The following is a 57,671-nucleotide window of genomic DNA, read 5'->3' as shown; positions in this document are numbered from 1 at the left end:
AGCCTCTTCCAGTTTAGCTGTTAATATTTCATACGCGCTTTCGCTATCAACCGACTTATTGTACTTAGCAGCAAGCTTGCTTTCACCAACAATCGTATCCATTTCTTCATCGGTCAACACATCCATCCTGCTTTGCGGGGGGGCAAGCATAGCATGTACAAGTGGTGTAGGAATACCCTTTTCATTTAGCGTTGTAATGAAGGCTTCACCTATACCCATTTGGGTTATCAGTTCATTTGTTTCATAAAAAATAGTTTCAGGATAGTTTTCAGCAGTCTGTTTAATCACTTTTCTATCAACTGCGGTAAATGCCCTTAACGCATGCTGAACTTTCATACCTAACTGGCTTAACACGCCTGCCGGTACATCCATCGGATTTTGGGTGACAAAGAAAATTCCAATTCCCTTTGATCTGATTAGCTTGATAACGGTTTCAATTTGCTGCATCAATGCCTGGCTCGCCTCCTGGAAAATCAGGTGAGCTTCATCAATAAACATCACCAGTTTTGGTTTATCAAGATCACCTTCTTCCGGACTGATCGCATACAATTCTGCCAGCATTTGGAGCATAAATGTCGAAAATAGCTTCGGACGATCTTGCAGGTCGGTCACCCTTAACACGTTTATCATGCCCCTTCCGTCGTCGCTTATTTTCATCAAGTCTTCAACTTCAAAACTTCTTTCTCCAAAAAAAATGTCGGCTTTTTGTTGTTGCAGCTCCACTACCTTTCTCAAAATCGTACCGGTTGTGGTAGTTGCTATTTTGCCGTAATCTTTTTCAATTTCAGCCCTGCCTTCGTTACCAACATATTGCAATACTTTAATAAAATCTTTTAAATCGAGCAACGGCCATTTGTTGTCGTCACAATATTTAAAAATCATCGCCACCAGCCCCGCTTGTGTATCATTAAGCCCCAATATTTTCGACAGTAACACAGGTCCAAATTCGCTCACTGTCGCCCTCAGCCTTACACCTTTTTCATTGCTTAACGTTAGCAGTTCAACCGGATAGTTAGTTGGTGTATACGTTTCGCCTAACTTTCCGCAACGCTCAAGAATGTTTGTGTTTGAAGACCCCGGCATGGCAATCCCGCTTAAGTCTCCCTTTATATCCATTAACAAAACCGGAACACTCGCGTTACTCAAACCCTCGCTAATCATTTGCAGCGTTTTTGTTTTACCGGTTCCTGTAGCCCCCGAGATTAACCCGTGTCTGTTCATTGTCTTTAGTGGTACATAAACATCCGCATCTGGCACAACTTCTCCATCAAGCATTGCTCTGCCAATTTTTATAGCCTCTCCCTTAAAAGTGTAACCCGTTTTTATTGCCTCTATAAATTTTTGCTTATCTGCCATCGAAAGAATTTTTTTTTGATATAAGTGCGAACGCAATTTTTTGGAACAAACATTTCAATTAGTATCGCCACTCTTGCGTCGCACTCTTGTACTTTTTTATTTCTACTCTTCACAGTCTCCGCTATCACGGCCCTACTCGTTTCATAAGATTACAATAAACCCCAATTACGTTGTCTTCTCCCTGAATAGTTTACAAATTTAAAGCTGTAACAATTATCGAGCAGCCCGTTTGGAATTTTGAGTTGTCCCTAAAATAGGTATACAGATTTTATTTGTAATATGTTTTGCAAGATAGTTTAAAGAGGCTGAGACGGCTCAATTAACAGCGCAAGACTCTGCCTCTTTTTACGGTTATATTCTTTTTTCTCCCACAACATCTTTAGTTCACCTTTTTGCAGTGGGCTTTATGCTGTGTCATCATTTCTATTCTTATATACCAGCGCTTATTGTTATAAATATGGAATTGCTTTGTTTATAGCTGCTCGGGCTTCCTGCCAATCTTTGTATTTCTTATAGTAATGCTGTTTTCAATATTCCATTTACTCTTTCTGCCACTGCATTCTTGTACGCACTTCCACTTTCAGTCATGCTTATCACCGCTTTCTTCTTTGTAAGGATAGACGTGTATTTAGGGCAATACTGCACTCCACTATCTGAATAATGGATCACCACCTTCTACCCTATTGTCTTTTATAGCCCTCTGCAATGCTATTATTGTGCCTTTTACAGAATAACTGTCCGACAACTAATAGCACTTTAAAGGTTCAGTAGTTTGTCTTCCCATTCAACAATTTCCTGCCAATCTTTTGTGACCAAGTTGATCAACGCCTTCCCGATCTTATCTTTACCGAGAATGGAAAAGTCAAATTTTATAGATTACATCCGCATTTTTGCTAAGAGCGGACACGGCGGTGCAGGAAGCCGACATTTCATGAGAAATAAACTAACGGCAATGGGCGGACCTGATGGCGGTGATGGTGGCCGTGGTGGACACATTATTCTAAGAGGAAACAAACAGTTGTGGACGTTGCTGCACTTGAGATACTACAAGAACGTACTAGCCGACGATGGCGAGAACGGCAGCAAGAATAATTGTACGGGGCGCGAAGGTAAAGATGTGATTATCGAAGTGCCGTTAGGTACTGTTGCAAAAGATGAAGAAACCGGTAAAGTAGATGCTGAAATATTAGAAGACGGCCAGGAAGTGATCTGGCTTAAAGGCGGGCGGGGTGGCTTGGGCAACTCAAATTTTGCCACACCTACAAACCAGGCGCCTGAGCATCACCAGCCGGGAGAAGAAGGCGTTGAAGGATGGAAAGTAATTGAGCTGAAAGTGTTGGCAGATGTTGGCCTGGTTGGATTTCCTAATGCAGGAAAATCTACTTTATTGTCCGTAATTACTGCTGCACGGCCAAAGATTGCTGACTATGCATTTACTACGCTAACACCGCAATTAGGAATGGTTGAATACCGCGATGGAAGAAGCTTTTGTATTGCTGATCTACCAGGTATTATTGAAGGTGCTGCAGAAGGCAAAGGCCTGGGGCATCGGTTCTTAAGACATATAGAGCGGAATGCCTGCTTATTGTTTTTAATTCCTGCAGATAGTAAAGGTCATCGCAAGGAGTTTGATATCCTGCATAATGAACTCGAAGAATACAACCCTGAATTGCTTCAGAAAGATTTCATTATTGCCATTAGCAAAAGCGATATGCTTGATGATGAGTTAAAGGAAGAAATTACCAAAGAATTGCCTGATAATATCCCGCATATTTTTATATCATCCGTAACTCAAAAAGGACTTACAGAGTTAAAAGATCTTTTATGGAACACCCTGAACAAACCAGTATAAAAAGTCAAAGGTAAAAACCTAAAGTACAAAATAACGAACGTTAGTTTGTAAAGCGTTGACTAGTAAGAGTAAAAGAAAGTAACAATTCCTTAATATTAGATTTATTGCTTTCTAATTTTCTCTCTTATCTTTGTTTCAACAACGCCAAAAAGCTTTTCACAAGCTTTTAAATGAAACTATCCTCCGGTTGCTTCCTCCCGATTCTTCTAACAGATTGCTATAAAACATTGCTTGTTTAAACGGTTGCTGTCCCAAGTTTTTTTATCACGTTTAAACATAACAATTATGAAAAAGCAATCAACAAAAGCAATTTCAACCAAGGTCTTTACATTTTTATTTGCTGTGTTAGTCTCTTGCACTTTTGCGCAAAAAACCTATGCGCTTCCCGACAGTACAACCGTTAAAGGAGTAGAGGTTACCTACCAGGGGCTACGAGACAAAAAATTAGTCTTCATTGTTAACTACAAAAATGATTTATCTCAGCCTTTTCAACTGACCGTCAGGAATGATCAGGACCAGATAATTTACGCCAGCAAATTCGACGCTGCCCCTTTAAACAAAACAATGCTGTTTTCCGAATTTCCCGAAAACTCTAAGCTTACCTTTTTAATAACCGCGGGTAAGGAGAAAATTACACAAGCTTTTCAAATTAACACCCAGGTAAGAACTGTTGAAGAATTTATTGTGAAAGGAATTTAATAATGAACTATATGAGCCATTCCTAATACTTTGAAAACTTCCCTTATAAAGCCCTCTTCCGGAGGGCTTTACTGATTTATCTCATTTCTAACAGCAGGTATTTTCAAGTCGTCACTTAAGTCCGGCTTTATGTCTTTAGGCAACAAGCCCGTTTTGGCTGAGGCATCAAAAAAGGTCCAGCTTTTTCCATTGTCTAATGACTCGCCAATCAGGTAAGTTGTTTTATCTAACGTTGTGCCCTGCTGCTCCATCTTCATATGTTGTTCTACTACACATTGCACGTCTTTATCGGTTGTCACTACCTGCAGTAGGCTGCCTATTGTTATACTTTTAACAACCGTATCTGGAATTTGCTTCATCTGCATTGTAATGAATGATGCAAATGCTTCAGCTCCTCCCATCCGGCTAGTCATGTTTGGATGATTATATTTCACAAACGAGCCCCAATCTTTTCTTCTAAACGCTGCCAACATACTATCTCCTGACCGATAAATATTTTCTTCCGTTTCATTTTTTGGCTCTCTCTTATCTGCTTTTTCAATTGTAGCAACATCTTGTGCATTGCATGAAAAAAGCAATAAGAGAACAAAAACCGTAAAAGCTCTACTCATCTATTTACTATCTAATTTGATCTTATTTTAAAAAACTTCCCACTTATTGATGGCACCTGCTTTTAAATTCTTACTGCTGTGCCTGTAGCCAGTACCATTAACATGCTGCTTCCTGTGCCTACCGTTTCAAAGTCCAGGTTTATGCCTACGATTGCATTAGCTCCAATACTTTGCGCTTTTCTAATCAATTCATTTATCGCATTTGTTCTGGCTTCGTCCACTACTTTTTCGTAAGTCGCGCTTCTTCCACCCGCTATATCGCGAAAGACAGCCAACACATCTTTAAGAATATTTGCTCCAATAATTGATTCCGAACTTATAATGCCGAGATACTGTTGTATTGGCTGCCCTTCTATAGTAGGCGTTGTCGTTGTAATCATAAAAATTATTATTTAAGATTGAATGTACTTATAAGATTTATTGGTTTCGGCGTTTGAATACCAACATCTGTGGCTACTAGTAAAACTAAGTTTTTTTATAGGAGGACGCGACCAGGTTAGGTGGGAAAATAATATATCGTAGAAAAAGTTGCTTATGGATGTGGGGATGAACGAAATGCGACGCAAGAATGATGCATAAAATACAAATGTTTGTAACCAAATTCTTACTCGCAATAGTAGAAGTTTGTTGAATAAATTCTGCAATTTATTTACAGCGTCCATCAAATTTACTTGCCTTTATTAATCATTCATTACTTTGTCAGTATCATAGCTTCAATATGTTATGGGCGCAGTTATTTAGCTATTTGTTGAAAACTAACGAGTTCGGTGCTTTTATTTCTTTTAAAGGAAATACTCCTATGAAAAAAAACTTTTTTCTTATTGTTATTTTGTTCGCCAACTTTCAGTTTAGTGGGGCACAAACCATACAAAAAATTGCGAATGGGATTTGGAAGATAACCTATGGTACTCCTGAGAAGTACTTACCTACAACGTTTAAAAATCCACCTGCAACCGAAGGACTAAACAAGATGCAGCAGGTGGCCACTCCCCCCATCGATGTAAAAAATATTCATTTTTCCCAGATGGCAAAAGGGGTTTTGGCTGAAATTAAGATAGATACTTCAGAAAGGTTTTATGGCTTTGGACTTCAAACAAACACTTTTGATCAAACGGGAATGCGTCGTGAAATACGTACCAATAGCTGGATCGTTGGTAATATTGGATTTGGTCATGCACCTATGCCTTTTTATATCTCAACAAAGGGTTATGGTGTGGTCGTTAACTCTTCCCGTTATGTTACTTTCTATATGGCTTCAAAAGGCAAGCTGGATGAACGTGTGCGGAACAAAAAACTAAACCCAAGGGAACAAAAAATAGAGCTGAGCACAGTTAATTTATACGGCAAGGCTGTAACCCCCTCAAACGAAGTAGCTATACAAATAGAAGGTACAAAGGGAATTGAAATATATGTTTTTGCGGGTCCTGACATGATGCAGGTAATGCAACGTTATAATCTTTTCTCTGGTGGTGGTGGCATTCCTCCTTTGTGGGGACTAGGATTTAAGTACAGGGCTAAAGCAACTTTTACTGACAAACAAATAGAACAAACGGGACAATACTTTAGGGATAATGATATCCCTTGCGATATGATGGGACTAGAGCCGGGATGGCAAACAGCATCTTACTCTTGCTCCTTTGCCTGGAACCCTAAAAACTTCCCGGTGCCAGACTCATTTATTAGCAAGATGAGTAACAATGGGTTTAAGTTGAACCTTTGGGAGCATGCCTACACCCATCCCACTTCACCCATATTTGAAAAGATTGCTCCTTATTCATCTAACTACACTGTTTGGGGCGGCGCTGTACCCGATTTTATCTCTGCCGGTGGACGTAAGGTTTTTGGAGACTACCATGAGAATGAATTTGTAAAAAAAGGTATTACATCTTTCAAACTGGATGAGTGCGATGCTGCAGATTACAACAAGGCCGACCGCGAATGGAGTTTCCCTGACATAGCTACTTTTCCGTCTGGTGTGGATGGTGAACACATGCGGCAATTGTATGGATTGCTGTACCAGCAAACCATGCTAAACCTGTATCGCAAAAACAATATGCGCACCATGTTTGATGTACGTGCTTCGCACCTGTATGCTGCACCGTATACTTCAGCTTTGTATTCGGATATGTATAGCCATTCTGATTTTGTAAGAATGGTTGCTAATTCCGGTTTTTCGGGCGTTAACTGGTCACCTGAAATAAGGGAGACTGCCAATGACGCTGATTTAATAAGACGACTACAAACGATTCTGATGTCGTCTCATATGGTAGTAAACTGCTGGTATTTGAATTTGCCCCCCTGGTTACAATATAATATTGAGAAAAACAGCGCCCACGAACTACTTCCAAATTATAAAGACCTGGAGCAGAAGGCCAAGAAGTTAATTCAATTACGGATGAGCTTGTTGCCTTACTTGTATGCAGCGTTTGCTAAATATCATTATGAAGGCACACCTCCTTTCAGGGCATTAATACTCGATTATCCTACCGACAAAAACACCTGGAAAATAGATGATGAATACATGATGGGTGAAAGCCTTTTGTGTGCCCCTTTTATAGATAGTTCCTCAGAAAGATCTGTTTATCTTCCGGCCGGTAACTGGTACGACTATAACACCAACAAAAAGTACGAGGGAGGCAGATCGTACAAAATCTCAATGACTCTTGATCAAATTCCAATGTTTGTTAAAGACAACACGCTATTACCACTTGCTGAACCAGTTGAATACGTTACACCTGCTACTGTTTTTAATGTGTCTTGTAAAATTTATGGAAATCCAACTGCTACGGTGAAGCTGTTTGAGGACAACAGCACGAATAACAACTTCGAGAAAGGTCAATACAACTGGCTTCATCTCTCCTGGAAAAACACAAACGGAACCTCAACCCGTACGGGAAGCTTTAAAAAAGAATTGTATAAAATTGTTGAATGGCAAAAGGTTGCCGACTAGCTAAAGTATTGCTGGGTTGAAATAACTTTTGTTTTTAAAAAATGTCCCTGAAAGATTATTAAAGCTCGTTCGTAAATTAACGTATCTAAACTTTCTTTCAATATTCAAAATAATACTCCCTGCCTATCCAAAACGGTGAAAGTATTTGTAATTTGATGAAGGAAAAATTTTGGCCTACCCCAACACCGAGCAATTCACGAAAAGCACCAGAAAAATACCGAAAAGGTTAAGTTATAAAACCCCTATTGTGGTTTAGCCATACATTAATTAAACAGTAAACTTCAAGCCTAAAATATTCTTCATGCCCGAAAACTCCTCTCCCGATCAAAACTTCTATGTTGGCCTTTGTATGGCAGGAGCTGTGTCAGCCGGCGCCTATACTGCCGGCGTAATAGATTACTTATTAGAAGCACTGGAAGAATGGCAAAAAAGAAAAGACGAAAAAGTTCCGGGCACACCAATGCATAACGTAGTGATACCTGTAATAGGCGGAGCCTCTGCCGGAGGAATGACAGGCATCATAACAGCATCGGTTATCAACAACCCCATAGTTCATATTACAAAGCCGTCAAAAGACCTGCTTGAGGAGCACCCGGAAAATAAACTGTATCATGCGTGGGTCGACCTCGTTTGTGCAGAAATGTTTCCAATGTTGCTCGATACTTCCGACATTAAAAAAGGCAATATTACCTCGCTCTTAAATTCCTCTTTTATCGATAAAATTGCCAATAAGGTATTAAGGGCCGATAAAAATCGCTGGTTGCCCACACCTTCCTTTTTCAGCAAAAACTTAAAGGTCTTTTCCACGCTAACCAATTTACGCGGCTTCGGGTACAACATCGCTTTCAATGCAATGGAAAACTCAGGCAAGTACTATATGAACGTTCATAACGATTACGCCTGTTTTATATTAGAAGACAATGATGCAGAGGGTTGGATGCCTCTCGATTTCAAAAACGACGTCAATACCTCCATTGCCATAGATGCAGCAATGGCAACCGGTGCATTTCCTGTGGGTCTTACATCGCGCACGCTGGTACGAGAGGCGAAATATTTGAATCAATCCCCCTGGTGTAAGGAGATTACCGAAAAGTTTCCTATAACAACCGAAACCTACGAAAGCCTCAACATCGATGGAGGTGTTATAAACAACGAGCCTTTTGAAAAAGTAAGAGATGTATTGATAGATAAAACCAAGCAGGACAACGAAGAGGAATACCAGGACTTCAATAAATTTAGAAGTACGGTTTTAATGATAGATCCTTTTCCAAGTAAAAAGCCAGACGAGTTTAAGGCAGATAAACAAATCTTTAAAGTAGCACAAAAAATATTAGGCTCTTTCCTCGACCAAATGCGTGCTAAGCCAGTTAATCTTACCGATGCGATGGATGTTACGAAAGCCGGCCAATTTATAATCGCTCCTACAAGGACGATTTCTAAAAATGGAGAAAATAGAAGTTTTGCCGGAGACACCGCTATTGCATGTGGATCGTTTAGCGGCTTCGGAGGTTTTGTTAGTAAAGAGTTTAGGGTGCACGATTATTTTTTGGGAAGGTTTAATTGCGAAATGTTTTTAAGAAATTATTTCACCATCCCGTTGGCAGCGGCAGAAAACCACGAAATCTTTAAAAACGGGTACGAAGGAGTTAACAAGGAATTGTTTAAAGCCGAAGATGGAAAAATTCAAATCATACCCATTTTTTCACCTAAGCCGGGTGATCACTATTTTCCTATACCCAAGTTCTCAAATGGTACCAACTGGCCGACTGTTACAAATAAAATGGTAGAGCGGTTTAGACCAATGATTAAAAAACGGGTGCAGGCACTTATATTAAATGCGGCAAGCCTTAGCCGCCTTAATACTCTTCTTTTGTGGATAGGAGCGAAAATTTTAATAAATCGCCAAATAACGAACTATTTTATGACCAAGATCAAAACGTCTCTCCGCGAACACGGGGTACTTAAGTAAGCTGCTTGCACTATTAACTGAAAAGCTCTAGCTTACTTTAAAACTTTACCTGCTGGGAATATTTTTTTGGAACAAACTTCACGAATTATTCTATACATCGTTGTGTCACTCACTTCAACAATTAATTTTCTTATCAGCAGTTGCTTTTACTTACAAAAAACCTTGCAAAGCTTCGCCTTCACTTTTTAACGGATATTCAACCCGACAACTACATGGTTGTTTGAAAGCATATCAGGGGGTTACCGTATAGCAACTAAACAAGGCAGTTTGAGAAATATATACTATTTGCTCAATAGGTTCGTTTCCGTATTAGTTCCTTAATCATTTTTAAGGCCCAGTTACAGAAAGCGAATTATTTTAAAAGGACCATTAACCAAACTAACCCTCTATCCCATGTCAAATTTTACAAGTGTAGCCAATGAGCTTAGCAAAAAGTTTATTCGGGCCAGCAGCAAAAAATATGTCCTCAACAAAATTATTTACGACATCAACTACCTGGTTTATAGCGATACCAAAGAACCTTTGAGCTATAAATCAAAATGGGCTATTATTAATCACATTTTCCAGGTAATAGCAGGAAGAAAAGCCCTGGTTCTAGCCGAAGGAGAAACGCTTACTCCAAATTTTTCCGACGTAGTCATCTTCTTTGAAAGAAGAAGTTTCATTCTTAAACATTTGAGAGCTGGCGTAAAAAGTCAACAGAAACTTAATTAATAATAATTCCATTCGCACCAGTTAATGCTTCTGGTATAGTCGGTAAGAGCCTTCTTACTAACTAATAATTGCGGTCCAATTCCGTTACCTGTGCCACCCTTAATGTTCCGCCTTTTATCAACGGTAGCATGCGTTGTTTATTCTTATGTCTTAAATTCTCTACACTTTCCCAACTACGCCTTTTCAGCTCCCTAATTTCTAATCGCAACTTTATCAAGTCGTTGTGTTAATGGCATAGTTTTTCATCGGTTTCTCCTATGAATAGCTTTAACGAAAAGCCAAATCAAGAGAATAATTTGAATGCAAATCTTCAAGAGGAAAAGAAGGTTATACCCATTATTGAAGAGAAAGTTGAGATAACTAAAAAAATTATCGAAAAAGCGCGTGTACGGGTTTCCAAAACCGTACACCAAAAAACAGAGTTAGTCGAAATTCCTTTATCCAGCGAGGAGATTGTAGTTAAACGAGTTCCCAAAAATGAAATAGTAGACGTTGTTCCTACCCGTGTAAGATACGAAGGCGACGTTATGATTATTCCTGTGTTGAAGGAGGTAGCAGTTGTAGAAAAGCGAATAATGCTGGTAGAAGAAATTCATGTTATTAAAAATAAACAAGCACATACAGAAACCAGGGAAGTTGTTGTACGAAGTGAAGAAGTACAAGTTGAAAGGACCGAAATCATCCCACCTGAACCCCGGTAACAGTAACTCACATTTTTTCCCATATTTATAAAAACTAAAAAAAGGAGGCTATTATGGCACAAACAGTAGTAGGCATGTTCGACAATTCTTCAGATGCACAACAAGCTGTTCAAAAGCTGGTTAGTGAAGGAATTTCGCGGGACAGAATTGACATATCTAACAATACAAGCGGGTCTCATTCTTCTCACTCATCTACTTCAAATAGTAGTGATGATCATGAAAGTGGAGTCTCTAAATTCTTTAAAAATCTTTTTGGTAACGATGATGATGATGCCGATAAGTATTCTCACGTTGCGTCACGTAGCGAATGTATAGTTACAGTGCATACTCAATCAGAGGATGAAGCTGATAGAGCAGCAGATATACTTGACGATAACGGAGCCGTTAATGTGGACGAACGTGCTTCAGAATTTGGATTTAGTTCAGGTAGCCGCAATAGCAGTGCTGCAAGTTCATCTGACACCTTTGGCGATAGAAGTAATACCGTTGGTGCGTTTGATACAGGCACCTCTGCCGGGTTAACTGGTGCCGCAAGTACAGCCGGCGGTTATGCGAGTACAGGCAGCGATTTTACTACCGGTAGCACAGGCAATAACTCGACTTCGGGTACGGGTAATGATTTTACTGGCACAACCGGTAGTGATAGTGACAGCAGCATAGGAGCCGGTTTTTTAGGAACTGATCGAACATCTACTGACGACACGTCAAAAATTCCGATCATAGAAGAAAATCTTGAAGTAGGAAAACGTGAAGTCAAATCAGGAGGAGTTAGATTACGTAGCCGGATAATAGAGCGACCCGTAGAAGAGTCGGTACGCTTAAGAGAAGAGCGTGTTAATGTAGAAAGGAATAGGGTTGACAGACCTGCTACAGAAGCTGATTTAAATGCATTTGATGAGAAAGATATTGAAATGATTGAGCGCACTGAAGTACCTGTGGTAAGCAAACAGGCACGTGTAGTAGAAGAAGTAAGTTTAAATAAGGATGTTAGCGAAAGAAGTGAAACAATCAGCGATACCGTACGGAAGACTGAAGTTGATGTTACCAATCTTGAGAAGAATGACTCAAGTGACAGGTCAAACAGGGATTTCTAAAATGATCAGCTTTTAATAAGAAGAGACTGTTGTACTAAAACAGTCTCTTTTTGCTTCTACACTTTTAGCTTGGCCTTTAATTTTTTTGGAAAAAAGATTATTAGAAGCTGGAATAGTTTTCACATAACAAATAATGGTATTGAACATTGCTCTTTAATAACCCATATTGTAACCAATAAAAATGAACTTATGAAGAATATTACACATTCCTATTTAGTAGTTGCCACTGCTTTTTTCTTTATAAGCTTTTGTAATGTGGCTTGTGGAGGCGGCAATAACGATGCTGCCATACAAACTAAAATTTCTTCAATAACACAAAATACCGCGGAGCTTCAAAGTGTAAGTGCATCTGTTTCTGACGGAGTAGTTACTTTAATAGGAAATTGCAGAACCGAAGAAGATCGGGAAAGGGCAGAAAAAGCTGTTGAGAAAATTGATGACGTAAAGGATGTTATTAATAACATAACCATTACCAACAATGTAACTGTTACGTCAGACGGTGACCTTAGAGATCAGGTAGATAAAGTGGTAAAAAAATACAAAAGGGTACAAGCGCAGGTAGATAATGGAATTATAACAGTACGGGGCAATTTAGACAAAGATGACTTACAACAAATGATGATGGACTTAAACGGTTTAAGACCGAAGCGGATAGATAATCAGTTGGTGGTTGAATAGCAGGGAACCGACTACATGATATTAAAATCTTTGAAAGGCCGTGTAAAGTCTTTCAAAGATTCTGTCTTTTATTCTCACTTTAATTACACCCCGCTTCTATATGATCCTCTACTATCAATTTTACTGGCTCTCTCTGCGTGTAGCGGACTAAACAGCTGTTGTAATAAGTAAAGCAAAATCGGAAAGGAGAGCGTTGCTATAAACACATTATATCTCATCACCGAAGGTGCCAGCAGGACAATAAAGAAGAAATTGGCAATGTAAAAAGCAGTCAGGCACAACAGTGTTTTATTATACAAACGGGATTCGTTTTTGTATTTGCCTGAAACAACATACACAGCACAGCAAAGTATATAAATGAAATTGACAATAATAGAAAGGTATTGCATAGGTTTAAATACAGCTGCGTAAATCGTTGGGTAATGTTGCGGACTTTTATTGGATTTATAACGGTAATACCGCTGCGCTACCCTTGCAATGGTATCCCCATTCTCCATATACGTCTCATACATTTCCAAGGGTGGTAACATAAAGGCTTTCACGTTTGGCAGTACAAAGTGCTTAATGTAGGTGAAAGGTTTTTGTAGTATAACTGTCCTGCCAAAATTGTTATAAACAGGTCCTAAGGCATTCCAGGTTTTAAAATAAAAGTTACTTCTCCCCGGATAAACATTCATATATTTTTTTAGCGGACTACTAATGTGCCACATAAAAACAGCAGTAGCACCCGAGTCTGGAAAGGTTTGCTTTGCTGTATCAAAAAATTTGACATTGAAACCCACAAGGGCCTTAACCGCTTTATCTTTTATGGTACTTGTATCTATATTATCATGCTGCATTACATGAAGCGCGTTATTCGCAAGCTGCCACCCGCTGAAAGCTGAAAACGTTTTAGTACCTGTATAATTTTTTGTTACAATGGTAGTAGCAAATATTATAACAGCAATCAAAACGAAACTACTTGCTATACTTACCGTTTTTCTTACGACAGACTGTTTAGATAACAACAACGCAATGGTGGATATAGCAGGGAAAAATATAGCGTTATATCGCAGTTCAAATAGCGCGAACAGTACAAGTAGCTGAGTAATTATTAAGAACCAGGATGGCTTATGCAAAATCCAGATAAGCAGGGTAAACCACAGAACCGTCAAGCAATTAAAAAACGGATCGGAAGAAACATAATTACTGTAAAAAAGGTAGAAGGGATTGATGATTAACAATACAAACAAAAACCATTTAAGTACCTTCTTAAACCTTAAAAAATAGTTAGCTGTAAAAAACAAGAACAGGTTTACGATAGCATTACTAAAAAATTGACCTGCGACTAATGCAATATCTGAAGTTGAAAGAAGTCTGAAAAACATCAAAGCTTTGCTATATCCTATTGGCCGAAACGTAACTGGCTGACCAGTTGCAGCAGCGCCGACCCAGGTGTAAGAATCTGAGTAGTAGCTAGGAATAGGGTAAATGGAACGAAGTGTAATAAAATAAACAACGCTTACAATTGATGCCCAAAAAAGCCAGATCCGGTTTTCTCTCGAGATGAGATATGCTTTAAACGAAATGGAGAGACGACTCATGCTGCAGTAATAATATGTCTTATTAGAGTTTGAACAAGGCTTTGAATAAATTCAAATAGAAAAATGCCAAATTAAACTAAAGAAAAAGACCCTCTACTTATTATACTATTCTAAAAACGCTGTAATTGAAAATATAGATATAAAAAAACGGGCTGTATCAATAGTAAAAGCAGGCTCTGAAAATCGCTTAAACGGAGTTCACTCTCTCCGATAGGGATCCAAATAAAAGAGGCTGTCTCATTTGTTTTGAGACAGCCTCTTTACTTTTTGTTCTCGCTTATCCTATTATTGACTTAATTGTTCTTACCGGTATAATTACCCAGTCCGGACGGTTTTTTAATTCGTAGTTCAGGTCGTAAAGCGCTTTTTCAAGCATATAAGTCTCAACCATCATCTGAAAATCCTGCTTATCTCTAGGTATAAAGGAACTGTCTTTAACAGTTTCGAGATAAGCTTTCATAAAGAAGCCAACCATATAATGAGCCCATAAACGGGCAAAAGGAAGTAAGCTGTTTACATTGTCTTTTTCTACGTGGGTCGTCTTAAGAAATCCTTCAAATGCTACGTTTCTAATTGAACGTATCATTGCCGCAACATCGCGTAATGGCGACCGTTTTAGTCTTCTGTCACTAAAACTTCGAATCGGATCACCGCCAAAATCAGTAATCACCACATCTTTCCCGGTAGAAAACACCTGGCCCAAATGAAAATTTCCGTGAATTCTAATTTTTATTACATCCAGCTTCTTAGCATATATTCTTTTTAGGGTTTGAAGGATATCCTCTTTCCTCTCAAAAAGATCTATTAAATCCTGCTTTACCAAATCTGGATAGATGTCCATGTCTCCCGGTTTGTTTTCATAGATTTCTCTTACCAATGATTGCATTGATGAAAACAAAGAACGCTGGTAATGTAGTGAGAAGTCCTCAGGAGCGAAATCTTTAAGGCTTTTCCCGGCCGCGAGGGCCAAGTGCATTTCACCTGTTCTTATCCCAATTACACGAGCCTGTTCACTAGCAGTACCTCCTAACAAAACCTGCAGTTCAGGTGTCAGTTCTTCATATCCAACCGGCTCGGTTAAAGTTCCCAGTGATTGAATTGATGCAAGCTGTTCTTTATCGCCCGATAAAATTCTTTCTATATAATTATTTATCCGGGCTAACATAAAACTATGTGAGTCCCCGTGGTTTTCGATCAACACCTGCAACATGCCTAAAGCAATGGTATCATTTTCAAACTTCCATTCGATAGAACCAGAAAACTTTGGAACATATTCAAACTGTGCCTTTTCAGACAAATAGCGGGTAATCTCTAAATCAGGATTGGTGGTGGGATCGATCTTTCTATACATTTTTAACGAAAAACCATTGTCGTAATTAATAGCCGTAAAACCGTCTTCTGTATAGATTTTCGATTTTAAATCAACCAAATGTTCCAGCTGATTTTTCAATTGCTCATTGCCTGCAAATTCAATAATGCTGTTGCTTAATTCAATTCCCTGGTTGCTGCCTATTCTTTCAATAAGGAAATGCTGAAGCCCCGGCGTAAACAGCGCATCTACGAGAATGCCTTCCTCATCTCCAACCTTTAAATTTGCTATTACCGCCTGCGGACAATTACTACCGAGCGTTTGAGACAACTTCTCTTTGGCAAAAGTTAACGGCAATTGATAAGACTCAGGTAGCCCACTTTCGTATCGAACTTCAATTAATAACAGCAAAGTATCGCCCCCGCTAACAGGAAGAGAAGCATAATTAGTTACGCTTATACTATTTATAGCTTTTTCCTTGCCTGTGAACCAATCTGTTTTTATAATGTAATTGGCTAAAATATTATTTTGAAGCTCTTCTACATTCTTAATATCACTTAACTCGCTCCATGAGTTGATTTGTAATGATGGCAGCGGCTGTAAGTCGTCTGCATCGACAGTAGTTTTATGAAGAATAAACCATTCATAAGCATGAGAGCCAAGGGTGAAGAAATAAGGAGTATCTTCTTTGATTATCGGAAACTTGTTCTTACTAAATACCTCAATAGGTATATAACCTTTAAAAGCTGACAGATCTACTTCTACTGCCTGAGAATGTTTGGAAAGGTTAACAATAATGAATAAAGTCTCGTCAAGGTAAGTACGCGTAAATGCGAGAATTTTTGGATTTGCAACATTTAAAAATTTCAGATCGCCTCTGCCGAAGCCTTTAAACTTCTTTCGCATGCTAATCATGCGTTTCATAAACCAAAACAACGAAGAGGTATTGGTGCGTTGCATCTCTACATTTACCGACTCGTAATTATATCCCGGATCAAGAATAACAGGCAGATATAGTTTTTGGGGATTTGATGCGGAAAAACCTGCGTTCCTGTCTGGCGACCATTGCATAGGGGTACGAACGCCATCCCGATCGCCCAGGTAAAAGTTGTCTCCCATTCCGATTTCGTCGCCATAGTAAATTACAGGGGTGCCTGGCATTGAAAACAGGAGACAATTCATTAATTCAATCCTTCTCCTGTTGTTATCCATTAAAGGTGCCAGGCGATGCCGGATACCAAGATTGATTTTTGCTTTAGGGTCTTTTGCGTACACCTTGTACATATAATCGCGCTCTTCGTCGGTCACCATTTCAAGGGTCAGCTCGTCGTGGTTGCGTAGGAACATTGCCCACTGACAATTGTCGGGGATAGCGGGGGTCTGTTCAAAAATATCGGTAATAGGATAGCGGTCTTCCATCTGCAACGCCATAAACATGCGTGGCATTACAGGAAAGTGGTAGTTCATATGACACTCATCCCCGTTTCCAAAGTATGCAGCCGAGTCTTCCGGCCACATATTTGCCTCTGCAAGAAATACTGTTCCCGGATATTTTTCATCAACATGGGCTCTTAATTTTTTAAGATACTCATGGGTCTCAGGTAAATTCTCTCCGTTTGTTCCTTCGCGTTCAAATAAGTAGGGAACTGCATCGAGGCGAAAGCCATCAACACCCATATTGCACCAAAAGTCTAAGATCTTTAAAATCTCTTCCTGCACAAGAGGGCTATCATAATTTAAGTCAGGTTGATGATGGAAAAAGCGATGCCAATAATATTGTTGTGCAACCGGATCCCACGTCCAGTTACTGGCTTCATAATCGGTAAAAATAATCCTGACATCTTTCCATTGGTTGGGATTATCGGACCAAACATAAAAATCCCTTTCAGGAGAACCTTTTGGCGCTGTTCGCGCTCGTTGAAACCATGGATGCTGATCTGAAGTATGATTGATTACGAGCTCTGTAATTACTTTAAGATTTCGTTTGTGGGCTTCGGCCATGAACTCCTTAAACTGCCTGATATTTCCGTAGCGGGAATTGATGTTGTAATAATCCGCTATATCGTATCCGTCGTCTTTCAATGGTGATGGATAAAAAGGAAGCACCCAGATAGCAGTTACGCCAAGGTCTTGCAAATAATCCAGTTTTGTCATTAGCCCCTGAAAATCGCCTATACCATCTCCATTACCATCACTAAATGCCTTAATGTGAAGCTCATAAATAATTGCATCTTTATACCAAAGCAATTTGTCATCTGCTGTTGAATGATTTGCCATACCTATCATGTTAATATTAGACGAGTACCAGCATAATTTGCGTGCCACTAATAAGAACCGCAACTACCGGATTGCCAGAATTTTAATGAACCAAAAATAAAGGGATAGAAATTTGTCCGGTTTTTATAGAAATTGAGCGCAATAAAATTATTAATAGTTTTGAGGAGCAATATGAGCTAACAAAATTTCTTTATTCTAAAATTTTTTTTATGAAAAAAATATTTGCGCTGTCAATCGCTGTGTTTATCTACACACTTTCTGTAGCTCAACCACCAAACGTGCCTGCAAAAACAGGCAGCTCATTTGGTGAAAAGATAACGGCAGAGAAGGCTATGAGTGTAAATGAACTTCAAAATCTGTTACTTGGCAAAAGTGAAGGCAGCCGAAAAGCAGAAGTGAAAATTAAAGGTGTGGTAACAGATGTTTGTACTATGGAAGGCTGTTGGATTAAGGTGCAATCTGCTGACGGTAAAATGATGGTAAAGATGAAAGATCACCAGTTTACAGTTCCGGTGGCACTAAATGGAAAAACAGTAATAATAGCCGGGGACGCTGAAGAAAAAATTACCTCAGTGGAGCAATTAAAACATTTTGCCGCAGATGCGGGTAAAAGCAAGGAAGAGATAGCCGCTATAAAAGAGGCGAAAAAAGAAATTGTTATTGATGCCAAAGGGGTATTGGTTCTATAACAATCACTTAGCCGAATAAAAATAAAAATGTACAAGGGTGTGACACAACGATGTTACATAGCGGACCTAACGCTGGTAAACAACAACACTACAAGTACCGCTCTTTCACGATATTTATATGATGTAGAATGTGACCAAAAATCACGAAAGAAATTGCGATAGTGGTATTGGGATGTTCATTAATTACTCCTGACTGTTGCAGGTGACCAGGGGTGAAGCTTTGCAACAAAAGGTCTGTTGACTTTCTTGAAGCCTCCAGTTCTTCCAACAAACCTTGCCAGGTTCTTGAGGCAGCATTACTTGCTAAAGCATAAGCAGTTTCGTCAAATCCGGGAAGTGGAGTTGTATCGTGCCTTGAAACCCGTAGGGCACGATAAGCAAAAATTCTTTCTGTATCTATAATGTGTTGCAGCATTTCCTTTATGGTCCATTTACCTTCAGCATACCTATAATCCACTTTCTTTAGCGGAATGTTTCTAAAGAAGCTTAAAATATTCGGGCTATACTTCTCAATAGCTGCTGTAACCGTGTCTGTATGAACCAGGTTAATATAATTTTGAAAATAAGGAGGATAAGTTCCGGCAGCTAAATGAGGCATATTATTTTTTTACGGGAATGTTTTTGAATGTAGGTTTTGGCAGCACCTCTTTTTTAATTTCCTTTTTCTCGGGCTGCAAAGTCATGGCTATTTTAACAGCATTAAAAGCATTTACTAAACCACCCGAAGAGCTAAGTTCGTTAAATAAAACCGTCTCTTTTGCGCCCGGCCTGGTTACTTTAAGACCAGGCTCAACAACCGCTGACTTTTCGATTGCATACTTAACCTGCCTGGCGGACAACTCAGGAAAATAAGACCGAAGAACAGCAGCCACACCTGCCACAACAGGAGAGGCCATACTGGTGCCTTTTAAAAATCCATAAGAACTTTTACCGGGAAGGGTAGAATATATTTTCACACCTGGCGCAAACACGTCAACGGTTGACTTACCATAGTTACTAAAATCAGCCACATAATCGCCACTTACTTTTGGATCGCTACTGGCGCCAACGGTAATGAAATTAAAGGCCTTTCTACGAAGATCCTTTAGCTCAGGATTAGGAAAATTGCCGGTCGTATCGGTGTTTTCACCATCGTTTCCTGCTGCATGAATAATTAATACATCTTTCAACTCAGCGTACCTCACAGCGTCGTCTACCCATTTCTTTTCGGGCGACAACCCTTTACCGAAACTCATATTTATCACTTTTGCCCCATTGTCTACTGCATACTTAATAGCAAGGGCGATGTCTTTGTCATACTCATCTCCGTCAGGAACCGCTCTTATCATCATCACCTTTACATTTTGAGCAACACCGTCGGCACCAATTCCATTGTCTCTTTGTGCGCCTATAATTCCGGCCACGTGCGTACCATGCATGGATGAAGGCCCCATAACATCACTGTTGCCATAAAAGCGATCGTTGATGTTGTTGTAATTGTCTTTTACTATTTCGCCTCTGTAATCAACAGGTGCTTTTTCTTTAGCCTCCTGTCCCTTCTTCTTTTGGTCGATATACTCTTCTAACTCGGTAAAAATGGTAGTATTAGAGTCTTCGGTATCTATTCCTGTTAGTTTAACAAAATTGATGTATCCCAATTTTGCCCTTTGAGCAGCCGGAGTAGTGGCAATATATTTCTCCAGGTCTACAACTGTAAACGTGTCTTTTTTCATTTCGTCCCGTAGTACTTTTTCATGCTTCTTCACAGCTTTATAAGCCATCTCAAGAAACATGAGCTCCATTTGTTCCTCGGGTTTGCCATTTACTATTTTAGACGCTTGTTTCCATAGCTCATATTCTTCTTTGTCGTCGCCCGAAAGGTTTGCTACATTAAGTGGCTTACTGTCGAACTTGCTTTTATAACGATGATAAATCCTGCTAGCTTCTGCTGATTCTGTCTTCACATTACGGCCATCTTTACCACCTAAAAAATTCCAGCCGTACACGTCATCAATATAGCCGTTACCGTCTTCATCTTTTCCATTTCCCGGAACTTCCTTCGGGTTTCTCCACAAAATATTTTTAAGGTCTTCGTTAGTAGTATCAACACCACTATCAATCACCGCAACAATCACCGGCTTGCTCTTTTTAGCCTTTAAAAAATCGTATGTTTTCTTTATGCTAATTCCATGAAAGCTGTCTGAGGCGGCGTCACGCAAGTGCCATCCCTTCAACGAGTCTTGCCCAAAAACAGTAGATGAGACAAATAAGAACCCTAGTAAAAAAATATTTTTAAGACTGTGCATTGTAATCTTGCTTTGTTTTTGAGGAACAAATTTCCGAAGGTTTTTATTAGAAAGTGTAGTATTTGAATTTTTAGGAATTAATTATTACGGCCATCATTTGTACAATTTTTCTACATAGTTGCGACGCTCCGTTTATCAATAGATTTTCAAAGTAACAGTCTTCTGCAAAAGAGTTCTTAAATATTAATTATACTTCCAAAATATCAGAAAAGTACCCTCGCTTAACAGATCTTCTTTTACTATACCCCACTTACAACAGGCAGACCACCGTTTTATTTATTATCTACTTTATTGCTCTCAAAAGTACCAGTCGCATAAGCACTTCTTTTTATTTAAAACTTTAATTATATTTAAAACACTGTTTAAAGTTTAAGAAACCTGGTATATAGTGCCGAGAGCTGAGCCCCTAATTTTTTGAAATTATCTCTTAAGTATTTTCCGAACAAATTAAGTCTCACCTAAACATAATGGTATGAAAGGTTTACTTGCTCCAGGGTTGTCATTACTGTTGATGGTTCTGAGCGAACAGTTAGCAGGCCAATATTACAATAACCTCTTCTCGTATGAATTTGGACTTGGCGTAGGTGCGATGAATTGCATTACAGATATTGGTGGAGCAAATGGTGATAAGACGTATTATATTAATGAAATAAGGTTGAAAAATACAAAGCTCGCCTTTAGCATTTCGGGCTCGGTGATGTATCAGAACCTGGTGGGGGTAAGAGTAGAAGGTACGTGGGGAGCAGTTGGCTCAGCAGACAGGGATATTGACGGTACAACAGTTAACGCAAAATCTAAGGCCGTAAGAAATCTCAGTTTCAGGAGTAAGATTTCCGAAATAAGTTTACTGGCCGAATTTCATCCACTTTTACTTTTTGACTATGCAAAATATCCTCCTTTGTCACCGTATGTGGTTGCCGGGGTTGGAAGATTCTCATTTAATCCCCAGGCTTTTCTACATAACCGCTATATTGATTTAGAACCTCTTCACACCGAGGGACAAGGTTTTTTTGAATACAACGAGGTACAACCATATTTGAAATCGCAGTTTAATATACCGGTTGGATTAGGTTTACGATATGAAGCTTCAGACGTCTTAAATCTCAGGCTTGAGTTCCATCATCGTATTCTTTTTACTGACTATTTAGACGATGCCCATTGTGCCGGTTTTGTTGATGCTGAGATTTTTAGAAAGTATCTTAGTGTTGCTGATGCCGCAAACGCTCAAAAACTATTTAACAGAAGTCTCGATGGTAGCCTGCCTGCCAGAAGGGCTAACCCCAAAAATAACGATGCGTACATGAGTGTATCTTTAAAAGTCGGTTTGGTCTTAAGAAGAAAAGCCCGTTATTAAAATTAGGTTCAGGATGACGTCTCCTCTAAATTTTAAAAACAGTAGCCAACCGAAAGCCAAACCTGCAAATCGAGGTAACCTTTGGAATAATCGTAAGGGTTTAACCTCTGAGGCTTTATATATCTCCCGTACCCTAAGCTACTCTGCGCGTCAATAATAATATTGCTTTTGGTGAAGTATGCAAAACCGAGAGAGCCTCCTCCCCTAGCTGAATTAGCGTGAAAGTCTCTTGAACGAATACCAAAAAAACCTGTGTTGTCTACGTGACCTTGATTTACTATCTCTCTTTTCAACGTGCCTACATAGGCGGCCATGTATGGATTTACTTCGCGGTATTTAATTTTAGTAAAATACTTTTTAGTTCTTAAAAGAAATCCATTAAAGTTGTAACGGTCGGCAAATAAAAAGTTGTCGTAGCGGCCTTGTACAAAAGATCCCTCGACAGTAATGGTGCCGGTTAAAGCTTTTTCTATAGAAAGTGTTGGCTTCTTAAAAATAATGTTTAAGAGATTTGTCTTCACCATAACCCTCTTTGCTAGTGGCCTTGTTTTTTGTCCATTCGCAAAAAGCGTGACAAGTAAACCACAAAAAACAACTACAGATATTAAATAGCAACGCATAGCATTCATTTAAAAGAGCACAATAGCTTTGAACAGGATCAGCAACATTTTAAGTAAAGTGTATTGATACAGACGATATAAGAGATTTCCAGTTATCTACACGCGGTATAAAATTTATTCTAAAAATACGTATTCCGGAAATGGAAGGAATAGCATTTGAACGAACAGGATCTTTTTATTATTATTGGATGGTTATAGAATAAAGTATTTTTAAAACGCGCATATGCCAACTCTACATCTTTCAATAAAAGGAAAAGTGCAAGGTGTCTTTTACAGGGCTTCAGCAAAAGAAATTGCTGAAAAGTTAGGGATAACAGGGTGGATAAAAAACACTGATGAAGGTGATGTGGAAGCTGTTGTTACAGGAAGCCACCACCAACTACAAGCGTTTGTAGCGTGGTGCAAAACGGGCCCGAAAAGAGCGAATGTTACGGAAGTAATTTCTACAGAAGTGGTAGAAAAAACCTTTAAAGATTTTTCTGTTACAGGATAAATGGTGTAAGTAGGCGCCACCCAAATTCTTTCGTGATGGCTTTTTTGCTGATGGGGAAAGCTCAATAAAGTTATAAAAAGCACAAGAGTGCGACGCAACAAAAGCAAGATTAGAGTTACCAAGGCTTTGCCGAAAAAAAGAAAAGCCGAACCTTTAACTGGTCCGGCTATAATTAAACACTTACATTTTTCTCTCTACTAATCTCTGCTACCGAGTCGGCTTAACAACTTAAGCATCTCGACATACAACCACACAATAGTAACCATCAATGCGAAGGCACAGTACCACTCCATGTATTTTGGAGCGCCCATTTCTGCTCCCTGTTCTATCATATCAAAGTCTATTATCAGGTTTAGGGCTGCAATTATTACTACAAAAAGGCTGATGCCTATTCCCAGCAAGCTTCCGTCTCCTAACATCATAAATTCCATACGAACTCCAAACATGCTCACTATCCAGGTAATCAGGTAAAAAATAGCGATACCTGCAGTTGCTGTTAAGAGAATAGATTTAAACCTTTGAGTAGGCCTGATGATACGGAAATTATACAAGAGAAACATAGCTACCGCTACACCAAGGGTTAGGCCCACAGACTGAATAACAATACCGGGGTATTTTGTGGCGAACATTTCATTTACAATAGCGGAAATAGCGCCAATGAATAAGCCCTCGAGTAAACCGTACAAAGGAGCAAGGTAAGGTGCCCACGTTTGTTTGAAGCTAATAACAATTGCTGTAATCAGTCCTCCAAAAACGCCCACCATCATTAAAGGCATCATTGTTTGTGCCTTACCCTGGTAATACAAATGCCATGTAAATGCAGCACCTGCAATAACCATTAAAAATAGAAAGCCGAATTTATTCATTGCTCCCCGGGCAGTCATCACCCCTTGTTGCTGATCTGATATTGTTGTATTAAAAATCTTCGCCGACAGCGTTGGATTTCCTGATTTTAAAAGTGCCATTTCTATTGATTTTTGTTTTAGTAAAATTCAATAACAAATATAAATAAGTCCATGTTATCAGTATGAAAAAGTTGAGCGTTTTAGAGGATCCAGCAAATTATCTGTCTATTGTTATTCGTATTATTTCCATCGATTTAAGTGCTCATGAAGAGTGATAAAAGCTTAAAATTTAAAATGCTACTCTTACTTGCAGTACTTTTGAAAAATTGCTTAAATTGTTCGACAATAAGTTTTAAAAATGATTACTACAGAAGAAGTTTTACAGGACGTAGTTATAAAATTTGCCGGCGATAGTGGGGATGGAATGCAATTGACAGGAAGCCAATTTACCAACAATACTGCTATGCTCGGTATTGACCTTGCCACCTTTCCCGATTTTCCTGCTGAGATACGTGCCCCTATAGGTACTTTACCTGGTGTCAGCGGTTTTCAACTACATTTCAGCAGCAACAGAATTTTTACGCCGGGCGATGATTGCGATGTACTGGTAGCAATGAATGCTGCTGCACTGAAAGTAAATGTAAAAAACCTGAAAAAGGGCGGAAAAATAATAGTTAATAGCGATGGTTTTGATTCGAGAAATTTAAGACTTGCCAATTACCCCGATGGAGTAAATCCGTTGGAAGATGAAAGCCTTACAAACTACGAGGTTATAAAAATAGATGTTACAAAACTTACCCGTGAAGCGCTGAAAGAGTTTGAAATGGGTACAAAAGAAAAAGACCGTGCAAAGAATATGTTTGTGCTCGGCTTTTTATACTGGATGTATAATCGCAATATGGATAATACCATAAATTTTCTGACTGAAAAATTCGGTAAGAAAGACACGATTATGCAGAGTAACATTAAGGCGCTACAAGCCGGATATAATTACGCCGATACCACGGAAACTTTTACAACCCGTTTCAGTGTAGAAAAGGCTAAGATGGTTAAGGGCAGCTACCGTAACATTATGGGCAACCAGGCTTTAAGCTACGGCTTAATAGCAGCGAGCCAAAAAAGTGGATTACAACTGTTTTTAGGCTCTTACCCTATTACCCCGGCTTCTGATATTTTGCACGAACTAAGTAAGCACAAAGCATTTGGAATTAAAACTTTCCAGGCAGAGGATGAGATTGCGGCTATTACTTCCGCTATCGGCGCAAGCTACGGCGGTTCTTTAGGAGTAACTACTACCTCCGGGCCCGGTATGGCACTAAAAGCTGAGGCAATGGGGCTGGCAATTATGCTTGAAATTCCTTTGTTGATTATAAATGTTCAAAGGGGTGGACCTTCTACCGGACTACCTACAAAAACCGAACAAAGCGATTTGATGCAAGCGTACTATGGCAGAAATGGTGAAAGTCCAATGCCTGTTATCTCCGCATCAACGCCCAGTGACTGTTTTGGTGCAGTGTATGAAGCGGTACGAATTGCAGTTCAACACATGACCCCAGTTATATTACTAAGCGACGGTTTTATTGCAAATGGTTCTGAACCGTGGAAATTTCCGAAGAGTGATGACTTGCATAAGATTGAGGTGAAGTTTAAAACAGAGCTTGGCGACCATGAAGAAAAATTTCAGCCATATCTACGCGACGAGAAATTGGTTCGTCCTTGGGCTGTTCCAGGCACTGCCGGTTTAGAGCATAGGGTTGGTGGTATTGAAAAACAGAATATAACGGGCAATGTGAGCTACGATCCCGACAACCACCAGTTGATGGTGAAAATAAGAGAAGAGAAAGTAGAGAAAATAGCTCAATTTATTCCTGAACAAAAATTGGACAATGGTCCTGAAAAAGGCAAAGTGCTGATTTTAGGCTGGGGAAGTACTTATGGAGCTATTAAAAGTGCGGTAAACGAGCTGCTGGCCGAAGGGCACGAGGTAGCTCATGCACACTTACGCTATGTTCGTCCTTTCCCAAAAAACCTGGGAGATATAATAAAAAATTACGACCACCTGTTGATTCCTGAAATCAATAACGGGCAATTGATTAAGATTATCAGGGATAAATATATGGTAGATGCGAAAGGGTACAATAAGATAATGGGAATACCTATTACCAAGGGTGAGATTATAGATGAAGTGAAAAAGATAATTGAGGAGGCGTAACTTTTTTTAGAAGCTTTATATAGATCTGCCCATACAAATAATAAATTTTCTTTATTGTTTTCGTTATAAAATCAAAAGCCCTTTTCGGGGGCTTTTGATTTTTATAATGGGATTGTAACTACAGTTTTTCGTATAGTGCTCTTAGCTTCGCCCTTGTCATTATTTTTTCCCAATCTCTTCCAAGCGCGTTTTCCCATAGCGGCTTCATACCCATGCTTACGTTTATCATCGCATCAAATTGTTCGTCGGTTAGTCCTTTGCAAATACCTTCAGGAATTTCTACTTTACTTTTCTCCACCATCTTTTTAAATTCAGCAGTTCCTTCGGGATAATATTCTTCAAGATGGTTCATCACTATACAATTACCTACTCCATGCTTTGTTCCTAGCAAAAAAGAAAGGCCATAACTAACAGCATGTGCAACACCTACCTGGCTGTAAGCGATACTCATTCCACCGGCATAACTAGCCATCATCAGTTTGTCGTCGCTTTCATTGTCCCAGGTATCTTTCTCTAAAAATATTTCCTGGCAAAGCTGCAAAGCTTTTTCACCATAACTTTTACTAAACTCATTCAGGTAAGTTCCCTGTAAGCTTTCGATACAATGAATGTAACAATCCATGCCCGTATAGAAACGTTGGTTGTTGGGAGCATTTGCTGTCAGCTCAGGGTCAAGTACGATTTGGTTGAAAGGAGTGAAGTCGCTGTTCATTCCTAATTTTCTTGTAGGTCCGGTTAAAACTGTAGTTCTTGATACTTCTGCACCTGTTCCGCTTAGTGTTGGTATGCCTGCTTTATAAACACCCGGCAACTTTACAAGGTCCCAACCCTGGTAATCAGCGGAGGAACCGGGGTTCGTCATCATCAAGCTAACTGCCTTTGCAAGATCCATGGTTGAGCCACCGCCTATTCCTATAATTCCACTAACCGTTCCAAATTCCTCTCTTAACTCGCCTGCAATTTTGTCGACATAAGTTGTTTTTGGTTCGTATGTTACATCAGTGAATATCACTTTATCATTACCTTGTACCGGAATTCTGCCTGCTAAAGTTTTATCCTCGAAAAAATGGTCTACCAGGAAAATCATTGGAGCACCTTCCTTACGATTTGGTGATAAGATTTCATCCAACTGGTTAAAACTACCTCTGCCATATATAACGTAATCGACCATTTTAAAATTTCGAAACTTACTCATGTTTTAAAGTTTAAGTGGCACGAAATTACATCTTTGTTAATAGAGGCTATGGGCTTGTTACTTATCCACTATTTAAATACTTTGGCTGACAATAGCAGATTTTTACTTCTGATAGAAAATTTTAAGAAATATGGCTTTTGGATGGAAAACACAGTTTGAGAAAAGGGTACCTGCTGAAGGATTGAATAACTGGGAAATTTTTAGCATTGTACAACAAGCCTGCAAAGAACTTGAGTGGGAATACCTTGTTGTTGACGAAAACAAGTTTACTGCTACCACACCTACACACTGGACACTTAGCGAAGAGATCATAAAAATATCGGTAGAAAATAATGAGATTATTTTCAGAAGCCGCAGTGAAAGCCTGGAGCTATATGAGGCTGGCCGCAATCAAAAAAATATAGAAGAGCACCTGTTGCCAAAATTTAAAAAAATTAAGGCTAACTGGAAAAGCGAGCAATTGCAGCGGGCTGCCAACACCTTGCGGGATGAAACGTTGAAGCAACTAAAATCCGGGAACCGGGTAACAGGTGAGAAGGTGACTTATGGAACAAAGGACCACGGAATGACCTTTTTTCTGATTGCCGTAAATGTTCTCGTTTTTGTCGCTATGGCAATACGAGGTGTAAACCTGATAGAACCAGAAGCAAAAGACATTATTAACTGGGGAGGAAATGTTAAGTTCAATGTGACGGGTGGAGAGTGGTGGCGGCTGGTTACAAACATCTTTGTACATATCGGAATACTGCCTTTGCTGGTAAACCTGGTTGGTCTTTACTTCATTGGTTTGATGGTAGAGTCTATTCTTGGAAAATTAAAATTCCTGATTGCCTACCTCACAGTCGGAGTCCTTGCAAGCCTTGTAAGTATCGTTTGGACTGCTGAAGGCGTTGCTGCCGGGGCAACAGGTGCTATATTTGGTATGTATGGTGTTTTGATCGCTTTTGTAACTACACCGTACGTCAATAAAAAATTCTCGCCTCTTTGGCTGGCCGGTGCAGTAGCGTATGCCGTTTTCAATATCGTAGTTTCGTTTCGTGGGGGTAATGATAATGCATCCCTTATTGGTGGCCTTGTTGCAGGATTGATTACCGGTTACTTATTCTATTTCTTCCATTTCAAAAGGGAACTTGCAAGAGCAGGCGGTTCAAGAATTTCGATAGAAGTCTTATTGCTCACCACCTTAATCGTATATTTTTATTTAAGAGTTCACGGAAGAAATGACTCTCTCAGGTTTGAGCGAGAGGTGATGAAGCTGAACCAGATTGAAGTAAAGGCAATGGTTCAAATGCAACACTTACAATCTGCTCAATCAAATAATGATGCAGTATCTGTAATACGTGATAGCGCTTTGCCCCAGTGGAAACACTTCCAGGAAGAAATTACAAAGACGGGCGCTTACAGTTTAAGCAGCGAATACAAACGAAAAAGAAAGCTGCTGAACGAGTATGCAGGACTTAGAGTACGACAGACAGAGCTAATGTACAAATCGATAGAGGAGGGTACAGATAAGTACAACGGCGAAATAGACAAGGTATCTGACAGGATAGAAAAAATAATAGACCAGTTGGGAGACTAAAGCAGTTCAGCCGCCCTTGTAAGATCTTCAGGTGTATCTATTTCTACCCCCATATATGCTGTTACAACCATTTTCAAAGGCACTCCGTGTTCTAGGTATCTGAGGCATTCGATTCTTTCAGCTTGTTCCAAAGGGGTCATTGGCCAACTTGTAAAATTCATCAAAGCCTGCTTTCGAAAAGCATAGACGCCGATATGTTCATAATAGGTAATAGGGGCTTCACTATCACGCGGGTAAGGAATTACTGAACGACTAAAGAACATTGCATTCATATTTAGATCAACGGCCACCTTTACATAATTAGGATCTTCAATTAATTTTCGATCTTTCAACTCTTGCATCAGAGATGCTACTTGCACGTTTTCACCATCTTCGCCTTTAAATACCTGTAATAACTTTTCAAGCGGTTCCTTTTGCACAAAAGGCTCGTCACCCTGCACGTTAACAACTATATCAATTTCAAGTTCGGCCACCGCTTCTGCAATTCGATCGCTGCCGCTTTCATGCGACTTTCTACTCATAACAGCTTTGCCCCCATTGCCCGTAATCTCTTTGTAAATAATGTCGCTATCTGTGGCCACAATCACTTCATCAAACAAACCTGTTGCAACGGTATTATCGTGCGTATGAAGAATAACAGTTTTGTCTCCCAGTTGCTGCATCAGCTTTCCTGGAAATCTCGTAGCGGCATATCTGGCCGGTATCAGCGCTACAACAGAACCTGGCTTTGCACAATTTTTTGAAGATTTTTCCTGAGACATAAAAACTTGTTTTAATGCGGGTGTTTTACGAAAATAAGTTTTTAAAGAATAAGTAATTTTAACCGAGGCTTTATAACCTTAGGCTACATCGTTGTGTCACTCACTTCAACTGTCTTTTCGTTGGTGAACAATCTTAATACAGCTTCCCGCATTTCTACATCCAAATGGCCCCGGCCCTTCCAGGTGCATACCTCCTTCCCCGCATTCTTTCTTCGCGATATCACAAGCGGATGCCTCCATCCTGGTCACAGCGGGTTAAACCCGTTTGTAGAATTTTCTATACAGTCACCGAAACTTTTTTAGTGTTTTAAAATTCTACAAAAACTTTCTTTCATTCTGCAGTAAACCCGCCTTTTACATCTAAAGACCTGAGCATTAACATTTATCTTAATATCAATTCAGTCGCCTGGTTCTTTTACGCCTTTGGCAACCGTATTAAATAAAAAGTTAATGCATTTGGAGATGTTTTTGTTGCTTGCGAGTCAGCACCCAAAACGAGAATATTGACAAGCGGAAAATGATGTTTACTGCTGTCTTTTTACTGTTGTCAACTTTTCTGACTCCACAGAACACGACAGTCAGGGGAAGAGTGATAGATTCTTTGGGCACAACAGAACTTCTGTAATAGTACCGGGCAGTAACATTGGAAATGTAATGACAATTCAGTAAATCGGAAGCAACAGCTAGGAGAACAGAAATGAAACGTATTATACAACCGGGGTGGATTTCGTGGATAGAACAGAGGAGATTTTACAGGCCGCTATCGCACGCAACAACAACGGCTACTTCTGCCTTTCCAAGAAGGTTTACTTATCCCTTAGGTGAGCAAAACCTGAACCGCCCCAATTGCGAACAGGCCTCTTCCGCAATTGGTGGAGATGTTGTAACAACAAGATTGTTGCGACTTTTGAAATAATTAAAAAAAGACTTGAACCGGGTTTTTTAAAAGACGAGTTTTAAAACAGTCGTTATAAAGGTTTATCAAAACATTTTTTTCATGTGTAGTACGGGCTGCTTTTTTAGGCGGCCCTCTTTTTAAAAAGAGCAGCATATAGAGTAATTGGAAGACGGTTGGAAGATTTTGAAGTGTAAATTAAAATTGCTGCCATTTAGTTGAAGAAAGACGACGAGCAGGTTTTTGTAATAAGAGTCCCTATTACCCGATTACCCGCTTTGGTAACGATACCCACTTTTCGATTGATAACAAACCAAAATAGTGAAAAATGCAAGCAAAACCAGATTGGGAAAGCGTGCTGAAGCTTTTCAATTATAACCGCGAATATGTGCAATTAGGCGCTTCTCAATTTATTGTATCTCACCCCGAGCCTGTAAGGACAGCAATAGAAAATTTTAGAAGAGAACTTGACGAAAACCGGGTATTGTACACGGAGGAAAAAGAAATGGGAATGATGCAAAGAGTGAGGGAAATTGCAGCAGCGTATTTTGCTGTTCCCAATGCCGATGACATTGCAATGACGGATAGTACTACTATGGGACTGGGCACAATATACACCGCACTGAACTTGCAGAAGGGCCACGAAGTTCTTACTACCAACCACGATCATTACTCCCAACACGAAGCGATCAGGCAGGCGACCCAAAGAAGTGGCGGTAGCTTTAGAAGAATTGACCTATACAAGAATTTGGCAGAAGTTACTACCGAAGAGATTGTAGATTCTGTAGTGCGAAATATTAGTGAACAAACGAGGGTCTTAGGCATAACCTGGGTGCATTCCAGCTCAGGACTAAAATTACCGGTACCGGCAATAACGAAGGCGCTCGCCAAAATAAATGCGGGCCGCGACGCGCAAAATAAGGTCTTACTGTTGCTGGACGGAGTTCACGGATTTGGTACAGAAATGGAAACTTTCCCTGAGCTTGGTTGTGACTTCTTTATTGCCGGATGCCATAAATGGATATATGGGCCCCGGGGAAACGGATTGGTGGCAGCAACGCGTGAGGCCTGGCAACTTGTTAACCCGGTTATTCCCAGTTTTACCGACACAATGGAGGTCGTCATTGCCGAGGAAGAGCGGCCAAAAGAAATGGATGGTTTGCAAATGACGCCAGGAGGTTTTCATGCGCTCGAACACCGTTGGGCTTTGTACGATGCTTTTAAAATGCACCTGGATCTTGGAAAACAACAGGTTTGGGATCGCGTACACCAATTAAACAGGTTATGTAAAGAAGGGCTCGCTGACATGCCACATGTAACACTTCATACCCCTTTGGCCGATGAATTTTCAGCAGGAATTATCTCGTTTGAGGTAGACGGATACACGACACCGGAAACTGTTGAAGCACTACTAAAGAAAAAAGTAGTGGCAACAGCAGCGCCATACAAAACAAGCTGGGCACGTTTTACCCCCGGTATCATTAACTCTGAAGAGGAAGTAATGAAAGGTTTAGAGGCGGTTTATTCTTTGAAGAAAACCTGAATTAACACCTGTTAAAAGAGTAAAAATGACAATAAATGAACCCTTTCTACATCTTGCTTTATTTGCAGCTGGTATTGCTGAATAAAGGTTTATAAGTAGCAGTGAGTGACACAACAATGCTTAATTAAAGCACAAATGCCCGTAAACAAAAAAAACTTCCTGTTTTCCAGGAAGTTTTAAAAGAGGGAGGGCTCTGCCCAATACGTGCGGCTCAGCCCTTTTTCCCAACTTCAACCTAATTTACAATGCAAACTTTATCATCAGCATGTCGCTTAATCCCGTAACCTCTGTACTAGCTATATCAGTTCGCTTTGGCTTTTTTGTTTGTGGCGTGGCGGGCGTTGAGGGTTTGTAACGATATCTTGTACTGTCACCAAGAGTACTGTCACTTTTTTGCAACTCTCTATCTATCTCCTGCAGCTCCCTAAGCTTTTGCTCTTTTTCACGCTGCATTTGCTCTTTGCTTTTCCTAAACTGCTCGATTGTTTCATTGCTGTTTTCGTCATTATTATTGTTGTCATCGTCGTCCTTAAGATTGTCCACTCTTTCCAACCCTTTGGCTGTCATTATATATTCCACATCGTGTCTCCAACGCAATGAAACTGATTCCATATTATTCTCCCAATCCCAAAAATCATTATCCCGTCCCATGTTCACCCTTACGTCGTTGCCCCATCCTACGTTGTCATTAATATATATTCTTTTACCAACCGGTACGGCGACAGTCACAATAACCTGTTGATTTCTAAATTTGCCTCCTTTTGTGATAGCTAAACCTTTGTCCAATAAAAGAAAGCTGTCTCTTTGAACTACGTTATAGTTTATTCTTGAAACTGTTCTTTCCGCTTCGTCTTTACTGCTTCCGTTTGCCATTTTAACCATAAATACCTGGAAACTGTCAGAAGGGGCTTTAATAATCCTTAACCGAACGTTTCTTACATAAACAGTATCGTCGTCTACAGATGCGAAAGGTTCTAGTCTTAGCCAGTTCTGGCTGTAGTACTTTCCGAAAGCGGCAGTCTTTATTTCAAGCTTATTTACATTAGGATTAGGTAAAGCCACTGATTGTTCGGTTGGATAATTCTTGTACCTAAATTCGCTGCTGATAGAAATTATCAGATTTACAAAACAGATAACTCCCAAGATCCAGAATGAGAGAAAGGTTAACCTGATAATACCGCTGTTACCTTTTTTACCGGTAAGCTTTCTAATAATCCAGGTTACGATTGCAATAACAGGAACCCAAATGAAGAAAATAAGTGAGCACCAGGCCAGTATTTCCTGGTAGCGACTATCGAGCACATATGAGTAAGCAGGCAACAAACCGGTCAGTACAACTCCCAGTCCAAACAAACTACCTACTACTGCGAGTAAAATACAGCCGACGAAAAAGTAAACGAAGATTTTTACAATTGCCTTTATTACATGGCCAAGTCCGCCTCCGGATCTTCTTCCTACAGCGCTGGCTTCTGCTCCAAACTTTTTACCTGCGCTGCTTAGTTCTTCGCCCATAGACTGAGCCCGGTCTTTCAGCTCACTCCCAAACTGTTGAGCGCGGTCTTTAAAACCTTCCAGGTCACCCTGGATAGTACTTTTAATATTATTCAAATCCACTTTTTCACCCTTCATCTCCAACTTGTCGGCAGTCGTTTTAGCTTCAGGCAGTATCAGCCAAAGTATTATGTAAACGAATATGGAACCAGGACTAAACGAAAAGCTTAGAAAGTGAGGAAAATCCCACCATCCCCAATGGCCCCAGCGAAAAACGAAAGAAAAGAATGGTATCAGGAACAAAACGCGCGGAACCCATATTTGCACATTAAAATACTGGGCGAGCCCACTACAAACCCCTCCAATTATTTTTGTTTCCGTATCTCTAAACAGCCGTTTTCTTTGAGAACCAATTTGCAAAGAAGAGCTGCTTGGTACAGCTACCCAAAGTATTAAATAGGGAATAAAGGTAATCCCGATAAACACGATAAATAATATGCGGATTACAATAGGGTCTATAGCAAAGTAGTTAGCAATACCACTACAAACGCCGCCCAACACTTTATGGTTTTCATCGCGGTAAAGTCTGCCTCTGCCTGTAGTTCTGCCTTGATTATAAGAATAGCTGCTACTGCTTTCAGCACCCAACTTAGAATGTACTTTTTCTTCGTCAGCTTCAAAATCTTCAGGGCGTCCCATACTGTTGATGATGGTGTTTACATCGGCATCAGTTATGCAAATACTGCCTTTTTTAAGCGTTTCGCCAAAAAGCTCAGCTATACGTCCTTCAATATCATTTATAATTTCATCCTTCCCCTCCTCGTTAGCAAAAAACAACCGGAGGCTTTCAACATACCTCGTCAGCATGTCATAGGCAGTTTCCTCAATTGGTATTACCCTGCCTTGAAAGTTTATGTTAATTACCTTTTTCATAATTCTATTTTTGTGCATTACAAAGCGGTTTGCCTTGTAGTTAGCGTGGTTGGTTAAAGTTGGTTTTCGGTAAGGTTTGATTTTTCAACTCTTGCGGTCAACGTGTTTACTGCGTTGGCCAATTCGTTCCAGGTGTCTTCCAGTTCGCGGTAAAAAGCAAGACCTTTATCTGTCATGCTGAAATACTTACGCGGGGGGCCGCTGTTGCTTTCCACCCATCTGTACATAAGGAAGTCTGCGTTTTTAAGCCTTGTTAACAATGGGTAAAGTGTTCCTTCCAAAATGTTCAGGTTAGCAGCTTTCATCTTCTCCACAATGTCGCTGGGATAAGCTTCTCCCTGGCGAATGATGGATAGAATGCAAAACTCCAATACCCCCTTCCGCATCTGGCTCTGTGTGTTATCAATATTCATAACCGGAGTTTTTTTGTGACCTGCCTATCTTAAAGTCCCGGCAAGTCTTTTTTATTTAAAAATTCTTTTTGCTTCTACTGTTTCTCTTTGTTGACCGTTGTTGTGTCACTCACTTGTACTTTTATCTCTTCATGCTGCTCCTATGTTCGTCGCTAGTCGTTACTCGCTACTGGCTGGTTTTAATCGTCTGTCAGTTTCAGATTTCCGCACCACTTCCACTTGCGACTTCCGATCCCTCCTTTTCGCTTCCAATTCGCCCTTCGGCATTCCATTTCTCCATCAACTATACAAAGATGCTACTTTTTCTAGTACTATGCAATATAAAGTACCTAATATTTTTTAGTAGCAGGTATCCGGCATTAGTAGTTATAGCACGAAAGCCAATACCAGCATGGTTTTTAGAAGAAAAAGCCAAAAACAGAAAATTTTAGTAAAGTGATGAACGGTAAAATAAAGGGATGAAAGAAAGTAGCCTGTATTTTTTTAGCATTAAAAAGTCCGTTTAAGGCAAGAACATTTGGACAATTACACGTAACAATTAAGGATGGAACTGTTTTTTAAGTAGGAATGTAAAACATCGTATTTATCGTTGTTTTCATTATTCACCTTAAAACCATAAATATCCTTGAATTCGACTACCTCGGCTCCAGTATCCCGAAATTTTTACCTTATTGGCCACGGATGTAACGACCTTGATAAGATAAATAAAGCACTCAAGCAAAAAGTGAATGGAATTGAATGTGACCTGTGGGAAGACGACGACAAAAAATGGTGGATCAGCCATGAAGGTCTTTCTAAAACTGATTTGAAGGAATGGCTAAGCCACATTACTATAGCTGAGAAAAAATTTAAGCGGCAGTTGTCTGTAATTGTTTTTGATGTAAAAACTGCCGGGTTATTTAAAGGCGTGCGCGATATTATTAACAGTACCCTTCCCCCCGATTTGCCACGTATTTATTCTACAGCTAAAATAGAGATGGCTCATATTTTCGCCGAAGTGGTTCCGCTGCTTGAACCACATGAAGGAATTGCAGTAGATGAGGAAGACAACCCTGCAGAAGTTGCTGCATTTTTTAGAAAGATTGGTGCTACACAATGCTGGTACGGCAACGGTATTACTTTAATACCATTAAATGAAGAATTTCATGAGTGCATGCAACAAGCTGCACCGATTAGAGATACTACCGGACCTTTCTCAAAAATCTACACTTGGTCTGTTCACCGTACAAAAGCGTTGAGAAAGTACATTGAAGAAGATAAGGTAGACGGAATCATAGTTGGGTTGAACGGAATTCTTTCGCGTCCTGTAAGCAACGCACTTAAGATTATTCGAGACAGCAAAGAAGTGCAACTAGCAGACAGGCGAAGTAAATTATTTTAGCCTCACCATACCTTGAACTTTTTTTTCAAAACAATTTCAAGTACTATTGTGCCTGTTCTATAGATCCGTAGCTCAGTTGGTTAGAGTGCTTCCTTGACATGGAAGAGGTCACCGGTTCGAATCCGGTCGGGTCTACATTAATCTTTCTCGTTCGTTTTCTACTTACAAAGCTTGTCGCAGTACCTGCAGCTGCAAGGCGGGCAAGCAGCATTAGAATGACCACCAAGCACAACTTTTTACAATAACCTGGTCGCTGAATGTTTTAGCAAAACAAATGCGCGGCGGAATGAGTGCTATATTACAACGGAATATTGCCATGTTTTTTTCTTAACCTCTTTACAACCTTATTTTCAAGCATGGCAAATGCTTTTATTAGTTTTTTGCGGGTGTCTTTTGGTTCGATTACTTCATCAATAAATCCGCGCTCGGCGGCAAGGTAGGGAGTAGCAAACTTCTCAGCATATTCTGCTTCTTTTTCTAATAATTTTTGTGCGGGATCTTCTGCTTCTGAAATTTCCTTTTTGAAAATTATTTCGCTGGCACCTTTAGCACCCATTACCGCAATTTCTGCTGTAGGCCAGGCATAGTTCATATCGGCACCGATGTGTTTTGAGTTCATTACATCGTATGCTCCACCATAAGCTTTGCGGGTGATTACTGTTATTCTTGGTACGGTAGCTTCACTTAATGCATATAAAAGCTTCGCTCCGTTGGTAATAATACCATTCCATTCCTGGTCAGTGCCCGGTAAAAAACCCGGTACATCAACCAATACAAGCAGGGGTATATTGAAACAATCGCAAAAGCGGGTGAACCGGGCGCCTTTTTTCGAACTATCTATGTCGAGCACACCTGCCAGGCACATAGGTTGATTCGCAACTATGCCAATACTTCTTCCTGCCAGGCGCGCAAAACCTACGACCAGGTTTTCTGCATACGAACTATGAATTTCAAAAAACGAATCGGCATCACAAATACCTGCAATGACTGCTTTTATATCGTAGGGCTGATGGGTACTTTCGGGAATGATTGTTTCCAACACTTCCCTTATTTCGTCACCAAGGGCGTAGGGAATTTTTAAAGTAGGATCTTCGCAATTTTGGGGCATATAGCTCAGCAGCTTCTTCAACTGGCTTATACAATCCACGTCGTTTAGGGCAGTAAGGTGAGTGACGCCAGATTTTGTGGAATGCGTTGATGCCCCGCCCAGCTCCTCAGAACTTACTGTTTCATGCGTTACTGTTTTAACCACGTTTGGCCCGGTTACAAACATATAACTGGTGTGTTCTACCATAATGGTAAAATCAGTCATTGCAGGAGAATACACAGCGCCGCCGGCGCAAGGCCCCATGATAGCAGAGATTTGAGGAATAACTCCCGAGGACTGTACGTTACGATAAAAAATATCGGCATAGCCACCAAGAGAACGTACGCCTTCCTGTATTCGGGCACCACCAGAGTCATTTAAACCAATTATGGGAGCTCCTCCTTTCACGGCCATATCCATAATCTTACAAATTTTCTCGGCATGTGTTTCTGAAAGTGCGCCGCCAAAAACAGTGAAGTCTTGTGCAAAAACATAGACTAGTCGTCCGTTAACAGTGCCATAACCGGTAATGACACCATCGCCATAGTACTGCTGTTTTTCCATACCAAAGTCTTTAGTGCGGTGTAAAACCAATGCGCCTATTTCTTCAAAAGACCCCGGGTCCATCAATAAATTAACACGTTCTCTTGCAGTCAGTTTTCCTTTCTTATGCTGGGTTTCAATCCTTGCCTTGCCCCCGCCGAGTTTACCTTTTTCGATCTTCTCCTTTAATATTTCAGTCTTTGATTTCATTGTTAGTAAGTTTTGACCTCATCATCCTTCATCTTCTCCCTGAGTAGAAGGATGACTATGTGCAGCACATTGATTTTAGTTTTTTGGCTAAAGAACATTTTTAGTAAGCTTTTGCTGAAGAAAGAAAAACTTGTATAAGAGTGCGACGCAACGATGTTTCATAGTAGCATGATCGTTTGGTCGATAAAAGTGCACTTTTGATATTTAAGCTAATCTTCTTTTCCAGTTGGTTGTTTTATGTTCTACCGCTTTTACCATCTTCTGCTGATTTAACCAATACTTTAATGCTACCAATGCGGCCGCTTCAGCAATTGCTTTTTGTTTTTCTATAAGCAACTCAGGTGTGTAATAATTTTTTACAAAATGGGTATCAAACTTTCCGGAAAGAAAAGCATCGTGTTCAAAAACAAAAGTGCCGAAGGGAAGAGTGGTAGACAAACCCTGGATCTTAAAATCTTTTATAGCAGTCTTCATTTTTTGTATTGCCTCGGTTCGGTCCTTACCATGCGTCACCAGCTTGGCTATCATCGGGTCATAATAAATAGGTATGGGCATACCTTCTTCATATCCATCATCTACCCGAACGCCGTCACCCTTAGGTTTTTTATAAGTGGAAAGGGTGCCGATGGATGGCAAAAAATTATTAAGCGGATCTTCTGCATACACTCTCAACTCTACTGAATGACCGTTGATGGTAAGCTCGTCCTGGGTAAAACTTAATGGCTCACCCCTTGCAATTTTTATTTGCTCTTCTACCAGGTCAATACCTGTAATCATCTCTGTTACGGGATGTTCTACCTGTAACCTTGTGTTCATTTCGAGGAAATAGAAGTTTAGTTGGTCATCCATTAAAAACTCGACCGTGCCGGTACTTGTATAGTTACAAGCTTTTGCCACCATTACAGCAGCTTCGCCCATTTTCTTTCTTATTTCAGGAGTTAGTATAACCGAGGGTGATTCTTCTACTACTTTTTGATGACGCCGCTGAATGCTACACTCACGTTCGAATAGGTGAACCGTGTTTCCATAATTATCGGCCAGCACTTGTATTTCAACATGCCTGGGTGATGTTACATACTTTTCAATAAACACAGATCCATCGCCAAAAGACGCCTCGGCTTCACTAATGGCACGTTGCATTTGCTCTTCAAAATCGGCTTCCTTTTCAACCACCCGCATTCCTTTTCCACCACCCCCTGCAGATGCCTTAATAAGAATGGGATAACCTATCTCGTTTGCGGTTTTTTTTGCAACAGCAATATCGCCTATTGCTTTATCAATGCCTGGCACCATTGGTATGTTATACCCTTTTACACATTCTTTTGCAGCGAGCTTCGAACCCATTACACGCATTGCCTCGGCACCTGGACCAATAAATGTTATTCCTGCCTCTTGAACCTTTTGGGCAAATTCTGCATTCTCGCTTAAAAAGCCATATCCGGGATGTATACCATCAACACCCAATTCCTTGCTGCAAGCAATAATCTTTTCAGCATTTAAATAAGAATTAGCAGAAGGGGCGGCGCCCAGACATACTGCTTCATCTGCGAATAAAACATGTGGCGAACTTCTATCGGCTTCCGAAAAAACCGCAACCGACTGAATACCCATTTTACGAATCGTTCGCATAATGCGCAGCGCAATTTCTCCCCGGTTAGCAACTAAGATCTTTTTCATTGACAAATGGTAATTATGAAAACCCTTCTATTTTTCATTATTCATTATTTCCTCTTCTTATTCCAACTCCACCAGCACCTGCCCTTTCTCAACTGCTTCGCCTGCACTTACAGCAATACGCTTAATAGTTGCTGCTGTAGATATTGAAATGCTGTTTTCCATCTTCATTGCAACCAGTATTAATAATTTATCCCCTTGTTGCACCTGCTGTCCTTCAGTAACGGCAATTTCAAGTACCAGTCCTGGCATGGGTGCTTTAATCTCTTTTATTTGTTTGCCTGCTACAGCATTAAATCCCATTTTATCCAGCATCACGTCTAGTTCATCTTTGATCTGTATGTCAAAAGTTTCTCCCTCTATTTCAATCGTCTGCTTCCTGGCCGCTACGTCCGCTTCAATTAGAGTAGCATTTACAGATTTGCCGTTGGTAAGCAGGTTGAATACGGTTGGAGACTTTTGTACCAGGTCTATTGAGGCAAGTTGTTCTTGTGTAAAAGAAAATTCAAATTCATTAACCTTTACTTTATAAACCGGTGGATTGCTGTCTGACATAAATTTTTAGCGGGAATTCAAGATACGATGATAATATTATGAAACGTAGAGCCGTGCTGTTGTGTTAGTATTTATCGCTTAGGCACCGGAGTAAGTCTTCCAGTTGCATCTTCTACGTGCAGCCTGGTTATATCTAATCCGTCCAACACTATAATGCCTTGCAACGAAGAAAACTTCGCGGGGTCCTGCTTCCAGTACCACACTAGTTTTCCTTTGGCAGCGTACTCTAACACCTGCGTACCGCTTGCCCCAAACTTAGGCCCGTGACCTTGCCAGTTCGCTACCACATAATTACCGTTGTTAAGAACCTGGAAACCTGAGTAAAAATGAGGATGTACTTCCGCAGGGCCTGTTATAGTATCAACCAGTTTTCCGTCCGTGCCAAAAATCTGTAAATTTTTTGAATAGCCACTACTTACAATTGTGTGTCCGTTGCTTAATTGAAGAGCCTGCCAGGCATGGGGCTCGCGCACGCCTGTCACTAACGCCTTCCATATAATATCTCCTTTCATATTTCCCTCGAAAACAACATTATTAGCAGTGATTAAAAAAGTGCCGGATGGGGTTTCGCGAACAAGTCGCAAATAATTGAAGCCCGGGTAAACCATCGTTCTAAGCAGGTTACCTGCGCTGTTAATTTCAACCAAAACAATCCCTTGTTTTCCCTGCCAGTTTAGCCCTCCAAGTAGTGTATTACCATTTCGCAGTCTTCGTGCGGTAATGGTGCCGGCGAACGAAGTATCTTCATATACCTTGCTACCTGTAGAAATCTGCCGCTCTTCGTAGCCCTTTCCGGTACCTATTAAAACCCGACCCTTTCCTACTAATTGAATATCGCGACCAGCAGGTACGGGTACGAACCAGTTTGCAGTAGGATTGGCGATATTAATAAAACTCAGTTGAGACAATCCCTCGTCGCGCAGCAACATCTTCCGCGTGCTATAATTTTCGGGTTTTGTGCTTACTTCTTTTTGCGCCTCGCAATTGGTAAAAAAGGCTGATAGCACGAAAGGGCATATCAACCATAACAAGTATCGTTTCATTTTATCACGGGTGTTAAGAAAAGCTATTGATGTTTGCAATTTTGGTACGAGCTAAATTAACTCCGGTTCATCATTGTTGCGACGCATTACGTTCAACTGTATAAATTAATATAACTGGTCGTTAAGGCAACAGTGGATAAGGATATATAACAACCTCTAAGTTAAATATCGACGTAAAAAAATGTTCTTTTCTTATCTAAACTAAAGAGCGGAAGCGAATTTATACACCTTACCCGTACCATAAGATAGTACAAACAGGTTGTGCTTGCTGTCTTCACCAAAAGAAGATAAGCCACCCGAGATCTTTGCAATAAGCTCGTTTGTAACTGCTTTTTTTTCGCTGTATGTCAATGCCCAAATATTGCCCGAAACGAAATCGCCGTATATGTACTTTCCATTTAATTCGGGTAAACTCTTGTCACGGCAAACATATCCGCCCGTTACAGAATTACCTGTGCTACTTCCCTGTTTGTAACTGGTAATTGGAGAAATTAATCCAGCTTTATTACAAGTATCAGACTTAAAGCATTCGTCAGCTTCCATTATGCGCCAGCCGTAATTTCCACCGTTTTCTATTATATCAATTTCCTCAATCTTATTCTGACCTACATCACCTGCCCAAAGCGTTCCTGTTTGTCGATCGAAGCTAAATCTCCACGGGTTACGTACCCCAAAAGCATAAATTTCTTCCCTGAACCCTTCTTTGTTATTTTTAAAAGGATTGTCTGCAGGTATGCTATAATTCAAACCTCCTGAAGCGTTATTTACATCTATCCGTAAAATTTTACCTAACAACTCCTTCTTATTTTGCGCCCTGTTCCCAGGATCTCCGCCACTGCCACCATCTCCTACTGCGATATAAAGAAAACCGTCATTTCCGAAAGCCACTTTGCCGCCATTGTGGTTAGAGTATGGCTGCAGGTAGGTCAACAGTACCTGCTCACTTTGAGGGTCTGCCATGTTGGGATTTGAAGCACTCACCTTAAACCTGGAAATTACTGACTCCAAAGGTTTGCCCCTGGTATAATTAACATAGATAAAGCCATTGCTTTTATAGTTGGGATGAAAAGCCAAACCCAATAAGCCTTTCTCTCCACCACTCTCCACCTTTTGTTCGATATCAAGAAATTTAGCAGCATTTTTTGCATCAGCCTTATTAGGAAACACCCGGATAACTCCTTTCTGCTCTATTACAAAAATTCTGTCTGTACCATCTTCAGGGCTCACCAATTCTACAGGAAGCTCAAAGCTGAGGTTTTTGAAAGCTTCGGATAGTGTATATTTTTCACCTTCTGCAGACGTGGTTGTGTTTAAAGTATTAGAGCTTGTTGTGGTTTTATCTTCTTTAGTATAAATACAAGTCAAAAAGACCGGGATAAGAACGACCGAAAAAAGCACCTTATTGAATTTCATGAGCAATGTATAAATGATGAAAAATGTGAGTGAAATTATTTAATTTAAGCTACGAAAATCTATTTAACCTGCTATTGGAATTTCAATGCAGAGTCTTTACAGCAGATAGCTCTGAAATTAAAAAAATTATTCCACCCGGTTTAACTTCCTGCGCAATGTCATCCAGCTATTTCAGCGGCAATAAGATAAAAAAGATTAAGGGTAGCTTTGTTATATGGTTATTACTGCTTACTCCATAATAATTACCCTCTTCTGGATTACGGTCACTATTTACTTACTGGTGAACTCCAAAAAAATCACCTACCTAAAAAATATTTCACCAATACCAGCTCTTGCTGAGCCTTCGGTAGCCGTTATTATTGCAGTGAAAGATGAAGAGAAAGAATTGGAGCAGGCACTTACCAGCGTATGTAACCTTGATTATAAAAACTTAAAAATCTTTGTTATCAACGATCGTTCTACTGATCGAACCCCTGAAATCCTTCACAGGATAGCTCAGGCTCAACCGGCACTTTCAGTCATTACGGTTAAAGATCTCCCCAACGGGTGGCTAGGCAAAAACCACGCATTGTACCAGGGATACTGCACCTCTACAGAAGAGTGGTTGCTTTTTACCGATGCGGACATACTTTACCAAAAGCAAGCGTTGAAGAAAGCAATGAACTATGTGCAGTCAAACGGAGTTGACCATTTAACCGCTCTTCCGGAAATCACTTCACGATCATCCCTTTTTAAAAGTGTAATGAACACTTTCGCAGTCATGCTTGAATTAAAACTACGACCATGGAAAGCTTCTGACCCTTTGTCAAATGCTTCTATCGGTGTGGGCGCATTCAACCTTGTAAAACGCACTGCTTACGAAAAAGCCGGAACACATACTGTTATATCACTTCGCCCTGACGATGATCTACAATTGGGAGCACGTATAAAAAAAGCAGGATTACAGCAAGACGTGGTTTATGGTGACAAGGAGATTTCGTTAGAATGGTATACCAGCTTACATGAATTTATTAAGGGGCTGATGAAAAATACTTTCTCCGTTTCCAATTATCATTTACCTACAGTTATTTTTATAGCCCTTATGACTTTCGCAGTTTTTGTTATACCTATACCTGTATTGCTGCTGCAAGGGCCACCAGGATGGTCGATGGCGGCCTCCATCCTGGTGGCACAGATCGTACTAGTGCTCTTCAAAAAAGGCATACAGGGTAAATGGTGGCACGCTTTGATGATCCCTTTTGCTGGTTCCATTACAATATATATTCTATTTAAATCCACCTGCAAAACATTAAAGCAAGGAGGCATTTATTGGCGGGATACCTTTTATCCTTTAGACGAGCTGAAGAAACAGAAGTAGTGAAATTGAGTAACGATGGCTTTTTGATACCAGCCAGGCAACTCCGATTAATCATTCTTGCGACGCATTTCGTTCATCTGTAAATCTGTAATCAGGCTTTCTTACCTAAGCACTGATACGGATATAACCTACTCGTGAATGGTTGTGATGGACGGACAGATCACCAATTAGTATTACAAATTTTGTCTTCAATTGAAGCCATGGAAGCTTAAAAGGTGTTAGTGTCATTAACGCATTTTCAACCGTAAAACATAATTAGTAGCAGTTATAAAAAGTATTGTTTGGTCTGCAGAAAAAGCACAGTTAGCAGAAGCTACGGGCAATTTGATCTTGCCTAATAATTTGCCTGCGTTGTTAAAAATAAAAACACCACCGGGGCCGGTAGCAAACACGTTTCCTTTTTTGTCAATCTTCAATCCGTCGGGGAGCCCCTTGCCTTCACTAATGGCTGAAGAAGCATTGTAAAAAATGCGTCCATTAGTTAAGGAGTCGTTTTCAACATTAAAATGATACCAGAAAGGCTTTGCAGGATCTGAGTTAGCAACCAACAGCATTTTTTCGCCTGGAAAAAAAGCGATTCCATTAGGGCGGGTAATTGAGTCGCACAATAATATTACCTCTCCTGTTGGTTTCGTTTTGTACACTCCCTGGAAAGGAATTTCTTTTAGAGGATCATCCATATTCTTCTCTAATCCATAAGGCGGATCAGTAAAAAAAAGGTCACCGTTTGTATGAAAGACAGCATCGTTTGGGCTGTTTAATTTTTTTGTTTGATACGCCGATGCAAGAGATTTGTACACCGGCTTAGGATTACCAAGATCAGCATCCATTCTTGCTACCTGGCGGTTGCCGTGCTGACATAGCACCAGTTTGCCCTCTCTGTCTAATAACAAGCCGTTCGAGCCTAATTCTGCTTCCCGTTTTATTGCACCTGTATATCCTGAAGGCGACAAATAGTCTTCCGCGCCTTTTTCTTCCGTCCATTTATAAACTTTGTTTGAAAAAACATCAGAGAAAAGCAGCATCTTTTTATCATCAATCCATAAAGGCCCTTCAGTCCATCTAAAACCGTCTGCGATAATCTGCACCTCTGCACCGGGTGAAATAATAGAGTCCAAGGCAGGATCGATGCGTTGAATACTACCGATCTGTTTTGCCTGTTGACAAGAAGATAAAATGAATAACAATGCAGGAAAGAAAATTTTGTTCATAGCAAGAAGTTTGGTTGGATGGCAGGCAATTAGCGTTTTAGTATTATGATGTAAAGTCAAAAGAATTGAAGCTACGTTTTTATAACCCTTAATATACAATTAAAAAAATAAGCGATTACGGCAGCTTAAATCAATTGCATGGTTATTCTTGTGGGAAGAAGTAATGTTACAAACACTGAAAGTCACCGCTTGCTAAAGCTGGTTGAATATGGTTATTACAGATGCAGTGTGCGACGCAAGAAAAGTTGAATAAAGGTTTTTCGCTGATATCATAAAAGCTTACTTAATTGTTTCTAAGCACGTCTTGCCGTGGTTAAAAAACGCCGGTCAGATAGTTGAATTAGCGGCTACCTTCGCTCTTGTTATAAAAAGCTTTTAACTGCTAATAATATGCGTAGCTCCTCTTTTCAATTCAATCAACACGTGCCATGGGAAGACCTTGGAAATGGAATTCATCGCCAGCTTTTTGGTTATAACGAAACGATAATGATGGTAAAGGTGAGGTTCGAAAAGGGTGCGGTAGGCGAACTTCATAGTCATGTTCACACCCAGGTGTCGTACGTTGAAAGTGGGTCGTTCGAGATGACGATTGGTGACGAAAAGAAAGTAATTAAAACAGGTGACGGTTTTTATGTACACCCCAATATTTTGCACGGTACCGTGTGCCTTGAACCAGGTGTTTTAATAGATGTTTTTTCACCCCTTCGCGAAGATTTCTTACATACTACATACCGTTGACGGTTGCATAAGAGGTTAAAGCGTGAAGCGCTACCCGGTTTGAACAAACTTTTATTAGTCTGGAGTAAAAGGGATTATTGAGCCGACTTCAGCAAGATGAGCAACATTGTTGCGACGCTCCGTTTAAACAGCAACGCTTTTAGTAGCGATTTTGGTGGTTATAAACAATCTGTACACGAGATAGAAATATAGAAGTCAGCGGAGTTGTTGTACAAGCTATTAAACCGACATCAGGCGTCCACACCCATTTGCACTTTCACCATCGCCTGGAAAAATGAGAACGTTTTTGTGGATGAATTATATATAACGGAAAGCCCTCCTTGTGGCATCCTTCCATTCGCGAAAGCTTCATTTACACGTTGCTCTATTTCGAGAACGGCTTCTCCTGTTAAAATTTTGTATTGCGCGCCTGGAGTCATAAGATGAACTATTGCGGCATTAGTAGATCTCTAAAAAAATTTGCTTTAAATCGGGGGATCAAGGTGTACCGGCGACCTCAATAACTCTTCCACATTTACGGGTTGTATTTCAAGCATATCGCACCAGCCGATAAAGCGGTCGTATAAGTTATCGAGTGCGGCTTTTTGATGCGGTGTTAACTCCACAGCGTGTGCCCTGCTGATGGTTCTAATAGGCAGCCCTCTTTTTCGGAGGAAGTATTTGGCGCTAAGAGGATAAGCTTCGTGTATTAACGGATCAACCTTTGATACTTCTGATTGCAGCCATTCAACTTTTTCTTTTTTGTCAGGATCGGTAGCATTGTTGCACATCCAAACAAGTATCTCGGGGTAAAAGTTACCTGCTATTGCCGACATACCCTTTGCACCCATTTGCAACGAGTACATTGCGTTAGGTGTGTGTGCATCATAAAACTCGAAACTGGAAAGGTCTTTAGGAACAACCCCCAGTTTTGCCCTTACCTCCTCCACTTCTCTTGTAGTGTCTTTGTGATAAATAAAACGCTCTGTCTCCAATAATTGCCTGAAAACTTTTGCAGGCAAAACTCTTTTATAAGGAGCAGGGCACTCATACAAACCAAGAGGAATATTTTCAGTCAGCTTCAGCATTTTATTGAAGTTGGTCAGCAACACCTCATCATTGTCTTCAACATTGGCGTAGTGCCCGGTAATGAGTATAACGGCATTCACTCCGGTGTTATAGATACGCTTTGTAAACTGCGCTTTATCTTCAATTGTTAACCCAAAGGAACCTGTTGCCACCACCGGTACACGCCCTTTTACATACCTCACAATATGCTGTGTAAGCTGCAGGCGTTCGTCTTCGGTAATGCTATACATTTCACTGCTGAGGCAGTTGGCAAAAAAACCTTTTACACCTGCAGCCAGGTAGAAATCAATTAACCTTGACACTGCATCAAAATCTACCTTGGCCTTTAGGTTGAAGGGAGTAATCATTACCGGTACAAACTTCTTTTCGCTGCTTTTCATACAATTATTTTATTTTATCGTAACCCTTGCGGAAAGAGGTGTAGTCTTTCACCTGAGCAATTTATTCATTTATCAACAGAAAAACTTTAAAGCAGGGAAGAGATTTTTCTTGCTTCAAATCCAGCCCGTTATTTTCTTGCTTTTATTAATATTAATCAAATTCGCTCTCCACTACCTTTTTTGGGGAAAAGGTGATTGAAGTTTACGTTGCTGTGCAGTTAACAACAATCCAACTAAAAAAATAGTGAGCGTACCGACGATGAAGTTTGCTTTTCTCCGACAAGTTGGGCTTGAAATACCTTTTGTAAATATCCATCGTGAAAACTGTTGCTGAAGCATTCATACCTGCAACTAATAGTGCTCAAGATCTTCGTTTAAGTATGTTATTAAATGAACGTTCTTTTAGACATGGATTGGGTTGACAGAGGACTTGCTGTACACGGGTGTGACACAACGATGATGAAAAAAGGTATAATGCATGTAACAAAAAAAGGTAGCCAAAAGCCACCTTTCTTATCTTCAGTTGTGTACCCTTTTAAGATTTTTCATAAGGGAAATTTCTTGCAACTTTACGCATCATTCGCTCCATTACGTGGTTTGCCGAACTGATTACGTCTTCATTCATTTCTTTGTAAAAACGCCACAAAAGTTCGCCATCCGAACCGTTGTAAATCTGCATCGTCAGCGACCCGCTGGCTGTTTTACCAAAGGCAGAACCTAACAAAACAGCTTTGACGATTGCACCGCCTTCGCTGCTGGTTCTTTCGTAGGTGAAGGCACACTTCACTACGGCATCTACTCCCAAAGCTTTACAGATGGAATCATGGGTAACTTCATTGAGCTTGTCGTAAAGACCTTTTTGTTTTAAGAGGGCATTTGTTCTCTCAACATCCTGGAAGCTTACTGTGTAATCGTCTGCCTTTCTTAAAAGATAAGTGTACATGCCTTGCTGCATAGCGCTGGCTAAGTTATTCTGGTCTTGCTCGTTGGCTTCCTTATTAAAATTTTTAGGAAGTTTTTTGTAAGAAATGGTAGCGTTAAAAGGTAGTATCGCTACTTTCTTATGTTTAAAGATTTCTGCCTGTAATTTAGGCGAAGTAAAAACTTGCTTGCTGCCTTCAAACTGTGCTAATGATACATTTGTGATAGCTATTGCCGCTATAAATGTTACAATGTTGCTGAGTTTCATTTTAGATATTTTTTACAAAAAAAGACTTCTAAAACAACTTCATCAAACCGTTCATCCTAAACCACATGTTTATGTGAAGAGCAAAAAAAATGGCGGAACAAGTCCGCCATTTGCAATTTCGAAAAGTAATTTTTTACAATTTAAGTCCAAGAGTAAAACTCCACACACGATTTTTTCCTTTATCATTCGCGGTGTTGTCGGTTCCTGAGTTAATCTTAACCAATCCGTAGCCATAATTTGCGCCAAGGGTAAACCTGGTAAATTCAAGTCCGGCTACTGCGTTTAAGCCATAGTCGAATCTTTTTATCTTGCCATAACCATAGTTTTCTTCCTGCGCGGTTGTGGGATTGTCGTTGCTGTAAACAATATCGCTGCTGCTATAACGGTGTACGCCAAGTGTATAACTATCCACCTTGTTTTTACCGGTAACACCCATGGCGGCATAAGGGCCTGCACCTAAATAAAAGCTGGATGTTTGAGTTAAAGGAATTTTGCCAACAAAGTTTACAGGCACCTCTATGTACATAGGGTTTGAAGTGGCTTTGTAATAAAAGCCGGTATTACCTTCTTTTCCGTATTGCGTTTTTGCTCCTTTACCGGTGTACAAAAGCCCCGGTTGAACAGAGAAATATTCGCCTACCGGAATATCATAAGCAATACCTACCACAAAGGTTTTCAACGCATTTGCCTGGTCTACTCTTCCATTAGAGGTTACTGATATATTGGCAAGGTTTAGTCCGCCCTTTATGATCAAATTACCTTCTTTGCCTTCGGTTGAAGTAGTAGAAGTTGAATGCCTCACTTGTGCCATTACCCCAAGAGACATCATTGAAATTACTGCTGCACTTAATAATTTTTTCTTCATAATCATTTGTTTTGATGTTTCTTGACACATTACGAATTCTATGCCATTTGAAACAAGATTCATCTTTTCCCGAACAGAAGTATGAATATTAGCGGTTTGGGAAACGGTTATCAGCAATTCTGTGAATAAGTTTAATTGAAGACATTACACTATTAACACCTATAAAAGCCCGTTGGGTCAATTGCCTTTTGAAAAATGCTTTGGGGAAGTAGTGTAAAACATCTTTTAATCAATATTGAAACTTGAAAGCAGTGTTATAAAACTCTTTAAAAAGGTCCTGATGAAGCATTGAATAGGATGCGTCCGACCTTAAAATAAAATTTCTACTGGTTCAATTCTTGTAATTTTATGCTGATCATTTAATTAAACTTTGTTGAAATGGCCGGTAAGAAAACGTTGGTATTAGGAGCATCGACTAACCCAGCAAGGTATAGTTATCTCGCAATGAACAAGCTTTCGTCACACAAACATCCGGTGGTTGCCATTGGACTAAGAGAGGGTAAAGTTGGTGATGTGGAGATCTTAACCGGTCAGCCCAGGTTGGAAGATATAGACACTGTTACCTTATATCTTAATCCAACCAATCAAAAGCCTTACTACGATTATATTTTATCGTTGAAACCGAAACGCATCATATTTAACCCCGGAACCGAAAATGATGAACTGGAAGAGATGGCAATGAAAAATGGCATTAAACCAATGGAAGCATGTACGCTCGTAATGCTAGGTACAGGACAGTATTGAAGTACAACAAAACACGTTATAAATCTTCCAACTCAAAAGTCTCCTTCACTCTTATTCCCTTATCAGTCATTTTTAATGTGCAGCATTCGATGTTAGCATCGTGCTCGAAAAATAACACATAATCGTTCTCCAAAGCCTCCTGTAAAAAACCCTTTTTTTCGCCTAAAGTTTTTAAGGGAAACATGTCATAACTCATTACATAAGGCAAAGGCAAATGGGCTGCAGACGGCAAAAGATCAGCCATGTAAACAATGGTTCTGCCTTTATATTTTATTATTGGCAACATCATCGCATCTGTATGGCCGTAGGCAAACTTCAAAGTGATATCTTCATTAAAAATGGAAACGTTTTCTTCTACCGGTGCAAATTGTAGCCTTCCACTTTCCTGCATTGGAAGTATATTCTCTTTTAAGAATGATGCTTTTTCCCGATCATTTGGCTTAGTCGCCCAGGACCAGTGTGGTTCGTTACTCCACAGAGTAGCATTTTTAAAAGCGGAGGAAAGCTGTTCTCCATCACGCACGATAGTTCCTCCACAATGGTCAAAGTGAAGGTGAGTATGAAAGACATCTGTAATGTCGTCTTTGGTAAAACCATGTTTTGCCAGAGAGCCTTCCAGGGTATCGTTTCCATGTAGGTAGTAGTGACCAAAAAATTTTGCATCCTGTTTATTACCCATCCCGGTATCAATCAAAATTCTTTTATCATCTGTCTCAATTAATAAACATCTTAAAGCCCATGTACACATATTGTTTTCATCCGCAGCATTAAGTTTGTTCCAAATACTTTTTGGCACTACTCCAAACATTGCTCCTCCGTCTAATTTAAAAAGACCGGCATTAATTGAATATAATTTCATCGTACTAAGTTTATAACCCGTGCTTGTTTTTCTTTTTGTAAAGTAATAAACAAACAAATCAGGCCAGCAATAAAAAAAACAATGAGTGTGATTACGGAGTTTCGCATGTTGCCTGTAAGCTGCTGCACCAATCCGAAACTAAACATCCCAATTACGATAGCTATTTTTTCAGTCACGTCGTAGAAGCTGAAGAAGGAGGTGGTGTCGTGCGTATCGGGCATTATCTTTCCATATGTTGACCTACTTAATGATTGTATTCCTCCCATAACCAGTCCGACAGAAACTGCGAGCATATAAAACTGCATTTCGCTTGTTATGAAATAGGCGCTGATACATATGACCACCCAAATCATCACCACCAACATCAGTACCTGGAAATTACCAAAGCGTTGAGAGAGTTTTGCCATAATGTATGCCCCCGCAATAGCAACGATTTGTATTATTAAAAGGGAAATAATCAATTTTGGAGTTGGTAAACCAATGACCTGGCTGGCAAATAAAGTTGCAGCAAGCATGACCGTTTGAACCCCCATGCTGTAAAAGAAAAATGACAACAAAAAGCTTTTTAGTACCGGCATCTCCTTCACTTGTAGCCAAACTTTATTTAATTCCTTAAATCCATTTGTAAAAATATTATTGGCTTTGTTTTGCAGTGCTGCTGTTCCTTTTGGCAACCGTGCAAAAGTTATTTGTGCGAAGCCCATCCACCAGATACCAACCAATAAAAAAGATAAACGGGGAGCAAATGAACTGTCCTTAATTCCAAACCATTCTGGCTTTAAGACAAATGCGAAGCAAATTAATTGTAACAAAACGCTGCCTATATAACCATATGCAAATCCTTGTGCACTAATCCTGTCTTTGTCTTCGTCAGCAGCAATTTCAGGTAGATAGGAATTGTAAAAAACAAGACTTCCGCAATAGCCGATAGCGGCAAGTATGCAACAAAGAATTCCGAGTGAAAGCGTTTCTCTTTGAAACCAATACAAGGCACAACACGATAGTCCTCCGAGGTAACAAAAGAACTGCATGAAACGTTTCTTGTTGCCCTTGTAATCAGCAATAGAGGAAAGCACCGGAGAAATAATCGCAATTAAAAAATAAGCTGTTGCAATAGCATAATTATATAGAGATGCACTTTCAAACTCTGCTCCTAAAAGTTGCAATTTGTGGCTTACTGTGTTTCCTGTTTTTGTGGTTGTAATGGCATCATAGTAAGCAGGAAAAATAGTGGTAGTAATAACGAGGTTGTATGCGCTGTTGGCCCAGTCATACATGGCCCAGCCATTAATAACTTTTTTAGAAGCAGTTTGCATAAATGCTTTTTTGGTTATTAAAGATAGGGAAGAGGAAAGAGGATTTTTCTCGTTTTTATGATGCTATCTGCGATACACCCATAAGCCGTATTTAATAACCCTATCAACCTCTTCTCAAAAGCTCGAGCTGCGGGGCTTCGTTGCCGGAAAGAGATAAAGGTGTGATTGCTCAATAAGGAACACAATGTACAAGTGTGCGACGCAACGATGTATCATAGTTGCAATGAAGCCGGCCCTAAAAAACCTTAAACCCCAAACCCTCAACCTTCTTCTCTACTTCAAATACCCAAAGAAAATTAACGCGAGCAGTGCTGCTCCAACAATTATACGATACCAACCGAAAAGCTTAAACCCATAGCGCTGTAAAAAACTGATGAAAAACTTTATAGCTAATAAGGCTACAACAAATGCTACCACGTTTCCAACTGCCAGCATAACCAGGTTTTGTTTGTCTTGTAAAACGGCCGGGTTTTCTTTAAAAGTCTTTAGCAGTTTATAGCCCGTGGCTGCGGCCATTGTAGGTACCGCCAAAAAGAAAGAGAACTCTGCAGCGAGGCGGCGGGTAAGGCCTTGCTGCATACCGCCGATGATAGAGGCTGCACTACGGCTAACGCCTGGTATCATAGCAATACACTGCCATAAACCAATAATAAAACTTTTAGTGTAAGTAATGTTTCTGTCCTTATCAATCGCCTGCTTGTCAAACACCTTATCAATAAACAGCAAGATAAAGCCCCCTGCCAATAAGGTTATTGCTACCGTTGTAGGACTTTCTAATAGTTCATCAATTTTATCTGATAGTAAAAAGCCAATAGCCAAAGCCGGAATAACAGCTACAATAAGCTTTAAATAAAACTGCCATTTAGAGAAATCGAAGAACTTCCTCCAGTACAAAACCACTACGCTAAGTATGGCTCCAAGTTGTATCGCTACGGTAAAAAGCTTTACAAATACATCATCTTTTGGCAGCATCAACAACCGCTCTGTTATAATCATATGCCCTGTAGATGATATTGGTAAAAATTCGGTTATACCTTCTACAATGGCAATTATAATACTTTGGATAAGAGTCATAAGGTCCGTTTCGGCGTTTTGATGATTTTGAAAAAAAGAATAAAAAAGGCGATGAATTTCATCGCCTGAAGATTTTATAGAAAAATATTATTGATGCGCTTTTGGCCTTTTAAAGATGGCATAAATCTCGATAACCAAACCAGCCAAAATAAGAATCGGAGCGATTGTTATACGCGTGGTACTGTACACAAGTTTGGCATCAAATTGATTAGGATCAGGATTTTTTCCACCAGACATTATAAACATTCCGATAGCAACTACAACTGCCCCAATAATCATCCATTGGTAATTGTCTTTTTCAAACAAAGGAAGCCTGGCAGTTTGTTTAGCAGCAGTATCTCTTATTGATGCAGTGTGTGAAGTAGAAACTTTTTTTTCAGCCATGTTATATTATTTAGAAGATGTAAGTTAAAACAATTAAAAGAACCAGAGATTGAGCGATCGGCAAACCTATCAATAAAGGTCGTCCAGGCTCATCTTAAGGTATTTGATAACACTACGATGAGTACTAAATAGCGAGATGCCGACGCCGATTAAGATCATTCCGCCAAAGAGAATTAATGTTAGCCTTGTGTCCCTGATCATGCTCAGTTGCGGAAACTGCCTTTCTGCCCACTGTATTAAAATAAGCAATAACACAATGGCAATAACAGAACTTATCAAGCCATTTAAAATTGCACGAAAGTCCATTGGACGAGCAATAAAACCCCGTGTTGCTCCAACCATTTGCATTGTCTTTATTAAAAAACGATTGCTAAACATTGCCAGGCGAATGGTGTTGTCTATACTTACAATTACGATGGTACAAAGCACCACAGCTACCACAATAAATATTAATCCCAGTTTACCAGAGCGCTCGTTTAAATTATTTACAAGCAACTTGGGGTATTGAAGTTCATCCAGCTGGCTCCCGAATTTGCCAACAATGTCTGCCGAAATTTTATTCAAACTATCCTGGTTAACGTAGTTCGATCTTGCATAAAAATCTATGCTTTCAGGCAGAGGATTATAGTCTAGTATTTGAGCCCAGTCTTCATTATTACCCTCTTTGCTCCAAATGGTTTTTGCAGCTTCTTTATTAATGTACTGCACATTTTTAGCATAAGGTTGCGCCGAAATGTATTGCTGTATCTGGTTAATCGTATCCTTATTCGTGGTGCGCAGGTAAGCGCTTATTCGAATATCCTCTTTAAAAGAAGAGCCGGCAGATTTGAAGTTTAGAAATATCCAACCTAAAATTCCCATAATTAAAAGAACGAGTGCCACACCTACAATACTATAAATATAGCTTGGTTTACCGCGTTTGCTCGATGCTTTTCCAAATTGCGCCATGTTGGTTATTTAGAGTTTAGTCAGGTTGCAAATGTAGTGGATTGAGCTCTAATAGCTTACTTTTGCTCGGCCTTGAACCATTTGCTTAAAGCGGGTAAATTACATACTAAGTGTATTAAAGCAGTTAAAAAAGTGTTAGTGTTTTTTCAGGTAGCCAGCTTATAAATACTAATTAAGCATTCGTTGCGTCGCACACTTGTACTTTTGAAATTGCCTCAACCCATCAGGAAGGTGTAAGGTATAGGGTAGAAGGCTTAGGGAGGAAACCAGTAGGCGTAACGGTAAATGATAACCACAGTAGCATAAAAGCAGGATCGTAAGGTTAATAAGTAAAAAAAAATAGTATAAATAAAAGTATAAGGGCTGGTATAAGTAGCGTAAGGTTTTCCTTAAACCTTACACCTTATACCCTACACCTTATATCAAAACCCATCAGGAAGGTGTAAGGTAAAGGGTAGAAGGCTTAGGGAGGAAACCAGTAGGCGTAACGGTAAATGATAACCACAGTAGCATAAAAGCAGGATCGTAAGGTTAATAAGTAAAAAAGAATAGTATAAATAAAAGTATAAGGGCTGGTCTAAGTAGCGAAAGGTTTTCCTTATACCTTACACCTTATACCTTACACCTTATATCAGACCCATCAGGAAGGTGTAAGGTAAAGGGTAGAAGGCTTAGGGAGGAAACCAGTAGGTGTAACGGTAAATGATAGCCACAGTAGCATAAAAGCAGGATCGAAAGGTTAATAAGTAAAAAAGTATAGTAAAAATAAAAGTATAAGGGCTGGTCTAAGTAGCGAAAGGTTTTCCTTAAACCTTACACCTTAAGCCCTACACCTTATATCAACAATCATGGAATACAACTTTAGAGAAATAGAAAAAAGGTGGCAGCAGCAATGGAGAGATAGTGGTGCTTATAAAGTAAGCAACGAGAGCGATAAGCCAAAGTTTTATGTATTGGATATGTTCCCTTACCCAAGCGGGGCAGGTCTGCATGTTGGTCATCCGTTAGGATATATAGCAAGCGATATCTATGCAAGGTTTAAAAGACTGAAAGGTTACAATGTGTTGCACCCTATGGGCTTCGACAGCTTCGGCCTGCCAGCAGAACAATATGCATTAGAGACAGGACAACATCCTGCAGTAACCACAGAAAAAAATATAGCACGATACAAAGAGCAGTTAGATAACATTGGCTTCTGCTACGACTGGAGCCGCGAGGTAAGAACCAGTGACCCGAAGTACTATAAATGGACCCAATGGATCTTTCTTCAATTGTTTGATAGCTGGTACAACCGCAAAAGTCAAAAGGCTGAACGTATTGCTGTTTTAGCAGGCATTTTCGAAAAAGAAGGAAACGCTGATAACGAATGTCCCGGCGATCGGAAGCTTCAGTTTACAGCAGAAGAATGGAAAGGCTTCGACAACCAAAGACAGCAGGAAATCCTGATGGACTACCGCCTTGCTTTTTCTGCATTCGGCGAAGTAAACTGGTGTGAACCTTTAGGAACCGTACTTGCTAACGACGAAGTGGTAAACGGCGTAAGCGAACGCGGCGGACATCCGGTTGTGAAAAAGAAAATGCGCCAATGGTATTTGAGGATAACAGCATATGCCGATAGATTATTGCAAGGATTGGAGCAGGTAGACTTTAGCGATTCGATGAAGGAGATGCAAAGGAACTGGATAGGAAAATCGCAGGGAGCGGAAGTGAAGTTTAAAGTGAAAAGTGAGAAGCGGGAAGTAGAACAAATGGTTGTGTACACCACCCGCCCCGATACTATGTTTGGAGTAGATTTTATGGTAGTGGCTCCTGAACACGAAATGGTTCACCGGATAACAAGTTCTCAACAAAAGGATGAAATCTCCAAATACCTCGAATACGTAAAATCACGCAGCGAAAGAGAGCGACTTGCTGAAGTCAAATCTATTACCGGCGCTTTCACCGGGGCTTATGCAATCAATCCATTTGATGGTCGTGAAATTCCTATTTGGATCTCTGAATATGTGTTGGCTGGTTATGGTACCGGCGCTATTATGGCGGTCCCTTGTGGCGACCAGCGTGACTTTGCTTTTGCAAAACATTTCAATATTCCCATTACAAATATTATTGGTGATGCCTACAACGGGGAGGAAGCTAACCCGACAAAAGATGCCATTTTACAGAACTCTGATTTTTTAGATGGAATGGTGATGAGAGATGCTATCAACGTTGTAATTGATAAGCTGGAGGCAATGGGAATTGGTAAACGACAGGTCAATTATAGAATGAGAGATGCCGGTTTTAGTCGCCAACGTTATTGGGGCGAACCTTTTCCAATAGTATATAAGGGTGGAGTTGCATTTGCTTTAGATGAAGGCCAGCTGCCGGTAGAACTTCCTTATGTTGATACTTACAGCGCCGGTCCTGAAGGTGAAGGTCCGTTAGCGAATTTGGCTGATTGGATAATAGCGCCGGGTGGCGGAACCCGCGAAACGAATACGATGCCTGGTTATGCTGGTTCATCATGGTATTTCCTACGGTACATGGACCCG

General features: G+C 40.0%; 49 protein-coding genes and 1 tRNA gene (1 of these 50 running past the window's edge). 21 read left to right on the top strand and 29 right to left on the bottom strand.

The features are described 5' to 3' along the window. A protein-coding gene (locus tag JWR87_RS06985) for a helicase HerA-like domain-containing protein (RefSeq protein WP_297817428.1) crosses the window boundary here: on the bottom strand, nt 1-1,356 show its 5' portion. Its footprint begins 198 nt before the window's first position; the window shows 1,356 of its 1,554 coding nt (coding positions 1-1,356); the start codon lies at nt 1,354-1,356; the stop codon falls past the left edge of the window. A 510-nt stretch (nt 1,357-1,866) separates the two neighbouring features. After that, nucleotides 1,867-2,025 (bottom strand): hypothetical protein, encoded by a 159-nt coding sequence (locus JWR87_RS06980; RefSeq protein ID WP_297817425.1) that lies wholly within the window; start codon nt 2,023-2,025, stop codon nt 1,867-1,869. A 184-nt stretch (nt 2,026-2,209) separates the two neighbouring features. On the opposite strand from JWR87_RS06980, the gene obgE reads away from it, so the two are divergent. Both obgE and JWR87_RS06970 read left to right on the top strand, forming a co-directional pair. Beyond that, complete coding sequence (gene obgE, locus JWR87_RS06975) at nt 2,210-3,208, top strand: GTPase ObgE (protein ID WP_297817422.1); 999 nt, start codon at nt 2,210-2,212, stop codon at nt 3,206-3,208. A gap of 285 nt (nt 3,209-3,493) precedes the next feature. Beyond that, nucleotides 3,494-3,907: a hypothetical protein gene (locus JWR87_RS06970; protein WP_297817418.1), complete on the top strand. Its 414-nt coding sequence runs from the start codon at nt 3,494-3,496 to the stop codon at nt 3,905-3,907. 68 nt (nt 3,908-3,975) lie between these two features. Here the strand turns inward: JWR87_RS06970 and JWR87_RS06965 are convergent, their stop codons facing one another. Further along, the gene (locus JWR87_RS06965) at nt 3,976-4,518 is read right to left on the bottom strand and encodes a hypothetical protein (RefSeq protein WP_297817415.1); all 543 of its coding nucleotides are present in this window, start codon (nt 4,516-4,518) and stop codon (nt 3,976-3,978) included. Nucleotides 4,519-4,580: 62 nt separating this feature from the next. Then, nucleotides 4,581-4,898, bottom strand: coding sequence for a heavy metal-binding domain-containing protein (locus tag JWR87_RS06960; protein ID WP_297817412.1), 318 nt, complete (start codon nt 4,896-4,898; stop codon nt 4,581-4,583). A 419-nt stretch (nt 4,899-5,317) separates the two neighbouring features. On the opposite strand from JWR87_RS06960, the gene JWR87_RS06955 reads away from it, so the two are divergent. The 6 genes from JWR87_RS06955 (at nt 5,318) to JWR87_RS06930 (ending at nt 12,624) form a co-directional block, all read left to right on the top strand. Further along, nucleotides 5,318-7,468, top strand: a complete 2,151-nt coding sequence (locus JWR87_RS06955; RefSeq protein ID WP_297817411.1) for a TIM-barrel domain-containing protein — start codon at nt 5,318-5,320, stop codon at nt 7,466-7,468. A gap of 301 nt (nt 7,469-7,769) precedes the next feature. Next, nucleotides 7,770-9,437: a patatin-like phospholipase family protein gene (locus JWR87_RS06950; RefSeq protein WP_297817409.1), complete on the top strand. Its 1,668-nt coding sequence runs from the start codon at nt 7,770-7,772 to the stop codon at nt 9,435-9,437. A 393-nt stretch (nt 9,438-9,830) separates the two neighbouring features. Further along, nucleotides 9,831-10,151: a hypothetical protein gene (locus JWR87_RS06945; protein WP_297817406.1), complete on the top strand. Its 321-nt coding sequence runs from the start codon at nt 9,831-9,833 to the stop codon at nt 10,149-10,151. A gap of 257 nt (nt 10,152-10,408) precedes the next feature. Then, nucleotides 10,409-10,852, top strand: a complete 444-nt coding sequence (locus JWR87_RS06940) for a DUF2382 domain-containing protein (protein WP_297817403.1) — start codon at nt 10,409-10,411, stop codon at nt 10,850-10,852. Nucleotides 10,853-10,905: 53 nt separating this feature from the next. Next, nucleotides 10,906-11,946, top strand: a complete 1,041-nt coding sequence (locus JWR87_RS06935; protein WP_297817400.1) for a YsnF/AvaK domain-containing protein — start codon at nt 10,906-10,908, stop codon at nt 11,944-11,946. Nucleotides 11,947-12,135: 189 nt separating this feature from the next. Next, on the top strand, nt 12,136-12,624 hold the full coding sequence (locus JWR87_RS06930; protein ID WP_297817397.1) for a BON domain-containing protein: 489 nt from the start codon (nt 12,136-12,138) through the stop codon (nt 12,622-12,624). 83 nt (nt 12,625-12,707) lie between these two features. On the opposite strand, the gene JWR87_RS06925 is transcribed toward JWR87_RS06930, so the two are convergent. Both JWR87_RS06925 and treS read right to left on the bottom strand, forming a co-directional pair. Further along, the gene (locus tag JWR87_RS06925; RefSeq protein WP_297817394.1) at nt 12,708-14,207 is read right to left on the bottom strand and encodes a hypothetical protein; all 1,500 of its coding nucleotides are present in this window, start codon (nt 14,205-14,207) and stop codon (nt 12,708-12,710) included. A 277-nt stretch (nt 14,208-14,484) separates the two neighbouring features. Beyond that, the gene (treS, locus tag JWR87_RS06920; RefSeq protein ID WP_297817392.1) at nt 14,485-17,793 is read right to left on the bottom strand and encodes a maltose alpha-D-glucosyltransferase; all 3,309 of its coding nucleotides are present in this window, start codon (nt 17,791-17,793) and stop codon (nt 14,485-14,487) included. Between the two features lie 209 nt (nt 17,794-18,002). On the opposite strand from treS, the gene JWR87_RS06915 reads away from it, so the two are divergent. Continuing rightward, the gene (locus JWR87_RS06915; protein ID WP_297817389.1) at nt 18,003-18,482 is read left to right on the top strand and encodes a DUF4920 domain-containing protein; all 480 of its coding nucleotides are present in this window, start codon (nt 18,003-18,005) and stop codon (nt 18,480-18,482) included. An 88-nt stretch (nt 18,483-18,570) separates the two neighbouring features. Here JWR87_RS06915 and JWR87_RS06910 read toward each other — a convergent pair whose 3' ends face one another. Together JWR87_RS06910 and JWR87_RS06905 are read right to left on the bottom strand one after the other, a co-directional pair. After that, the gene (locus tag JWR87_RS06910; protein WP_297817386.1) at nt 18,571-19,080 is read right to left on the bottom strand and encodes a DinB family protein; all 510 of its coding nucleotides are present in this window, start codon (nt 19,078-19,080) and stop codon (nt 18,571-18,573) included. Nucleotide 19,081: 1 nt separating this feature from the next. Beyond that, on the bottom strand, nt 19,082-20,767 hold the full coding sequence (locus tag JWR87_RS06905; RefSeq protein WP_297817383.1) for a S8 family peptidase: 1,686 nt from the start codon (nt 20,765-20,767) through the stop codon (nt 19,082-19,084). 472 nt (nt 20,768-21,239) lie between these two features. Here JWR87_RS06905 and JWR87_RS06900 point away from each other — a divergent pair, with 472 nt between their 5' ends. Further along, nucleotides 21,240-22,121 (top strand): DUF6089 family protein, encoded by an 882-nt coding sequence (locus tag JWR87_RS06900; RefSeq protein WP_297817380.1) that lies wholly within the window; start codon nt 21,240-21,242, stop codon nt 22,119-22,121. A 32-nt stretch (nt 22,122-22,153) separates the two neighbouring features. Here JWR87_RS06900 and JWR87_RS06895 read toward each other — a convergent pair whose 3' ends face one another. Beyond that, nucleotides 22,154-22,741: a DUF3575 domain-containing protein gene (locus JWR87_RS06895; protein WP_297817377.1), complete on the bottom strand. Its 588-nt coding sequence runs from the start codon at nt 22,739-22,741 to the stop codon at nt 22,154-22,156. Nucleotides 22,742-22,964: 223 nt separating this feature from the next. On the opposite strand from JWR87_RS06895, the gene JWR87_RS06890 reads away from it, so the two are divergent. Then, nucleotides 22,965-23,234, top strand: coding sequence for an acylphosphatase (locus JWR87_RS06890; RefSeq protein ID WP_297817374.1), 270 nt, complete (start codon nt 22,965-22,967; stop codon nt 23,232-23,234). A 197-nt stretch (nt 23,235-23,431) separates the two neighbouring features. Here the strand turns inward: JWR87_RS06890 and JWR87_RS06885 are convergent, their stop codons facing one another. Then, nucleotides 23,432-24,199: a Bax inhibitor-1/YccA family protein gene (locus tag JWR87_RS06885; RefSeq protein WP_297817371.1), complete on the bottom strand. Its 768-nt coding sequence runs from the start codon at nt 24,197-24,199 to the stop codon at nt 23,432-23,434. A 238-nt stretch (nt 24,200-24,437) separates the two neighbouring features. On the opposite strand from JWR87_RS06885, the gene JWR87_RS06880 reads away from it, so the two are divergent. After that, the gene (locus tag JWR87_RS06880) at nt 24,438-26,291 is read left to right on the top strand and encodes a 2-oxoacid:acceptor oxidoreductase subunit alpha (protein ID WP_297817369.1); all 1,854 of its coding nucleotides are present in this window, start codon (nt 24,438-24,440) and stop codon (nt 26,289-26,291) included. Between the two features lie 118 nt (nt 26,292-26,409). Here JWR87_RS06880 and JWR87_RS06875 read toward each other — a convergent pair whose 3' ends face one another. Continuing rightward, nucleotides 26,410-27,486 carry an iron-containing alcohol dehydrogenase family protein gene (locus JWR87_RS06875; protein ID WP_297817367.1) on the bottom strand — a complete coding sequence of 359 codons (1,077 nt, stop codon included), beginning with the start codon at nt 27,484-27,486 and terminating at the stop codon, nt 26,410-26,412. A gap of 130 nt (nt 27,487-27,616) precedes the next feature. Between JWR87_RS06875 and JWR87_RS06870 the strand changes: the two genes are divergently transcribed. Next, nucleotides 27,617-29,065, top strand: a complete 1,449-nt coding sequence (locus tag JWR87_RS06870; protein ID WP_297817365.1) for a rhomboid family intramembrane serine protease — start codon at nt 27,617-27,619, stop codon at nt 29,063-29,065. On the opposite strand, the gene kdsB is transcribed toward JWR87_RS06870, so the two are convergent. Further along, nucleotides 29,062-29,826 carry a 3-deoxy-manno-octulosonate cytidylyltransferase gene (gene kdsB / locus JWR87_RS06865; RefSeq protein ID WP_297817363.1) on the bottom strand — a complete coding sequence of 255 codons (765 nt, stop codon included), beginning with the start codon at nt 29,824-29,826 and terminating at the stop codon, nt 29,062-29,064. The genes JWR87_RS06870 and kdsB overlap by 4 nt on opposite strands. Nucleotides 29,827-30,523: 697 nt before the next feature. On the opposite strand from kdsB, the gene JWR87_RS06860 reads away from it, so the two are divergent. Both JWR87_RS06860 and JWR87_RS06855 read left to right on the top strand, forming a co-directional pair. Then, nucleotides 30,524-30,742 carry a hypothetical protein gene (locus JWR87_RS06860; protein ID WP_297817360.1) on the top strand — a complete coding sequence of 73 codons (219 nt, stop codon included), beginning with the start codon at nt 30,524-30,526 and terminating at the stop codon, nt 30,740-30,742. A gap of 307 nt (nt 30,743-31,049) precedes the next feature. Continuing rightward, on the top strand, nt 31,050-32,264 hold the full coding sequence (locus tag JWR87_RS06855) for an aminotransferase class V-fold PLP-dependent enzyme (protein WP_297817357.1): 1,215 nt from the start codon (nt 31,050-31,052) through the stop codon (nt 32,262-32,264). Nucleotides 32,265-32,504: 240 nt separating this feature from the next. Here the strand turns inward: JWR87_RS06855 and JWR87_RS06850 are convergent, their stop codons facing one another. Next, nucleotides 32,505-34,688 (bottom strand): PspC domain-containing protein, encoded by a 2,184-nt coding sequence (locus JWR87_RS06850; protein WP_297817353.1) that lies wholly within the window; start codon nt 34,686-34,688, stop codon nt 32,505-32,507. Nucleotides 34,689-34,741: 53 nt separating this feature from the next. After that, complete coding sequence (locus JWR87_RS06845) at nt 34,742-35,101, bottom strand: PadR family transcriptional regulator (RefSeq protein WP_297817349.1); 360 nt, start codon at nt 35,099-35,101, stop codon at nt 34,742-34,744. 625 nt (nt 35,102-35,726) lie between these two features. Here JWR87_RS06845 and JWR87_RS06840 point away from each other — a divergent pair. After that, a complete protein-coding gene (locus JWR87_RS06840; protein WP_297817347.1) occupies nt 35,727-36,482 on the top strand; it encodes a hypothetical protein in 756 nt (251 codons plus the stop codon). A 61-nt stretch (nt 36,483-36,543) separates the two neighbouring features. Then, nucleotides 36,544-36,617: transfer RNA gene (locus tag JWR87_RS06835), tRNA-Val, on the top strand. A gap of 163 nt (nt 36,618-36,780) precedes the next feature. Here JWR87_RS06835 and JWR87_RS06830 read toward each other — a convergent pair. The 5 genes from JWR87_RS06830 to JWR87_RS06810 all read right to left on the bottom strand — a co-directional run bounded on the left by JWR87_RS06830 (nt 36,781) and on the right by JWR87_RS06810 (nt 43,007). Further along, entirely contained in the window at nt 36,781-38,322 is a 1,542-nt protein-coding gene (locus JWR87_RS06830) for an acyl-CoA carboxylase subunit beta (protein WP_297817344.1), read from the bottom strand. Between the two features lie 204 nt (nt 38,323-38,526). Beyond that, on the bottom strand, nt 38,527-39,999 hold the full coding sequence (accC, locus tag JWR87_RS06825) for an acetyl-CoA carboxylase biotin carboxylase subunit (RefSeq protein WP_297817341.1): 1,473 nt from the start codon (nt 39,997-39,999) through the stop codon (nt 38,527-38,529). 57 nt (nt 40,000-40,056) lie between these two features. Further along, the gene (locus JWR87_RS06820; protein WP_297817338.1) at nt 40,057-40,551 is read right to left on the bottom strand and encodes a biotin/lipoyl-containing protein; all 495 of its coding nucleotides are present in this window, start codon (nt 40,549-40,551) and stop codon (nt 40,057-40,059) included. 71 nt (nt 40,552-40,622) lie between these two features. Continuing rightward, nucleotides 40,623-41,594 (bottom strand): hypothetical protein, encoded by a 972-nt coding sequence (locus JWR87_RS06815; RefSeq protein WP_297817335.1) that lies wholly within the window; start codon nt 41,592-41,594, stop codon nt 40,623-40,625. 201 nt (nt 41,595-41,795) lie between these two features. Continuing rightward, nucleotides 41,796-43,007 carry a PQQ-dependent sugar dehydrogenase gene (locus JWR87_RS06810; RefSeq protein ID WP_297817332.1) on the bottom strand — a complete coding sequence of 404 codons (1,212 nt, stop codon included), beginning with the start codon at nt 43,005-43,007 and terminating at the stop codon, nt 41,796-41,798. A gap of 214 nt (nt 43,008-43,221) precedes the next feature. On the opposite strand from JWR87_RS06810, the gene JWR87_RS06805 reads away from it, so the two are divergent. Continuing rightward, complete coding sequence (locus tag JWR87_RS06805) at nt 43,222-44,364, top strand: glycosyltransferase family 2 protein (RefSeq protein WP_297817329.1); 1,143 nt, start codon at nt 43,222-43,224, stop codon at nt 44,362-44,364. A 227-nt stretch (nt 44,365-44,591) separates the two neighbouring features. Here the strand turns inward: JWR87_RS06805 and JWR87_RS06800 are convergent, their stop codons facing one another. Further along, nucleotides 44,592-45,575, bottom strand: coding sequence for an SMP-30/gluconolactonase/LRE family protein (locus tag JWR87_RS06800; protein ID WP_297817326.1), 984 nt, complete (start codon nt 45,573-45,575; stop codon nt 44,592-44,594). A 390-nt stretch (nt 45,576-45,965) separates the two neighbouring features. Here JWR87_RS06800 and JWR87_RS06795 point away from each other — a divergent pair, with 390 nt between their 5' ends. Then, a complete protein-coding gene (locus JWR87_RS06795) occupies nt 45,966-46,313 on the top strand; it encodes a cupin domain-containing protein (protein WP_297817323.1) in 348 nt (115 codons plus the stop codon). A 230-nt stretch (nt 46,314-46,543) separates the two neighbouring features. Here JWR87_RS06795 and JWR87_RS06790 read toward each other — a convergent pair whose 3' ends face one another. From JWR87_RS06790 to JWR87_RS06775, 4 genes are all read right to left on the bottom strand, one after another. Beyond that, nucleotides 46,544-46,732: a DUF1737 domain-containing protein gene (locus tag JWR87_RS06790; protein WP_297817320.1), complete on the bottom strand. Its 189-nt coding sequence runs from the start codon at nt 46,730-46,732 to the stop codon at nt 46,544-46,546. Nucleotides 46,733-46,777: 45 nt separating this feature from the next. After that, on the bottom strand, nt 46,778-47,761 hold the full coding sequence (locus tag JWR87_RS06785) for a dihydrodipicolinate synthase family protein (RefSeq protein WP_297817317.1): 984 nt from the start codon (nt 47,759-47,761) through the stop codon (nt 46,778-46,780). A gap of 535 nt (nt 47,762-48,296) precedes the next feature. Further along, nucleotides 48,297-48,950 carry a hypothetical protein gene (locus tag JWR87_RS06780; RefSeq protein WP_297817313.1) on the bottom strand — a complete coding sequence of 218 codons (654 nt, stop codon included), beginning with the start codon at nt 48,948-48,950 and terminating at the stop codon, nt 48,297-48,299. Nucleotides 48,951-49,083: 133 nt separating this feature from the next. Beyond that, complete coding sequence (locus JWR87_RS06775; protein WP_297817310.1) at nt 49,084-49,815, bottom strand: porin family protein; 732 nt, start codon at nt 49,813-49,815, stop codon at nt 49,084-49,086. 378 nt (nt 49,816-50,193) lie between these two features. On the opposite strand from JWR87_RS06775, the gene JWR87_RS06770 reads away from it, so the two are divergent. Then, the gene (locus tag JWR87_RS06770) at nt 50,194-50,559 is read left to right on the top strand and encodes a CoA-binding protein (RefSeq protein ID WP_297817307.1); all 366 of its coding nucleotides are present in this window, start codon (nt 50,194-50,196) and stop codon (nt 50,557-50,559) included. Between the two features lie 16 nt (nt 50,560-50,575). On the opposite strand, the gene JWR87_RS06765 is transcribed toward JWR87_RS06770, so the two are convergent. The 5 genes from JWR87_RS06765 to JWR87_RS06745 all read right to left on the bottom strand — a co-directional run bounded on the left by JWR87_RS06765 (nt 50,576) and on the right by JWR87_RS06745 (nt 55,140). Further along, the gene (locus tag JWR87_RS06765) at nt 50,576-51,418 is read right to left on the bottom strand and encodes an MBL fold metallo-hydrolase (RefSeq protein WP_297817304.1); all 843 of its coding nucleotides are present in this window, start codon (nt 51,416-51,418) and stop codon (nt 50,576-50,578) included. Beyond that, on the bottom strand, nt 51,415-52,734 hold the full coding sequence (locus JWR87_RS06760; RefSeq protein WP_297817301.1) for an MFS transporter: 1,320 nt from the start codon (nt 52,732-52,734) through the stop codon (nt 51,415-51,417). The genes JWR87_RS06765 and JWR87_RS06760 overlap by 4 nt, the downstream gene beginning before the upstream one ends. Before the next feature lie 273 nt (nt 52,735-53,007). Further along, on the bottom strand, nt 53,008-53,808 hold the full coding sequence (locus JWR87_RS06755) for an undecaprenyl-diphosphate phosphatase (protein ID WP_297817298.1): 801 nt from the start codon (nt 53,806-53,808) through the stop codon (nt 53,008-53,010). Between the two features lie 87 nt (nt 53,809-53,895). Beyond that, nucleotides 53,896-54,192 (bottom strand): DUF3098 domain-containing protein, encoded by a 297-nt coding sequence (locus tag JWR87_RS06750; RefSeq protein WP_297817295.1) that lies wholly within the window; start codon nt 54,190-54,192, stop codon nt 53,896-53,898. 69 nt (nt 54,193-54,261) lie between these two features. After that, the gene (locus JWR87_RS06745) at nt 54,262-55,140 is read right to left on the bottom strand and encodes a permease-like cell division protein FtsX (protein WP_297817293.1); all 879 of its coding nucleotides are present in this window, start codon (nt 55,138-55,140) and stop codon (nt 54,262-54,264) included. An 848-nt stretch (nt 55,141-55,988) separates the two neighbouring features. Between JWR87_RS06745 and JWR87_RS06740 the strand changes: the two genes are divergently transcribed. Further along, the coding region (locus tag JWR87_RS06740; protein ID WP_297817289.1) for a class I tRNA ligase family protein at nt 55,989-57,671 on the top strand (1,683 nt) is incomplete at its 3' end.

Origin of the sequence: Segetibacter sp. (assembly GCF_025963695.1) — a bacterium.
Taxonomy (GTDB): domain Bacteria; phylum Bacteroidota; class Bacteroidia; order Chitinophagales; family Chitinophagaceae; genus Segetibacter.
The sequence above is the reverse complement of the archived record's forward strand: the minus strand, read 5'-3'. Positions and strand labels throughout refer to the sequence as shown.

Bases quoted from the DNA above. Each gene is read 5' to 3' on its own strand.
- obgE (WP_297817422.1), top strand. From the start codon at position 2,210: ATGGAAAAGTCAAATTTTATAGATTACATCCGCATTTTTGCTAAGAGC.
- JWR87_RS06970 (WP_297817418.1), top strand. From the start codon at position 3,494: ATGAAAAAGCAATCAACAAAAGCAATTTCAACCAAGGTCTTTACATTT.
- JWR87_RS06965 (WP_297817415.1), bottom strand. From the start codon at position 4,518: ATGAGTAGAGCTTTTACGGTTTTTGTTCTCTTATTGCTTTTTTCATGC.
- JWR87_RS06960 (WP_297817412.1), bottom strand. From the start codon at position 4,898: ATGATTACAACGACAACGCCTACTATAGAAGGGCAGCCAATACAACAG.
- JWR87_RS06955 (WP_297817411.1), top strand. From the start codon at position 5,318: ATGAAAAAAAACTTTTTTCTTATTGTTATTTTGTTCGCCAACTTTCAG.
- JWR87_RS06950 (WP_297817409.1), top strand. From the start codon at position 7,770: ATGCCCGAAAACTCCTCTCCCGATCAAAACTTCTATGTTGGCCTTTGT.
- JWR87_RS06945 (WP_297817406.1), top strand. From the start codon at position 9,831: ATGTCAAATTTTACAAGTGTAGCCAATGAGCTTAGCAAAAAGTTTATT.
- JWR87_RS06940 (WP_297817403.1), top strand. From the start codon at position 10,409: ATGAATAGCTTTAACGAAAAGCCAAATCAAGAGAATAATTTGAATGCA.
- JWR87_RS06935 (WP_297817400.1), top strand. From the start codon at position 10,906: ATGGCACAAACAGTAGTAGGCATGTTCGACAATTCTTCAGATGCACAA.
- JWR87_RS06930 (WP_297817397.1), top strand. From the start codon at position 12,136: ATGAAGAATATTACACATTCCTATTTAGTAGTTGCCACTGCTTTTTTC.
- JWR87_RS06925 (WP_297817394.1), bottom strand. From the start codon at position 14,207: ATGAGTCGTCTCTCCATTTCGTTTAAAGCATATCTCATCTCGAGAGAA.
- treS (WP_297817392.1), bottom strand. From the start codon at position 17,793: ATGGCAAATCATTCAACAGCAGATGACAAATTGCTTTGGTATAAAGAT.
- JWR87_RS06915 (WP_297817389.1), top strand. From the start codon at position 18,003: ATGAAAAAAATATTTGCGCTGTCAATCGCTGTGTTTATCTACACACTT.
- JWR87_RS06910 (WP_297817386.1), bottom strand. From the start codon at position 19,080: ATGCCTCATTTAGCTGCCGGAACTTATCCTCCTTATTTTCAAAATTAT.
- JWR87_RS06905 (WP_297817383.1), bottom strand. From the start codon at position 20,767: ATGCACAGTCTTAAAAATATTTTTTTACTAGGGTTCTTATTTGTCTCA.
- JWR87_RS06900 (WP_297817380.1), top strand. From the start codon at position 21,240: ATGAAAGGTTTACTTGCTCCAGGGTTGTCATTACTGTTGATGGTTCTG.
- JWR87_RS06895 (WP_297817377.1), bottom strand. From the start codon at position 22,741: ATGCGTTGCTATTTAATATCTGTAGTTGTTTTTTGTGGTTTACTTGTC.
- JWR87_RS06890 (WP_297817374.1), top strand. From the start codon at position 22,965: ATGCCAACTCTACATCTTTCAATAAAAGGAAAAGTGCAAGGTGTCTTT.
- JWR87_RS06885 (WP_297817371.1), bottom strand. From the start codon at position 24,199: ATGGCACTTTTAAAATCAGGAAATCCAACGCTGTCGGCGAAGATTTTT.
- JWR87_RS06880 (WP_297817369.1), top strand. From the start codon at position 24,438: ATGATTACTACAGAAGAAGTTTTACAGGACGTAGTTATAAAATTTGCC.
- JWR87_RS06875 (WP_297817367.1), bottom strand. From the start codon at position 27,486: ATGAGTAAGTTTCGAAATTTTAAAATGGTCGATTACGTTATATATGGC.
- JWR87_RS06870 (WP_297817365.1), top strand. From the start codon at position 27,617: ATGGCTTTTGGATGGAAAACACAGTTTGAGAAAAGGGTACCTGCTGAA.
- kdsB (WP_297817363.1), bottom strand. From the start codon at position 29,826: ATGTCTCAGGAAAAATCTTCAAAAAATTGTGCAAAGCCAGGTTCTGTT.
- JWR87_RS06860 (WP_297817360.1), top strand. From the start codon at position 30,524: ATGAAACGTATTATACAACCGGGGTGGATTTCGTGGATAGAACAGAGG.
- JWR87_RS06855 (WP_297817357.1), top strand. From the start codon at position 31,050: ATGCAAGCAAAACCAGATTGGGAAAGCGTGCTGAAGCTTTTCAATTAT.
- JWR87_RS06850 (WP_297817353.1), bottom strand. From the start codon at position 34,688: ATGAAAAAGGTAATTAACATAAACTTTCAAGGCAGGGTAATACCAATT.
- JWR87_RS06845 (WP_297817349.1), bottom strand. From the start codon at position 35,101: ATGAATATTGATAACACACAGAGCCAGATGCGGAAGGGGGTATTGGAG.
- JWR87_RS06830 (WP_297817344.1), bottom strand. From the start codon at position 38,322: ATGAAATCAAAGACTGAAATATTAAAGGAGAAGATCGAAAAAGGTAAA.
- accC (WP_297817341.1), bottom strand. From the start codon at position 39,999: ATGAAAAAGATCTTAGTTGCTAACCGGGGAGAAATTGCGCTGCGCATT.
- JWR87_RS06820 (WP_297817338.1), bottom strand. From the start codon at position 40,551: ATGTCAGACAGCAATCCACCGGTTTATAAAGTAAAGGTTAATGAATTT.
- JWR87_RS06815 (WP_297817335.1), bottom strand. From the start codon at position 41,594: ATGAAACGATACTTGTTATGGTTGATATGCCCTTTCGTGCTATCAGCC.
- JWR87_RS06810 (WP_297817332.1), bottom strand. From the start codon at position 43,007: ATGAAATTCAATAAGGTGCTTTTTTCGGTCGTTCTTATCCCGGTCTTT.
- JWR87_RS06805 (WP_297817329.1), top strand. From the start codon at position 43,222: ATGGTTATTACTGCTTACTCCATAATAATTACCCTCTTCTGGATTACG.
- JWR87_RS06800 (WP_297817326.1), bottom strand. From the start codon at position 45,575: ATGAACAAAATTTTCTTTCCTGCATTGTTATTCATTTTATCTTCTTGT.
- JWR87_RS06795 (WP_297817323.1), top strand. From the start codon at position 45,966: ATGCGTAGCTCCTCTTTTCAATTCAATCAACACGTGCCATGGGAAGAC.
- JWR87_RS06790 (WP_297817320.1), bottom strand. From the start codon at position 46,732: ATGACTCCAGGCGCGCAATACAAAATTTTAACAGGAGAAGCCGTTCTC.
- JWR87_RS06785 (WP_297817317.1), bottom strand. From the start codon at position 47,761: ATGAAAAGCAGCGAAAAGAAGTTTGTACCGGTAATGATTACTCCCTTC.
- JWR87_RS06780 (WP_297817313.1), bottom strand. From the start codon at position 48,950: ATGAAACTCAGCAACATTGTAACATTTATAGCGGCAATAGCTATCACA.
- JWR87_RS06775 (WP_297817310.1), bottom strand. From the start codon at position 49,815: ATGAAGAAAAAATTATTAAGTGCAGCAGTAATTTCAATGATGTCTCTT.
- JWR87_RS06770 (WP_297817307.1), top strand. From the start codon at position 50,194: ATGGCCGGTAAGAAAACGTTGGTATTAGGAGCATCGACTAACCCAGCA.
- JWR87_RS06765 (WP_297817304.1), bottom strand. From the start codon at position 51,418: ATGAAATTATATTCAATTAATGCCGGTCTTTTTAAATTAGACGGAGGA.
- JWR87_RS06760 (WP_297817301.1), bottom strand. From the start codon at position 52,734: ATGCAAACTGCTTCTAAAAAAGTTATTAATGGCTGGGCCATGTATGAC.
- JWR87_RS06755 (WP_297817298.1), bottom strand. From the start codon at position 53,808: ATGACTCTTATCCAAAGTATTATAATTGCCATTGTAGAAGGTATAACC.
- JWR87_RS06750 (WP_297817295.1), bottom strand. From the start codon at position 54,192: ATGGCTGAAAAAAAAGTTTCTACTTCACACACTGCATCAATAAGAGAT.
- JWR87_RS06745 (WP_297817293.1), bottom strand. From the start codon at position 55,140: ATGGCGCAATTTGGAAAAGCATCGAGCAAACGCGGTAAACCAAGCTAT.